Annotated in this window: 45 protein-coding genes and 1 tRNA gene (2 of these 46 cut by a window edge); 16 read left to right on the top strand and 30 right to left on the bottom strand. The window is 57.6% G+C overall.

Features of this window, described 5'->3' with window-relative positions; genetic code table 11:
• Window positions 1-912, bottom strand: the 5' portion of a protein-coding gene (gene ctlX, locus EI290_RS09955; RefSeq protein ID WP_125429235.1) for a citrulline utilization hydrolase CtlX. Its footprint begins 24 nt before the window's first position; the window shows 912 of its 936 coding nt (coding positions 1-912); the start codon lies at window positions 910-912; its stop codon lies beyond the left edge, outside the window.
• A gap of 920 nt (window positions 913-1832) precedes the next feature.
• On the opposite strand from ctlX, the gene EI290_RS09950 reads away from it, so the two are divergent.
• Both EI290_RS09950 and EI290_RS09945 read left to right on the top strand, forming a co-directional pair.
• Window positions 1833-3080: a glycosyltransferase family 4 protein gene (locus tag EI290_RS09950; RefSeq protein WP_125429233.1), complete on the top strand. Its 1248-nt coding sequence runs from the start codon at window positions 1833-1835 to the stop codon at window positions 3078-3080.
• A gap of 170 nt (window positions 3081-3250) precedes the next feature.
• Window positions 3251-4180 (top strand): NmrA family NAD(P)-binding protein, encoded by a 930-nt coding sequence (locus tag EI290_RS09945; RefSeq protein WP_125429231.1) that lies wholly within the window; start codon window positions 3251-3253, stop codon window positions 4178-4180.
• Window positions 4181-4264: 84 nt separating this feature from the next.
• Here EI290_RS09945 and EI290_RS09940 read toward each other — a convergent pair whose 3' ends face one another.
• Window positions 4265-4456: a cold-shock protein gene (locus EI290_RS09940; protein WP_125429229.1), complete on the bottom strand. Its 192-nt coding sequence runs from the start codon at window positions 4454-4456 to the stop codon at window positions 4265-4267.
• Window positions 4457-4759: 303 nt separating this feature from the next.
• Between EI290_RS09940 and EI290_RS09935 the strand changes: the two genes are divergently transcribed.
• Window positions 4760-5776, top strand: a complete 1017-nt coding sequence (locus tag EI290_RS09935; RefSeq protein ID WP_125429227.1) for a glycoside hydrolase family 43 protein — start codon at window positions 4760-4762, stop codon at window positions 5774-5776.
• 88 nt (window positions 5777-5864) lie between these two features.
• Window positions 5865-6614, top strand: a complete 750-nt coding sequence (locus EI290_RS09930; RefSeq protein ID WP_125429225.1) for a ThuA domain-containing protein — start codon at window positions 5865-5867, stop codon at window positions 6612-6614.
• A 291-nt stretch (window positions 6615-6905) separates the two neighbouring features.
• On the opposite strand, the gene EI290_RS09925 is transcribed toward EI290_RS09930, so the two are convergent.
• The 3 genes from EI290_RS09925 to EI290_RS09915 form a co-directional block, all read right to left on the bottom strand.
• Window positions 6906-7256 carry a hypothetical protein gene (locus tag EI290_RS09925; RefSeq protein ID WP_125429223.1) on the bottom strand — a complete coding sequence of 117 codons (351 nt, stop codon included), beginning with the start codon at window positions 7254-7256 and terminating at the stop codon, window positions 6906-6908.
• Between the two features lie 248 nt (window positions 7257-7504).
• A complete protein-coding gene (locus tag EI290_RS09920) occupies window positions 7505-8323 on the bottom strand; it encodes an NADPH-dependent F420 reductase (protein WP_262706452.1) in 819 nt (272 codons plus the stop codon).
• Window positions 8324-8349: 26 nt separating this feature from the next.
• On the bottom strand, window positions 8350-8922 hold the full coding sequence (locus EI290_RS09915; RefSeq protein ID WP_125429219.1) for a hypothetical protein: 573 nt from the start codon (window positions 8920-8922) through the stop codon (window positions 8350-8352).
• Between the two features lie 235 nt (window positions 8923-9157).
• Between EI290_RS09915 and EI290_RS09910 the strand changes: the two genes are divergently transcribed.
• Window positions 9158-9769 (top strand): Crp/Fnr family transcriptional regulator, encoded by a 612-nt coding sequence (locus EI290_RS09910; RefSeq protein WP_125429217.1) that lies wholly within the window; start codon window positions 9158-9160, stop codon window positions 9767-9769.
• Window positions 9770-9868: 99 nt separating this feature from the next.
• Here the strand turns inward: EI290_RS09910 and EI290_RS09905 are convergent, their stop codons facing one another.
• Window positions 9869-10687 (bottom strand): hypothetical protein, encoded by an 819-nt coding sequence (locus tag EI290_RS09905; RefSeq protein WP_125429215.1) that lies wholly within the window; start codon window positions 10685-10687, stop codon window positions 9869-9871.
• Window positions 10688-10961: 274 nt separating this feature from the next.
• Window positions 10962-12725, bottom strand: coding sequence for a urocanate hydratase (gene hutU / locus EI290_RS09900; protein WP_125429213.1), 1764 nt, complete (start codon window positions 12723-12725; stop codon window positions 10962-10964).
• Window positions 12726-12981: 256 nt separating this feature from the next.
• Here hutU and EI290_RS22435 point away from each other — a divergent pair, with 256 nt between their 5' ends.
• Entirely contained in the window at window positions 12982-13128 is a 147-nt protein-coding gene (locus EI290_RS22435; RefSeq protein ID WP_185816933.1) for a hypothetical protein, read from the top strand.
• 648 nt (window positions 13129-13776) lie between these two features.
• Here the strand turns inward: EI290_RS22435 and EI290_RS09895 are convergent.
• The 3 genes from EI290_RS09895 to EI290_RS09885 form a co-directional block, all read right to left on the bottom strand.
• Window positions 13777-13849 (bottom strand) — tRNA-Lys (locus EI290_RS09895).
• 492 nt (window positions 13850-14341) lie between these two features.
• Window positions 14342-16081: a M3 family oligoendopeptidase gene (locus EI290_RS09890; RefSeq protein WP_125429211.1), complete on the bottom strand. Its 1740-nt coding sequence runs from the start codon at window positions 16079-16081 to the stop codon at window positions 14342-14344.
• A gap of 275 nt (window positions 16082-16356) precedes the next feature.
• Window positions 16357-17466 carry a ferredoxin--NADP reductase gene (locus EI290_RS09885; protein ID WP_125429209.1) on the bottom strand — a complete coding sequence of 370 codons (1110 nt, stop codon included), beginning with the start codon at window positions 17464-17466 and terminating at the stop codon, window positions 16357-16359.
• Between the two features lie 180 nt (window positions 17467-17646).
• On the opposite strand from EI290_RS09885, the gene EI290_RS09880 reads away from it, so the two are divergent.
• Window positions 17647-18372 (top strand): peptidoglycan DD-metalloendopeptidase family protein, encoded by a 726-nt coding sequence (locus EI290_RS09880; protein WP_125429207.1) that lies wholly within the window; start codon window positions 17647-17649, stop codon window positions 18370-18372.
• Window positions 18373-18452: 80 nt separating this feature from the next.
• On the opposite strand, the gene EI290_RS09875 is transcribed toward EI290_RS09880, so the two are convergent.
• Window positions 18453-19667: an ABC transporter permease gene (locus EI290_RS09875; RefSeq protein WP_246008909.1), complete on the bottom strand. Its 1215-nt coding sequence runs from the start codon at window positions 19665-19667 to the stop codon at window positions 18453-18455.
• A 51-nt stretch (window positions 19668-19718) separates the two neighbouring features.
• On the opposite strand from EI290_RS09875, the gene EI290_RS09870 reads away from it, so the two are divergent.
• The 3 genes from EI290_RS09870 to EI290_RS09860 all read left to right on the top strand — a co-directional run bounded on the left by EI290_RS09870 (window position 19719) and on the right by EI290_RS09860 (window position 22548).
• Window positions 19719-20987 (top strand): exo-beta-N-acetylmuramidase NamZ family protein, encoded by a 1269-nt coding sequence (locus tag EI290_RS09870; protein ID WP_185816932.1) that lies wholly within the window; start codon window positions 19719-19721, stop codon window positions 20985-20987.
• A 98-nt stretch (window positions 20988-21085) separates the two neighbouring features.
• Window positions 21086-22030, top strand: coding sequence for a methionyl-tRNA formyltransferase (gene fmt, locus EI290_RS09865; protein WP_125429203.1), 945 nt, complete (start codon window positions 21086-21088; stop codon window positions 22028-22030).
• Window positions 22031-22062: 32 nt separating this feature from the next.
• A complete protein-coding gene (locus EI290_RS09860; RefSeq protein ID WP_125429201.1) occupies window positions 22063-22548 on the top strand; it encodes a dihydrofolate reductase in 486 nt (161 codons plus the stop codon).
• 105 nt (window positions 22549-22653) lie between these two features.
• Here the strand turns inward: EI290_RS09860 and porU2 are convergent, their stop codons facing one another.
• Window positions 22654-27222: a putative type IX secretion system sortase PorU2 gene (gene porU2 / locus EI290_RS09855; RefSeq protein ID WP_125429199.1), complete on the bottom strand. Its 4569-nt coding sequence runs from the start codon at window positions 27220-27222 to the stop codon at window positions 22654-22656.
• Window positions 27223-27309: 87 nt separating this feature from the next.
• Window positions 27310-28407 carry a putative type IX sorting system protein PorV2 gene (locus EI290_RS09850; protein WP_125429197.1) on the bottom strand — a complete coding sequence of 366 codons (1098 nt, stop codon included), beginning with the start codon at window positions 28405-28407 and terminating at the stop codon, window positions 27310-27312.
• Window positions 28408-28675: 268 nt separating this feature from the next.
• On the opposite strand from EI290_RS09850, the gene EI290_RS09845 reads away from it, so the two are divergent.
• Window positions 28676-29083 carry a PadR family transcriptional regulator gene (locus EI290_RS09845; protein WP_125429195.1) on the top strand — a complete coding sequence of 136 codons (408 nt, stop codon included), beginning with the start codon at window positions 28676-28678 and terminating at the stop codon, window positions 29081-29083.
• Window positions 29084-29134: 51 nt separating this feature from the next.
• The gene (locus tag EI290_RS09840; protein ID WP_125429193.1) at window positions 29135-31765 is read left to right on the top strand and encodes a PspC domain-containing protein; all 2631 of its coding nucleotides are present in this window, start codon (window positions 29135-29137) and stop codon (window positions 31763-31765) included.
• Window positions 31766-32160: 395 nt separating this feature from the next.
• On the opposite strand, the gene EI290_RS09835 is transcribed toward EI290_RS09840, so the two are convergent.
• From EI290_RS09835 to mce, 4 genes are all read right to left on the bottom strand, one after another.
• A complete protein-coding gene (locus tag EI290_RS09835) occupies window positions 32161-33579 on the bottom strand; it encodes a CCA tRNA nucleotidyltransferase (RefSeq protein ID WP_125429191.1) in 1419 nt (472 codons plus the stop codon).
• Window positions 33580-33700: 121 nt separating this feature from the next.
• Window positions 33701-33982: a hypothetical protein gene (locus EI290_RS09830; protein ID WP_125429189.1), complete on the bottom strand. Its 282-nt coding sequence runs from the start codon at window positions 33980-33982 to the stop codon at window positions 33701-33703.
• Window positions 33983-34075: 93 nt separating this feature from the next.
• The gene (locus EI290_RS09825; protein ID WP_125429187.1) at window positions 34076-34651 is read right to left on the bottom strand and encodes an L-threonylcarbamoyladenylate synthase; all 576 of its coding nucleotides are present in this window, start codon (window positions 34649-34651) and stop codon (window positions 34076-34078) included.
• Window positions 34652-34663: 12 nt separating this feature from the next.
• On the bottom strand, window positions 34664-35068 hold the full coding sequence (mce, locus tag EI290_RS09820) for a methylmalonyl-CoA epimerase (protein WP_125429185.1): 405 nt from the start codon (window positions 35066-35068) through the stop codon (window positions 34664-34666).
• 154 nt (window positions 35069-35222) lie between these two features.
• On the opposite strand from mce, the gene EI290_RS09815 reads away from it, so the two are divergent.
• The 4 genes from EI290_RS09815 (at window position 35223) to EI290_RS09800 (ending at window position 37897) form a co-directional block, all read left to right on the top strand.
• Window positions 35223-36437: an IscS subfamily cysteine desulfurase gene (locus tag EI290_RS09815; RefSeq protein WP_125429183.1), complete on the top strand. Its 1215-nt coding sequence runs from the start codon at window positions 35223-35225 to the stop codon at window positions 36435-36437.
• Between the two features lie 98 nt (window positions 36438-36535).
• Window positions 36536-36952, top strand: a complete 417-nt coding sequence (gene iscU, locus EI290_RS09810; protein ID WP_125429181.1) for a Fe-S cluster assembly scaffold IscU — start codon at window positions 36536-36538, stop codon at window positions 36950-36952.
• Between the two features lie 111 nt (window positions 36953-37063).
• Window positions 37064-37474 carry a hypothetical protein gene (locus EI290_RS09805; RefSeq protein ID WP_125429179.1) on the top strand — a complete coding sequence of 137 codons (411 nt, stop codon included), beginning with the start codon at window positions 37064-37066 and terminating at the stop codon, window positions 37472-37474.
• Window positions 37475-37570: 96 nt separating this feature from the next.
• Window positions 37571-37897: a HesB/IscA family protein gene (locus EI290_RS09800; RefSeq protein WP_125429177.1), complete on the top strand. Its 327-nt coding sequence runs from the start codon at window positions 37571-37573 to the stop codon at window positions 37895-37897.
• Between the two features lie 116 nt (window positions 37898-38013).
• Here the strand turns inward: EI290_RS09800 and EI290_RS09795 are convergent, their stop codons facing one another.
• The 13 genes from EI290_RS09795 to EI290_RS09740 form a co-directional block, all read right to left on the bottom strand.
• A complete protein-coding gene (locus EI290_RS09795; protein WP_185816931.1) occupies window positions 38014-42042 on the bottom strand; it encodes a choice-of-anchor D domain-containing protein in 4029 nt (1342 codons plus the stop codon).
• 672 nt (window positions 42043-42714) lie between these two features.
• Window positions 42715-45984 carry a T9SS type A sorting domain-containing protein gene (locus EI290_RS09790; RefSeq protein WP_185816930.1) on the bottom strand — a complete coding sequence of 1090 codons (3270 nt, stop codon included), beginning with the start codon at window positions 45982-45984 and terminating at the stop codon, window positions 42715-42717.
• Between the two features lie 614 nt (window positions 45985-46598).
• A complete protein-coding gene (locus EI290_RS09785; protein ID WP_125429173.1) occupies window positions 46599-48128 on the bottom strand; it encodes a carboxypeptidase regulatory-like domain-containing protein in 1530 nt (509 codons plus the stop codon).
• Window positions 48129-48160: 32 nt separating this feature from the next.
• Entirely contained in the window at window positions 48161-48556 is a 396-nt protein-coding gene (csgH, locus tag EI290_RS23015) for a curli-like amyloid fiber formation chaperone CsgH (protein ID WP_394343526.1), read from the bottom strand.
• Window positions 48557-48658: 102 nt separating this feature from the next.
• A complete protein-coding gene (locus EI290_RS09780) occupies window positions 48659-49204 on the bottom strand; it encodes a hypothetical protein (RefSeq protein ID WP_125429172.1) in 546 nt (181 codons plus the stop codon).
• A gap of 185 nt (window positions 49205-49389) precedes the next feature.
• Window positions 49390-50361 carry a hypothetical protein gene (locus EI290_RS09775; protein WP_125429170.1) on the bottom strand — a complete coding sequence of 324 codons (972 nt, stop codon included), beginning with the start codon at window positions 50359-50361 and terminating at the stop codon, window positions 49390-49392.
• Window positions 50362-50573: 212 nt separating this feature from the next.
• Window positions 50574-51965, bottom strand: a complete 1392-nt coding sequence (locus tag EI290_RS09770) for a CsgG/HfaB family protein (protein ID WP_125429168.1) — start codon at window positions 51963-51965, stop codon at window positions 50574-50576.
• Window positions 51966-51982: 17 nt separating this feature from the next.
• The gene (locus EI290_RS09765) at window positions 51983-52411 is read right to left on the bottom strand and encodes a curli production assembly/transport component CsgF (RefSeq protein ID WP_125429166.1); all 429 of its coding nucleotides are present in this window, start codon (window positions 52409-52411) and stop codon (window positions 51983-51985) included.
• A gap of 54 nt (window positions 52412-52465) precedes the next feature.
• Entirely contained in the window at window positions 52466-53095 is a 630-nt protein-coding gene (locus tag EI290_RS09760) for a CsgE family curli-type amyloid fiber assembly protein (protein WP_125429164.1), read from the bottom strand.
• 251 nt (window positions 53096-53346) lie between these two features.
• Window positions 53347-54183 (bottom strand): glutamate racemase, encoded by an 837-nt coding sequence (gene murI / locus EI290_RS09755; protein ID WP_125429162.1) that lies wholly within the window; start codon window positions 54181-54183, stop codon window positions 53347-53349.
• Between the two features lie 66 nt (window positions 54184-54249).
• A complete protein-coding gene (locus tag EI290_RS09750; RefSeq protein ID WP_125429160.1) occupies window positions 54250-54870 on the bottom strand; it encodes a DUF4304 domain-containing protein in 621 nt (206 codons plus the stop codon).
• A 29-nt stretch (window positions 54871-54899) separates the two neighbouring features.
• A complete protein-coding gene (locus tag EI290_RS09745; protein ID WP_125429158.1) occupies window positions 54900-56825 on the bottom strand; it encodes a RecQ family ATP-dependent DNA helicase in 1926 nt (641 codons plus the stop codon).
• Between the two features lie 91 nt (window positions 56826-56916).
• Window positions 56917-57671: the 3' portion of a hypothetical protein gene (locus tag EI290_RS09740; protein ID WP_125429156.1), read on the bottom strand. 37 nt of this gene lie beyond the right edge of the window; the window shows 755 of its 792 coding nt (coding positions 38-792); the start codon falls outside the window, past its right edge; its stop codon occupies window positions 56917-56919.

The following is a 57671-nucleotide window of genomic DNA, read 5'->3' as shown; positions in this document are numbered from 1 at the left end:
CGGCAAAAATACCTCGGCCAGCATACAGCGGGCACTACCGCCCCCAATAGTTTCGATGGTGGGAATGGCGCAAGGCAGCAGCTCGGCGTAGAGACTCAGGTGGTGACGTTGGGCCGGCGTAAAGGCATCATAGGCACTCTGCGACAATACCAGCAGCCCGGTGCCCTGTGCCGTGCGCAGCGTGAGCAGATTGCCGGCAAAGCGGCTTACCTGCGCCAGGCTTATGCTGATAATGGTGTGGCCGGTGCTGGTTAGGGAGGCAACCACGGCGGCGCGCTCGGCCTCATTCCGGATGCTTTCCAGACATAGCACTGCAAATTCCGCCCCCACGCACATCATCACATTGGTGTGGTAAATTTCCTGGTTCTGGGCATCGTACGCCCGAAATGCAACCGGCTTATACCCTAGCCGGGCACACACCTGCTCAAACAGCACCTGATTGGTACGAGCCGACAGCCCAGCGTAGGCGATACGGTGGATATGGTCAAAGATAATGCTGCCGGTTCCTTCCAAAAACCGCTCTTCCTGCTCATGAACCGACAAATCTACTACCTCCCGGATACGAAACTGCTGCGCCAGCTGCGCCAGAATGTCGGGCCTACGCTCGGCGCGGCGGTTGGGGGCACACATGGGGTACAACAACACCCTGCCATCAGGGTGAAATGTGCCCCAGTTGTTTGGGAATACCGCATCGGGCGTGTGGGGCTCGGGTGTATCCTCAAACACGAGCACCCGCACCCCCCGCTCCCGCAGGCGGGCCACCATGGCATCAAACTCGGCGAAGGCCCGGGCCTGAATGGTATCATCGTCCAGCCCGGCTATGAATCCCTGAAAGTGGTTGGAATGTGCTGTTTCGGTGTTGAACGTGAACCGGGTAGGCCGTACCAGAAACACGGTGTGGGTGGACTGCATGGGGGCGGGAAAGAGGGGAACTGGTTGATGGCCACAAAGTAATAGTTCCCACAGGCCTTTGCCAAGTCCTCAGCTGCTATTGTTGCGCGGACCTTTGCCCGCCCCTCATCACTTGGACTGCCGGGGGAGCAAGGCTGTTTCTCCAAGCCCCTGCCTTACCGGCCCGGGGAATAGCCCTCGGCCACAAGCTCCCGGATGGAAAGCCCCTGTACGAGCCATCAGCTCAGTAAGGGGGAGAAACGCCTGGGATATGGGTATTTGTACTGGTTCCGTGCGCTTTGCCACTCACCGGCAGAGCTACTACCCGAGAGCCGCTACTTACCCAAACCTGGTAGTCCACTGCCTGTCCCTGTGAAGTTGCTACCAGCCGCGTATTTCCGGCTCACTAAGCAACCGCCCCGGCAACCCCGCGCCTTCTCGCCATCGAATACCTCATAGAAATAATACAAAAAACAACAACTAACCAAAACCCGGATGCTAAAGGTTGGCTGCCTGCCTGAAGTCAACTATAGGCTACCCAGGTTGACGTGTTTTACACGGGGATGCCTATCTTCATCCCGGCAGAGAAGGACAGCTGAACGGTAGTTCAGCGTTTCTGGGCTCCGCTAAAGTGGGCAACGCATCATTGGATGGCCGGATGCAGCGGAGTACGAAAGCAGAGGAATGGTTAGAGCAGTGTGACTGGGAGGACAGAAAGTATGGAAGAAACCGATACCCATCAGCAAACTTCAGCTAGTGACATCACAACCCGGACTGTTATCCGGAGTTGAATCTGCCAGTGCTCAAAACCGAAAAAGTTCTATTGAACAACGGTTTTAGCAGCAGGTGATGCTCATGTGCTACTGCGTATACTCCTGCCCGCTCACCCGGGCTGCCAGCGTGTACGTCATTCATTCTATACACTCGTAACTGCCTGTATAATGACACAGCCACGCCGCCTGCGTATTGCTTTTCTCACCGCTACCGATCCACTGGACCAACGCTCCTGGTCGGGCCTGCACTATAAGCTGGGCCAGACGCTGGAAAAACATGTTGGGGATGTCACCTACCTGGGGCCTGTTTCGCTGCGGTACCTATTTGCCCTCGGCGACCGAATAAACAAAGTAGTAGCCTGGCTAACGGGTGGTAAGCGCTACCACTACAGCATCAGCATCCTGGTGTCGCGCTTATACGGGCTGATATTTGGTGCCAAACTGCAGGGCAAGCACTTCGACCTCTTGTTCGCGCCTGCTGCGTACACCGAGTTTGCCTACCTCTACACCCGTATTCCTATAGTATACTGCGCCGACTCGACGCTCACCCAGCTTATCGATTATTACGAGGGCCTGTCGAACCTGCTGCCTCTATCCAAAAGAGAGTTACGTCACATAGAGCAGCGGGCCATTCGCAAAGCCAGCTTACTGGTGTACTCTTCACAATGGGCTGCTGAATCTGCCCGCCGGGATTTTGGCGCCAAGCGGTGGCAAGTAGTGGTACAGCCGTTCGGTGCTAATTTCGAGCAGCTTCCCAGCCAGGAGCAGGTGTTCTCCCGGCACCAGAAACCAGGCTGCCACTTGTTGTTTGTAGGCGTGGAATGGAACCGCAAAGGGGGCAGAATTGCCGTCGATACCCTGCACGCACTCCGAAAGATGGGCGTGGATGCTCACCTGACTGTCTGCGGCTGCGTTCCTCCCCCCGGAACGGACCAGAGCCACCTGACCGTATTTCCGTTCTTGGATAAAAATATACCGGAGCAGGCCCAGCAACTTGCCCAGCTCTACCTACAGGCCGACTTTTTTCTTTTACCCACCCGCGCTGAGTGTGCTGCCATTGCCTTCTGCGAAGCCAGTGCTTTTGGCCTGCCCTCGTTTACTACCGACACCGGCGGTGTGGGGGAGTTTGTGCTGGAAGGTGTAAATGGCTTCCGCCTGAGCCTGGCGGCAGAGGGCGCTGACTATGCAGCCGCCATTAAGCGGGTGGTCGACGATGCGGCCCTGTATGCGCAGCTACGGCGCACGGCCCGGCAACTGTTCGAGCAACGCCTGAACTGGGATGCCTGGGGCCTGGCTATGAAGCGGGTGCTGACCAGCCGCTTTCTGGCGGCCCCGGCTTCGGCCCGGTTTAAGCGGCTTGTGGCGGCGCGCTTAGCCCGAAAGTATAGCTTCCGTTTGAGCGAGCTGGCTGAGTAAATACAAGAGGCATATCCCTACGCTCCCCTGCCAACCATACCCCGGCAGCCTTGCCGCCAACTGCCTACCCTAACACCTGGCTCCCCCGAAGCGTATACTTGCCCTTTCGGGCCCTGGCCGTGCAATTTATGCGGGGCGGGGCGCGGGCTTGTATTCACTTGTGCCTCGCTATGTCTTCTGAACCGTCTTCCTCAACTTCTTCATCACCTGCACTCATTGTACTAGCCGGGGCCACGGGGGCGCTGGGCCTATTGATTGCGCACCAACTGCGCCGGCGGGGTGCTACCGTGCGGGCACTGGTGCGGCCAGCCTCCATTTCCAACGCCGAAGCTGAATCGTTACGCCTGCAGGGCGTAGAAATCCATGCGGTTGATTTCGGGGACGCTTCCGCTCTTGCTACCGCCTGCACTGGTGCCACCTGCGTGGTTTCGGCGCTGTCGGGGTTGGGACCTACCATTGTGGAAGCTCAAACCCAACTGCTGGAGGCAGCCCTTGCGGCCGGGGTGCCCCGCTTTATCCCATCCGATTTTTCGGCTGACTTTACCCGCCTGCCCGAAGGCTCCAACCGGAATTTCGACCTGCGTCGGGCGTTTCAGCGGCGGCTCGATGCGGCACCCATCAAGGCTACTTCTATTCTCAATGGCATGTTCATGGACCTGCTTACGGGACAGGCCCCACTGGTGCAGCCCGGCATTCACCGCATTGTATACTGGGGCAATGCCGACCAGCCGCTTGATTTTACAACCATGGTTGATACCGCCAGTTTCACGGCGGCCGCGGCGCTGGACGCCAGCACGCCCCGTTACCTGCGCATTGCCGGTCAGGTGGCCAGCATCCGGGAGCTGCGGGCCATTGCTAGCCAGGCCCTGGGCCACGAGTTCCGGCTGCTGCGCGTAGGCAGCCTCCCCTTTCTGGCCACGCTAACCCGCCTGACCCGCGCCCTGCTGCCTGCGCCCGACGACGTGTTTCCGCCCTGGCAGGGGATGCAGTACCTGCACAACATGCTTTCCGGCCAGGCCAAGCTGCCGGAGCCCCTCGATAATGCCCGCTACCCCGACATTCGCTGGACACCAATTCGGGAGGTGCTGGCGGGTAGTTAAGCCCACAGCCCGCTTCATAGGGTAACAACAAAAAGAGCATGCCAGCTGGCATGCTCTTTTTGTTGGCGGGAAAGCGCGGGACAATTAAGCGCGACGCACTTTAACGGCGTTCAGCCCTTTGCGGCCCTGCTCAACCTCGAACTCAACCGTGTCATTGTCACGGATTTCGTCAATGAGGCCGGTTACGTGAACGAATACGTCCTGACCGGTGGTGGAGTCGTTGATGAAACCAAAACCTTTGGTTTCATTGAAAAATTTTACGGTTCCTGTTGCCATGATGCTTTAGGAGATGGATGAAAGAAAAGCAACTGACAACGGAACGCTACGATGATTCTGCAAGCGAATGGATAGTAGGTGACACGAGGCAATTTGCCTTAAACACTGTAAACGTACGCCTTTTATTCTGAACATCTACCCCGAGCAGGCAATACATTCAAAAGCTACGATACGTGGGGAGCTAACCAGCGGCGTCTGTCTTAAGTTCAAAACTGTCTTATTTAAACGAAATATTGCGCTTTTGCAGCTTCTCCGCGGGTAATGCGGTGTGCGTTCCGCCAATTTATCTGTATGTATGCACCCATGAAGAAACTCTTTCTGCTGAGCACTTTAACGGGGCTGCTGCTAATGGTGGTGGTAGCCGATGGCCAGTCCGTAGCTCCTGGGGCAGGTAAGTCCGCGCCGGTAACCCCGCCTGGCTTCTCGGGCAACCCCATTTTTCCGGGCTGGTACGCCGATCCGGAAGCTGTTATTTTCGGGAAGCAGTACTGGGTGTACCCTACGTATTCGGCACCATTTAACGAGCAGGTGTTACTGGACGCTTTTTCCTCGCCCGACCTGGTGCACTGGACCAAGCACGCCCGTATTCTGGATACGGCCAGCGTACACTGGGCCCGGCGTGCCCTGTGGGCCCCGGCCGTGGTGCAGAAAGGCGGCCGCTATTTTCTGTTCTTCGGCGCCAACGACGTGCATAAGGGCGAAATCGGGGGCATAGGTGTGGCCGTAGCTGACCGGCCGCAGGGCCCGTTCCGCGACTATTTGGGTAAGCCGCTCGTTGGCAGCATTCAGAACGGTGCGCAACCCATCGACCAATTTGTATTCCAGGATCAAGACGGGCAGTATTACCTACTGTACGGGGGCTGGTCGCACTGCAACCTGGCCCGCCTCAAGCCCGATTTCACGGGCCTCCTCCCCTTCCCCGATGGCACTCTTTTTAAGGAAATAACCCCGCAGAACTATGTGGAAGGGCCCCTTATGTTTCGTCGTCAGGGGAAATACTACTTCATGTGGAGTGAGGGCGGGTGGGCCGGCCCCGACTACTCGGTGGCCTATGCCGTAGCCGATTCGCCGCTGGGTCCGTGGCGTAGGGTAGGCAAAATTCTGCAGCAGGACCCGGCCGTAGCTACCGGGGCTGGCCACCACTCCATTGTGCAGGTGCCCGGCACCGATACGTGGTACATCGTTTACCACCGTCGCCCGCTTACTGAAACCGACATGAACCACCGCGTCACGTGTATCGATAGGCTATATTTTGACGCCCAGGGCCGAATTCAACCAGTAAAAATCACCACCGGAGGGGTGGCGGCTCACAAGCTCTAGCAGCCGGCCCGGCAGCTGGTCCCACCCCTACACCAGCAGCTAACTTTCTCAGCAGCAACCCGTATCGTGTACATTACCTTCCACTAGGATGAAGATGCGCCGGTTGTCGTTGGTCTGGCTGTTTGCTGCGTATAGCCTGGGGGCCTGCAACCCGCCTGAGGATAGTACGGCCCAGCCGGAACCCGCCGCTGCTTTACTTATTTTCTCCAAAACCAGCGGTTTCCGCCACGAGTCCATTCCGGAGGGCATCCGGGCTATGCAGGCCCTGGGCCAGGAGCACAACTTCCGCGTTGATACCACTACCAACGCCGGACTTTTTACGACAGCTGGGCTACAGCCTTACCAAGCAGTTGTGTTTCTGAGCACCACCCAGGATGTATTGAACGAAGCACAGCAAAGGGCATTTGAGCTGTACATCCGCAGTGGCCGGGGCTTTGTGGGCGTACATGCTGCCACCGATACCGAGTACGGCTGGCCCTGGTATGGGCGTTTGGTGGGGGCATATTTTAACGGGCACCCGGCCATTCAAACGGCCACAATCCAGCTGGTGAACAGCACCCACCCGGCTACTGCAGGGTTGCCGGTCCGCTGGACCCGCACCGACGAATGGTATAACTTCCGGGACCTGAGCCCTAACCTAACCGTGCTGGCCACCCTCGACGAAAGCACGTACTCCGGCGGTACCCATGGCCCCAACCATCCTATTGCCTGGTATCAGGAGTTTGAAGGCGGCCGGGCGTTTTACACGGCCGGCGGGCACACCAGCGAAAGTTTCCGGGAGCCGCTGTTCCGGCAGCATTTGTTGGGTGGAATACGGTATGCTATGGGGCAACAGTAAAGCAGATGGGGCCACTGCCAATGCACGTCGCTCTCAAATAAGAGCTCCTCTTTCACACTATAGCGCCTAACCCGAAACGGCCAGGCATACCCGGCCCGGCTTAAACCATCTCTCAGCGAAAGTAATGGGCGGCTGTAACAGGGAAGTGTGTTGTTGTTACCTGACCAAAGTAAGTGGACCGTCAGCCAGAAGCATCAGAAAGGCCGTCATGCTTGGCAGGGCTTAGCATGACGGCCTTTTCCTTACCTGTGCATACTGCCTCGTCGGCTCCCGGAGGACGAGGCAAGGTAGCTAGCTCTTCTCGGCAGATTTTGCCGCCGTAAGCGCCATTCGCAGCCGTTCACTGCTGAAGGTAAAAGCCACCTTCCCAGAATCGGTGCGGATGTGGGTGGTGTAGGTGGTAGCCCACAGGAACGTTTGCGCCCGCAACTCCCCAAACACCGACCAGGGAATGTAGAGCGGAGGGTGACCCAGGAAAAAGATCTTCCAGGTGCTCAGGTACATGCCCTGGGGCGTAATTCCTACTCGGGCCGCATTGTTGTACTTGGCCACCCCAATGCGCAGGAAGGTCACTGTTTCCTGATTTACGGTAGCAGGCAAGGCTTCCACGGCAAATTGCGCGGCCAGTTGGCTCCAGCCCATCCGGGACACCAGGAAAACCACCAGACACCAAAAAGCCCCGAAAACCGGGAGAAACAATAACGGGAGCCAAGGCACAAGCGGATGCATTTTCCCTTGTACGCTTTCCAGCTGAAGGCAGCCACCTACCCTAGGCGCGGGAAGCCATTGTGCTACATTTCTGGTGTAGCAAGCTGATGCCCGTGAAATTCAGAATTTCGGGGTTCTCAGATTACTGCCCCCTCATTCCCGGGTTTATATACAAATGCTGGTCACTTTAGCTTAATGCCCTGGGCCTCCATGGCCTGCTCCGTGCGGGCGTGGTTGGCCTTGAACTCCTTGTGCTGCTCCTCGGTGCGCTCAGTGCCCAGGCTTTGCAGGTTCTCGCGCAGCTTATCGGCGGGCAGGTCGGCACCGTAGGCGGGCGTGCCCGGCTGCTGCCGCCACGACTGGTGCAAGGTGCCGGCATCCACAGCATCGAAGCCCAGTTCGTCCACCAGCTGCATCACTTTTTGCTTAGCGGCGGCATCATCCGAGGCCACGGGCAGGGAGATGCGGCCGGGCGTGCCAGCAGGCTGGCCCTTCTCCACGATGTGGTGGGCGTAGATGTTGTTGAACACCTTCACCACCGGGCGGCCCAAGTGCTGCTGTACCCACTCGCTCTCGGTGAGGCTGCCGGTTTCCAGCTCCGGAATCTGGCCGTCGCGCAGCATGGGGTAGTAGTTGCTGGTATCGATAATGGGTGTTTCCTTAGGCACACTGGCCAGCAGGTCCTTGGGTAAGTCGGGGATGTTCTTGAGCGGGATGGTTACCACCACGAGGTCGGTGCCGTGCTGGGCAGCTTCCTCGGCCGTCACGGCCTTAGCGCCTGTTTTCTGCTCCACATCTTGGAGGGTTTCGGGCCCTCGGGAGTTGGCAATGTATACCTGGTGGCCGAGGTCCGTCAGCCGCACGGCGAGGGCGCTGCCGATGTGGCCGGCGCCGATGATTCCGATGTTCATAGGATGCGTTGTTTGGTTCGCGCGCCGGTGATGTGCCGGTGCAGGGAGGTAAACAACGGAAGTGGGCGTTTTGCTTTTTTTCGTCGGGATAAGTCACTAAGCCAAACGGCTAGGCTTTACGCGCTGGGTAGTCCGGCTTTGCGCAGGCGCAGGGCCGCCAACAGAAAGTAGAACGCCCCGAATGCGGCGTAGCCAGCCAGGTTGGCCATGCCCATCTTGGGGTCATGGGCCATGACGATGAACGAGACGCCGGCCAGCACCGACTGCCCGCCGCTGAGTATCATCGGCCACTGCCCGCCCAGTTGCCGGCGCCGCCGCAGCCCGAGCAGCAGCTGAATCAGCCCGGTCAGCGCGGCCCACCCACCATACACGATAAGCACGGCCGGCACGCCGCTGCGCAGGGCCAGCCCCACACCCAAGGTAGTGAGGCTGCCCGCAGCAATGTTGACGTACTGCGGCAGCAGCGAACCAGCGCCGCGGTTGGCCCGGATATCCCCGGCGGTAGCCAGCACATCCCAGGCCGGGTAGAGCAAGAGTAAGAAGGTCGTAAGCGCGGGCGAGGACGGGGCCAGCAGCCCTAGCAGGCTGGCCCACACCAGGGAAAAAGCGGCGCGCACGAAGTACAAGGTGCGCAGGGCCTGCGCCGTAGGCACGGGAGCGGAAATGGGGGCAGTGGACGTAACCGACATGGCTATTGGGGGTAATGGATGGATGGAAACAAGCCCCACTAGCTACGGCCAGCATTGACGGTAGCCGGGGCTTGATGACGGGGCAAAAGTGCCGCTGCCCACCGGCCCTATTTTTCACCTAGGTTAAAAAGCGCCAACGCGCCACCTGCACCGGGCCGTTTTGCCGGTTACACCAAGAGCCGCCCTACCCGCCAGAATCAAGTAGCTTCGCCAGTGCCCCCTTCTCCCGTTTCTCATGGTTTCTCCCGATGCTTCCTCCCAGGCCCTGCTCACCCAGCAGCTCCGCGCCTACGCCCACCTCTCCGACGACGACCTGCGCCTGGCCGCGCCCAACTGGACGGCCCGCCGCATTGCCAAAAACGAGTTTTTCAACTACCGCAACGCCGTCTGCCGCTCCGTGGGCTTCATCGTCCGGGGTCTGTTCCGGGTGTACTACGTCGACCCGGCGACGCAGACCGAGCACACCATTGCCTTCGTGCCCGAGGGCGCCTTTATTACCTCGCTCAAAAGCCTGCTCACCCAGGAAGCCTGCCCCTACTACATCGCGGCCCTGGAAGACGCGGAGCTGCTGGTCATCGGTATCGAGCAGCTGCACCGGCTCTACGCCCAGGCCCACGGCTGGGAGCGGTTTGGCCGCCTGCTGGCCGAGCAGTACCTGGTGCTGCAGCAGGCCAAGGGCGAAGGGCTGCTCTTCCAAAGCGCCGAGCAGCGCTACCTGACGCTGCTCGAGCAGTTTCCCGGCATCACGCAGCGGGTGTCACTGGGCCATATTGCGTCGTACCTGGGCATTCAGCAGCCCTCGCTCAGCCGCATCCGGGCGAAGATGGGGAAGCAGGGGGTTGGGTAGGCCGTTAGAACGAGCAACGCCGCCGGAGCGGGGCTCGGGCGGCGCTGGTGGTGTGGTCGAATACAAAGACAGCTATTAGCCATGTATTTACACAAAAAATCACTTTCTCATCTTGTAATCCCACCCTCTATTTATATACCCTTTACTTTCTTTCCGAACAATACTTTTTTCAGCCAGCTCCTTTCCAAATGACAACTCCAACACGTCTCCAACAGTCCGAGTTCTTGCATGATAAACTTCAGCAGCAAAATTATTCAACACCTTATCAGATGTCCATAAAGTCTTACTAAGCGAAATAGCTTTAGAAAGCACTAAAATATCATTCCAAGAGTTTTTAAAATTACTTTTAAAGTTTACTACATTATCCTCAAGCGCTTTATCAAGCAAATCATAAGCAATAATAATGTCTTCATCAACCAACGGCACACATAATAAATCCTGACTCAGGACATAATTATACTTTTTAATTAATTTCTTTTTTTGTTCTTTTGGCAAAAATTTAACCGAAGCAAAATACAATTCTTTGAATTTCTCGCTTACAACACTGGAAATAGAATAATTGTTAAAAATCTTAAAACTCTCAATATCTTCTTTAAAATCAAATATCAAATAATCTGATCTATGTTTATTGAATGCATGGTCTCTTTTTCTAATGAACTCAGCAATACCCGGATCATACTGTTGAATTTTAATATTTGGCACATAATAATTAGCCCCGTGTCGTGAACTAGATTGATTATTCAAAAACTCCAGAGCTACTACAGAGGGAATTACTGCCTTGTATATATCAAACCATTCATATCCTTTTACTTTCTTATAATTATAAGACAAAATATTAGTGTCAATAACTATCGAATTAGCAAACAAGTTTCTACCAAATGAACTCATCTCGGAAAAACCCATAAAATTATCACCCACTCCTTCAAGATTTTAAATGCTTTTCGAACGAATTTATAATTCAAATTATATTTACGCAAGCTTAGCTATTGGAAGCGTGCTGACCGCGAAGCCAAGCGAATTACGGTTCTGGTTCTTGCCTCGTTCTTCGGCTGCAGTTACATACTTCGCGCGGGTGAGCAGCATGCCGTGAGCTAGAGAGGTGACGACACACAGCAGCGAAATATTTCGGGAAAGCAACAGCGGCGACCAACGGAGTACTCCACCAAGCCGCCGCTGCACTGCTTATTGGTGCTTACTCCTGCCCCGGAATCTTCGCCCCACGCTCCTGGGCTACCTGCTGGGCCAGCTCGTAGCCGGCGTCGGCGTGGCGGAAGACGCCCATGCCGGGGTCGGTGGTGAGCACGCGGCGCAGGCGTTCGGCCTTTTCGGGGGTGCCGGTGGCCACGATGACCATGCCGGAGTGCGTGCTGTTGCCGATGCCCACGCCGCCGCCGTTGTGCAGGCTCACCCAGTCGGCGCCGGAGGCCGTGTTGGCCAGGGCGTTGAGCAGGGGCCAGTCGGCTACGGCGTCGGAGCCGTCCTTCATACCCTCGGTTTCGCGGTTGGGCGAGGCCACGGAGCCGCAGTCGAGGTGGTCCCGGCCGATGACGATGGGGGCCGATACTTCACCGCGGGCCACCAGGTCGTTGATGACCAGGCCGAACTTTTCCCGCTCCCCGTAGCCCAGCCAGCACACACGGGCGGGCAGACCGATGAAGGGCACCTTGGCCTGGGCCTTCTCGATCCAGCGGCGCAGCATCTGGTTGTCGGGGAAGGTTTCCAAGAGGGCGCGGTCGATGCGCAGGATGTCCTGCGGGTCGCCGCTGAGGGCCGCCCAGCGGAAGGGGCCTTTGCCCTCGCAGAACAGCGGGCGGATGTAGCCGGGCACGAAGCCGGGGTAGAGGAACTGCCCGTTCTCGTCGCGTACCTTGAGGCCGCCTTTTTCGGCCTGCCCGCGCAGGTTGTTGCCGTAGTCGAGGGCCACGGCCCCGCCGGCCTGCATGTCGATGATGGCCTGGCAATGCTTCACGATGGAGGCCAGGGCCTGGCGCTTAAACTCCTCGGGGTTGTCCTTGCGCAGCGCCAGCACCGCGTCCACGTCGCCCTCGGGGATGTAGTCCATCAGGTCGTGGGCGGAGGTCTGGTCGGTTACCACGTCGGCCTTGAAGCCGCGCTGCAGCAGCTCGGGCAGCACGGTGGCGGCGTTGCCGGTCAGGCCGATGCTCCAGCCTTTGCGCTCCTGTTTGTACCGGGCCATCAGCTCCAGGGCGTGGTCCAGGTCGCGGGCCTGCTCGTCCACGTAGCCTTCGCGCAGCTTCTGCTTCACGCGGGCGTCGATGGGCTCGATGACCAGGCACACGCCGTCGTTCATGCTCACGGCCAGCGGCTGCGCCCCCGACATGCCGCCCAGGCCGGCCGTAACGGTGACGGTGCCGGCCAGCGTGCCGCCGAAGTGCTTGTCGGCCACGGCGGCCAGGGTTTCGTAGGTGCCCTGCAGGATGCCCTGGGTGGCGATGTAAATCCAGGAGCCGGCCGTCATCTGCCCGTACATCATCAGGCCCAGGCGGTCCAGCTCGTCGAAGTACTCCTGGGTGCTCCAGGCGGGCACGATGTTGGAGTTGGCGATGAGCACGCGCGGGGCGTGGGCCCAGGTGCGCAGCACGCCCACGGCCTTACCCGACTGCACCAGCAGGGTTTCGTCGGCTTCCAGCTCCTTCAGGCTCTTGACGATGGTCTGGAACTCCTTCCAGTTGCGGGCCGCGCGGCCGGCGCCACCGTACACAATCAGCTCGTCGTACACCAAGCTCACGGCCGGGTCAAGGTTGTTTTCGAGCATACGCAGGGCCGCTTCGGCTTCCCAGGTTTTGCAGCGCAGCTCGTTGCCGTGCTGAGCCTTCACGGTTTCGGCGGGCTTGTACTCGTAGTACATGGGCCGCTGGGCGTGCTGGCGGGCGTCGGAGGATTTGCTGGTGGCTTCGAGGTTGAGCTCGGGGGTTTCGAGGGCGGAGTGCGACATGGGCGGGGCGGGAGGTAAGTAGGTAGGTTTGGAAGCCGGAAGTTATTGTTTTTTGCCTGGCTATGCAGTTGAAGCAGCCCGGATTGCCTGCCCTCAACTGCCCGCTTTCATCGGCAGAAATCTGGCTTAGCAGGCAAGTAAGCCCGGTTCATCTAATAATAATATAGGGTTGCTATACCAAGTTTTAGTTTTGCCGTATGAGTCGTCAGATCGGGGTAGCCCCCTCCGGCTTTCGACTTTTCGCCTTCTTCAACATATGCAGCGTTTCTCTACTCTTCTCCGCTTCCTGGTTCTCTTTCTGCTTCTGCTGGTAGGCGCAGCCAACCGCCACCAACAAACGCAACTCCAGTTTTCCGATACCGTATCGGCGCTGCTGCAGAGCGTGCCGTTATTCAAGGGCTAGCCGCAGCTGTTTCTTCCCGTTTTCTATCCGACGCAAAGCTCTGCTTTGCGTTTTGCTTTTGCAGCCGCCTCGGCTGCTCCGCACCCGCCGGTCAGAGGCCTGACCAGTACCCGGTTTTAGGCTCGAATGAGGCTTGTTCAACTAGTTGCAGCCGGCCCGACACCCCACTAGTCTTCTGAGCCCGTCCCCGGTTGGCAAAGCACTTGCTTTCCTATTGCTAACGTACTGACCCTGGTTATAACTTGCCTAGCATAAAGGAGTTGCGGCCGATTACTTTATATAGCCCCTGTTCTATTCAGGGTGGCCACCGACGATAAAACAGAATAATGCGGTTTTCATATAGTAGGTTTTATTTGCATATTGCCTTGGCAAATACACCTCCCGTTATGAGTGATATCCTGCAATTTCTGAAAGATGGCCTGCATTGGCTGGGCGACGTACTCCTCGATGGTTTGCTCGCCGACTTTTTTGCCTGGCTCAGCGACTGGCTGACTGCTTAATTCATAGTGGCAGCAGCGGCTACTTTCTGCTCAGTCAGGTCGTCACTGCTGCTACCTTCTGCCTGCTTACAGTGCAGGCAGAAAACGCCCTATCTCATAGGACTGTAAAAGAAAAAGCCCGTTTGCGCTAGGCAAACAGGCTTTAGAGTGATTCCGCTGGGATTCGAACCCAGGACCCATACATTAAAAGTGTATTGCTCTACCAGCTGAGCTACAGAATCATTTCCGTTCCAGTTGCGGGGGTGCTTTCTGGAAGGGAGTGCAAAAGTAGATGTCACTTTCTATATATGCAACCTCAGGCAGATTTTTCTGCCGTTTAACTTCGCTGCTACGCTTCAACTCCCTGACAGACAAGTCAAATATTTTTTTCTTCATTCTTCCTGTAGCGAGTTTGCACACGATGTGCGTGGGGCGTAGAGCCCCTGACACTTCGCGGCATGTAGGCCGCGCCGCTATTCCAGTTGTCATGCAATGAGGGGACGCGAGGTGTCGGAGCTCTACACCGTTCATAAACCGCTCTAGATTTTCACAGGTAGGTACACCATGTTTCTGCTGTAGGATGCAACCAACCGTACGGTTTCCGGATCATCCTCGTGCCAACTGCCCTATTCCTGTGTTTTCAGTTTGTGAAGAGTGCCTATCAGCCGCTATATTCAGCAGCACGGCCGACCAGTAACCTGGTCGGCCGTGCTGTTTACTGCGGAGTTGGCTGCCTAGAGTTTTGCCATTTCCTCCCGCACGAAATCGGCCAGAGTACGCAGGTAGTCAGTGCTGAAATCGAACCGGATGCCGGCGGCGGCATAAATCTCCCCGATAGGCGCCGTGTAGCCCAGAGCCAATGCCTGCTGGTAGCCCTGCAGTGCCGCCTGCGGATTCTGGCGAAAATTGCGCCATACGGCAATGGCTCCTAACTGTGCCATGGCGTATTCGATGTAGTAAAACGGCACTTCGTACAGATGAAGCTGCTTCTGCCAGAGGTAGGGCTTGATGTGCTCCAGGCCCTGCCAGCTCACCGTGCGCTGGTTGAACTCATCGAACAGCTCTACCCAGCGCTGGTGGCGCTGCTGCTCAGTATGGGCTGGATTCTCGTATATCCAGTGCTGAAACTTATCAATGGTGGCCACCCAAGGGAAGGTTTCCAGCACACTTTCCAAATGCGTTTTCTTGGCCCGGCGCAATTCTTCAGGGTTTGTGAAGAATACGTTCCAGTGGTCCATGCTGATGAGTTCCATACTCATGGACGCCAGCTCGGCTACTTCAGATGGCGGGTGCTTGTCGGCACCCAAAGGCAGGCGGCGGGTCAGGAAGCTATGCACCGCGTGGCCTCCCTCGTGTAGCATGGTTACCACGTCGCGCAGGGAACTGGTGGCATTCATGAAAATAAATGGCACTCCGGTTTCGTCCAGGGGGTAGTTATAGCCACCGGGAGCCTTGCCTTTACGGCTTTCCAGGTCGAGGTTGCCCATCTGGCGCATGGTGCGCAGGCACTGGCCCAGGAAGGGGTCGAGGCGGTCGAAAACGGTTACTGTTTTTTCCAGCAGCTCCTCTCCGGTATCGAAAGGCCGCAGGGGCGCTTCACCGGAAGGATCCACATCCAGGTCCCAGGGGCGCAGCTCATTCAATCCCAGGTCCTGACGGCGCTCCAGGTCCAGGTCGTCGATGAGGGGCACCACGGTTTCCCGGATGGCCTGGTGAAAGTGCATGGTATCCTGGGGCGTATAGTCGAAGCGCCCCAGAGCGGCAAACATATAGTCGCGGAAGTTGGCGAAGCCAGCGTTTACCGCTACCTGGTGGCGCAGCCCAATCAGGCTGGTAAACAGCTCATCGAGGGGCTTAGCATCCTGCAGGCGCCGCTCCTGAATGGCGCGCCAGGCCGTTTCACGCACAGTCCGGTCGGGATTTTTCAGCCGGTCGGCGGCGCGGGGCAAGGTCATTTCCTCCCCGTCCAGGGTAACCGTCATGGCCCCGGCAATGGCGGCGTACTGCTGCTGCTGGGTGCTGATTTCAGTTTTGAGCGGAATATTTTCGGCCCGGTAAATGTCCAGGGCCTGCTTCACCGAGCGGATAAATACCCGGTACCGGGCGGGGTCCAGCTCCGGCAGAAACGCCGAGGCCATCATCTTCTCGTTGAGGGCGTGGTCATAAGGTGCCACGTTGGGCTCAATCTCACTCACGAAGTATTGAAACGCTTCGCTACGGCCCTGGTCCTGGGTGTCGCAGGTCATGCGGATATAGCGCCAGGCCAGGTCTTCGCTGAGTACTGCTTCCAGCTCCGAGCGGTTGAGCAGCCACTGCTCCAGCTCAGCCCCGGAATGAATGGCCCGGTCGCGGAGCTCCACGAAATAGGGCTCAATGGTAGCCCAATCGGTTACGGTGAAGGACTCGGGCAAAAAATGCCGCGCCGGCCGCTGGGTATCAGTCGCCAGGTCGGCCGCGGGTGCGGAGTAAGTCATAGGAAAGGGAAAAACAGCAAGAACAACACCTGGTGGCAGGCCCAAGAGCATGATACCCCAAATAAGGGGGGCAGGTTGGCGTAAACGGAAAACTTTCTGCGCAGCAGCCGGCCAGTTAGGGCAGCGGCCGGCCAGAAACCGTGCCAGAGCCCTTACCTGATAAATTGGCAGAAGCTCGACCGGATTACCCTGCAAAAAGCAAAAAGCCGCCGGCAACAAATAGTCCGGCGGCTTTTTTTTATGCAGAATATACGCGGTTGCCAATGCAGCAACGCTTAGTCTACTTCAATTACCACGTCGTTGGTGAGTGGGTGGCCTACGCAAATGAGTACATAACCCTGCTTCATTTCAGAATCGGAGAGGCCTTCCCGCTCATCCAGATGCACTTTGCCGGAAATACACTTGCCCCGGCAGGCCGTACACAGACCGGCCTGGCAGCTGTAGGGCAGGTCAATATCCTGGTTCAGGGCGGCTTCGAGAATGGTCTGGCTGGGCTCTACTACAAACTGGTACTCGGAGCCTTCATACTGCACCGTAACGGTACGGGCCACTACTTTGCCATCATCCTCGGCCGCCGACACGTCGCCGTGGCCGTTGGGCTGGCTGGCCGCTGTTTCTGCCGACTCGGCGGCGGCCACGAAACTCTCGCGGCGGATGCGGCTGGCTGGTACGCCCAACAGCTCCAGGGCCGCCTGGGCCTCTACCATCATACCCTCGGGGCCACACAGGAAATACTCAGCCTGCGGGGCCGGCAACCGGTGGCGCTGCTCCAGAATGCGCAGCAGCGTGGTACGGTTGAGGCGACCGGTATGCTTATGCTCCGCCGAGGGCCGCAGGGGCTGGCTGAAAACGTGCTCCACCTGTAAGCGCCCCGGGTACTGCTGCTCCAGCTGCTGCAGCTGTCGGCCAAAGATGACGGAATCCTCGTTGCGGTTACCGTATACCAGCAGCACCTGGCTTTGGGGCTCTTCGCGCAACGTGGCCTTCAGCATACTCATGAGCGGGGTGATGCCCGAGCCGGCCCCCACCAGCACAACGGAGCGGGCCGAGCCGGGCTGGGGCATGAGCGTGAAGTTGCCCAACGGGGCCATCACCTCCACCTGCTGCCCTACCCGTACGGTATCGAGCAGGTGGTTGCTGACCAAGCCTCCGGGCACGCGCTTCACTGTTACGGCCAGGCGCGGCGCTTCGTGGGGGGTACTGCTGAGCGAGTAGGCCCGGCGCTCCTTCTTACCGCCGGGGCCACAGGGCAGAATCAGGGTCAGGAACTGGCCGGGCTGGCTGGCAATAAGCTGGCGGCTGGGGTGCTCGAAGTGAATGGTGACGGCGTCCGGGGTTTCCTGGGTTAGCTCAACTACGTTCAGCGTCAGGTAAGGGCTACTCATATCGGGGAGATGAAAATCGGGCAAAAGCAAACAGGCCGCAAAAATACAGGATTATGTAGCGCAGGAAGTAGCTTGCCGGTGGTATAGATTTTTGGGATTACGTTGACGAGCAGTAAAACGCTCCGTTGGCCCATCTATTCCGTATGATTCTCTTTTCTTTTTCTGTATTTCTCTTCCTAAATGCCTGCTTCCACTCCCACCCCACCGGCTGCCACCTCATTGGCGGCGCTGCTGGAGCGTCACCAGCACGAGTTCGGCCCGGTGCTACCCGTTGACCTGAATGCCGCCGATGTGGCCCGCCTCGATTTTAGCGCCACCAACCCTGCCCTGCAGCACGCCGATTTGCGCGATACGGCGGCATTCGAAGAACTGGTGAGCCGCCTGCTCGAAGCCCAGGATGCCCGCATCGGCGTGGGCGGCTACCTAGAAAACCGCGTGATTTACCGCCGCAGCCCCGGCCTGTTCGGCGACCCGAGCGTACCGGCCCGGTCCCTGCACCTGGGCGTGGATGTATGGCTACGGGCCGGCACGCCGGTGCTGGCCCCGCTGGCTGCCGTGGTGCATAGCGTGCAGGATAACAACCACTTCGGCGACTATGGGCCCACCGTTATTTTGGAGCACCGCCTCGAAGACACCCCGTTCTACACCCTCTACGGTCACCTCGGCCGCCGCGAAACGCTCCTGCTGCGCCCCGGTATGCGCCTCGACCAGGGCGACACCTTCGCGGAAGTGGGGCCCGCTCCCGAAAACGGCGACTGGCCGCCTCACCTGCATTTTCAGCTCATAGCCGACCTACTAGGTTATTCCGGCGACTTTCCCGGTGTGGGGCTGGTGGCCGAGCGGGAGAAATGGGCGGCGCTGTGCCCTGATCCGAACCTGGTTTTGCAGAGCAGGTGGCTGGAGTAGACTCCCCTGATGCAGTTATATAAAAAGGCCCGCGGTGTGGAACAGCGGGCCTTTTTCGCGGGAAGTTCAAGCCGCTACGCTTAATCAAACTTAATGGCCACCACCGGCTTGATGCGCGAAATCAGGTAGGTCGGAATCAGTACGGCCAGCAACGACGTGAGGAAGGTGGCGGCATTCAGCACCACAATGATGGTAAGGTCCCAGTGAATCGGCACCCGGTCCATGTAGTAATTCTCGGGGTCGAGGGGAATAGGGTGAAAGAAGTACTGGATTGCGCAGAACCCTAACCCAATGATGTTGCCGTAGAGCATGCCGCGCACCGTCAGGCTCAGGCCCCGGAAGAAGAACATGCTCCGGATCTGGTTATCGGTAGCCCCAATGGCCTTGAGCACCCCAATCATGTTGGTGCGCTCCAGAATCATGATAAAAATGGTGGCTACCATGTTAAACGTCGCCACGAAGATGATCAGAATCAGGAAGATGACCACGTTGCGGTTCAGCAGCTGCAGCCAGTCGAAGAGTTGGGCATATTGCTCCGTAATCTTGTCCAGCTTCAGGTCGTAGCGCAGATTCTCGTAGATGTTGTCGGCCACGGGGTCGAGGCGGTTGAAGTCGCGCAGGGTCACTTCCATGCCACCCACCAGCGAGTCGGGCCAGGCATTGAGCTGGCGGATCTGGCCAATGTCGCCGATGACGTAGGCCTCATCAAACTCATCGAGGCCGGTCTGGTAGATGCCGCTGACGGTGAACTGCCGCACCCGGGGCGGGTTTTGAATAAAGTAGAACAACGCTTTGTCGCCGGGCTTGAGGCGCAGCTTATCGGCCACCTTGCGGGACAGCAGGATGTCGTTGCTGGCCGCCGTATCCGTGAAGCTGATGAATTTACCAGCCACCAGGTTCTGGCGCATCGGCGACTTGCTGGCCTTCTCGTCAATGCCCTTCAGCACCACGCCCAATACTTCATCCTTGGTTTTGATGATGGCCGTTTTGCGGGCAAAGGGCTGCATGGATACAACCTGGGAGTTGCCGCGCAGTTCCTGCACCAGCCGGGGGCCGGCAATGGGCTCTACTTCCAGCGAATTGTTGGTATCGTACTTGCTGATTTGCAAGTGGGAGCCAAACGAGAAAATCTTGTTCTGAATTTCGTTGCGAAATCCCTCCAGAATAGCAAACGACACCACCATCACCGCCAAACCCATGGCAATGCTGATGATGGCTATCTTTGTCACCGACGAGGTAAACGAACCTGCATCGGCCCCGTCAATCTTGTTAGATATGTACTGCGAGACGTTCACTGGCGTAAAGCTAGATGAATCCCGGTAGTTTCCCATCCTTCCCGCCCGCCTATGTACTCCTTCCTGCCCACAGGCTTGCTCAGCCTGTCCCTGCTCTTTACCGATTGTACCCGTCCGCCCCAGGCAGCCCCGTCGGCCTCAGCGCCTGCGCCCCGCCCGGAGGCTCCGCTGCAGCAAACTGTAGCTTCGCCGCCCCAGGTACTGCTGCCGGCAGCAGCCAGCAGCCTGAAAATGGGGGCTGAGCAGTTTGACAAATATTTGCCGCTGCTGAAGGGCAAGCGGGTGGCGGTGGTAGTAAACCAGACGGCCCGGGTAGGCAAGGCTTTCCTGGTGGATACGCTGCTGGCCAAAGGCGTGGGAGTACAGGTCATTTTTGGGCCGGAACACGGATTTCGGGGCGAAGCGGCCGACGGGGCTACCATCAAGGATGGCAAAGATGCCCGCAGCGGCCTGCCCGCGCTGAGCTTATACGGCGCCACCAAAAAACCGACGCCCGAAATGCTCAAGGATATTGACGTGCTGGTGTTCGACATCCAGGACGTGGGCGCGCGCTTCTATACCTTTATCAGCACCATGCATTATGTAATGGAGGCCGCCGCTGAACAGAACAAGCAGGTCATCATCCTGGACCGGCCCAACCCCAATGGCTGGTACGTGGACGGACCGGTACTGGAGCCAGCGTTTAAAACCTTCGTGGGTATGCACCCCATTCCGGTGGTACACGGCCTCACGGTAGGCGAGCTGGCCCGCATGATCAACGGCGAAAAGTGGCTGGCCGGGGGCAGGCAGTGCCAGCTAACGGTTATTCCGGTGGCCGGCTACACCCACAGCACCCGCTACGATTTGCCGGAGCGCCCCTCCCCCAACCTGCCCACTCCGCACTCGGTAGCGCTATATCCCAGTCTGTGTTTATTTGAAGGCACCGATGTGAGCGTGGGCCGGGGTACGGCCATGCCATTCGAGGTGATTGGCGCGCCCACTCAGCCCAGCACCCGCCCTTTCAGCTTCACGCCCACCCCCAACTCCGGCTCTACCTCCCCACCCCAGAACGGTAAGCGCTGCTATGGCCAGGATTTGCGCCAGGTGGGGGATGTTGGCTTTACCCTGAAATACCTGCTCGATTATTACCAGCAAAGCACCAACAAGGAGAAATTCTTCCTCTCCGACCGGGGCTTTGACCGGCTGATAGGCAATGCCACCGTGCGTCAGCAAATCATGGCCGGCAAGTCGGAAGCGGAAATCCGCCAGGGCTGGGAGCCGGGGCTAACGGCATACAAGACCATGCGCAAGAAGTACCTGCTGTACCCAGACTTTAAGTAATGCCTAACGACTGTAGCCTGCAGAGGACGCAGAACTGTTCCGGAACGACCCTGCGCTAAATACTGCGCCCTCTGCGGGCTATACAACACCAGAACGATATGCTGAATATCATTTTCATGGGTACCCCCGAGTTTGCGGTGCCGACGCTGGAAGCGTTGCTGGGCTGGAATGGGTGCCGGGTGGTGGCCGTACTTACGGCCCCCGACAAGCCCGCGGGCCGGGGCCGGCAACTACAAGGCTCAGCCGTGAAGCAGGCTGCCGAAGCACACGGCTTACCGGTGCTGCAACCCACCAACCTGAAAGACCCCGCTTTCCAGGCCGAGCTGAAAGGCTATGCTGCCGATTTGCAGGTGGTGGTAGCCTTCCGGATGCTGCCTGAAGCGGTGTGGAGTATGCCACGGCTGGGCTCCATCAACATTCATGCTTCGTTGCTGCCGCAGTACCGGGGCGCGGCGCCCATTAACTGGGCCCTTATCCACGGCGACACCCAAACGGGCGTGACCAGCTTCTTTCTGCGGCACGAAATTGATACCGGCAACCTCATCTACCAGGATACTGTGGACATTGCTCCGGAGGATGATTTTGGCTCATTGTACGAAAAGCTGAAGGTGGCTGGCGCGGCGCTGGCGCTACGCTCGGTACAGGCCATTGCGGCCGGTGAGGCACCCAGCATTCCGCAACAGAACCTGCCGGAGCTGCGGCCCGCCCCCAAGCTATCCAAAGAAACGGGCCGCCTCGATTTCAGCCACTCAGCGCCGGCGCTGGCGAACTTGGTACGGGGCCTCTCTCCCATTCCCACAGCCTTTACCCAGCTGCCCGACGGCCGTACGCTCAAATTATTTAAGGCTCAACCTCTTGACGATGAAGAGGCCAGCGGCCCCGACCGGGGCGGTATCGGGCGCTGGCACACCGATGGCCGAACCTACCTGCGCGTACAAACTGCCAATGGGTTACTGGATGTGCTGGATGTGCAGCTGGAAGGGAAGAAGCGGATGCCCATCCGGGATTTTTTACGGGGCTTCGATGTAAAGCTGCTAGCCTAACTCACTTCCTCACCATCTCACCCTCTTGCCGCATGACCGCACTTGTAGTAGCTGTAGCTGATAACGGCGTTATTGGGGGCGAAAACCGCCTGCTCTGGCACTTACCGCTGGACCTGAAGCACTTTAAGCAGCTCACCCAGGGCCACCCGATTATCATGGGGCGCAGGACGTACGAGAGTATCGGCCGGCCCTTACCCAACCGCCGCAACATTGTGGTAACCCGGCAAGCTGGTTGGCAGGCCGAAGGGTGCGAAACGGCAGCCTCCGTACCCCAGGCCCTGGAAATGGCCCACACCTCCGACGAGCAAATTTTTGTGATTGGAGGCGGAGAAATCTACCGCCAGGCGCTGCCTGCCGCCGATGTGGTATACCTCACCGAAGTACATCATGCCTTTGAAGGCGACGTGACCTTTCCTGACCTCACGGCCAGTGAGTGGCGCGAGGAAACCCGCCAACGCCACGAGCCGGATGAAAAGCACGCCTACCCTTTCAGCTTCGTAACGCTCCGGCGGCGCTGACAGTAACCTGGTGAAATAGAGAGCGGGGGAGTTTGATGTTCAATCTGGGCCGGCCATGCCGTCAGAACATCAAACTCCCCCGCTCTCTATTTCATTAACTCACCGCTACCGAAGCAGCACCAGCTTGCCCCAGTCCTTCTTGAAAGCCCGGTCCCCGCTGGTGGCCCGCTGCTTGAACTGGTTGTCGGGGTCGTCGAGCACCACACGGTAGAGGTAGGTGCCGTTGGCCAGCCGGTCGCCGTAGTCGTCGGTGCCATCCCAGGCATACTCCGTGATGTTGTTGCCGATGCGGAGCGGGCCCAGGTCAGCCATCATGATTTCCTTCACAACCCGTCCCGTGAGGCTCACAATCTGAATTTTCATGTTGCGCGGCAGCGTAGCGCCAGTGAGCGTAAACACGAATTTCGTTTTGCTGGTAACTGGGTTGGGGTATGGGAACACATTGGTAATGGTTGATTCGGAAATCACCTCAAAGGTGATGCGGTACGGCTCGGTTCCAGCCAGATTACCCGAGCCATCTTTACCCTGCACCTCCAGCGTGTATACGCCCGGCGCGAGCGGGGCCGTGTTGCCGGGCCGGTAGGTAAGCACGGCCGTACCCTTGGCCGAGTCGGCCACAAACTCAATACCAGCCGCGTTCAGGTCTACGGTGGTAGCGGAGCTGCTACCCGGCCGGGTCAGCGACAGAATAAAGTTGGACCGGTTGCGGATGGGTTGCAGGCGGTCAATATCCCGCAGCTGCACGCTAATTATGGGCTGCGGCGACACAATTTCGCCATTAAGCAGATGGCGTCCATCAAACGCCACATCCAGCACCGGAGGCGTATCGTTGTTGGCTACCTCGAAGGGCGGCAGCGTCAGCTCGTTGTTAAAGTAGTATTGCTCGGGCTGGCGACGGGGGTTGAGCACCACCTGCCCCGAGAGGGTGCCGTACAGGCCGCGTACATCCAGGGTTACTGCGTAGTTTTTCTGGGTATGCGCCGTGAGGGCCGTGCCGGCCAGCTGGTAATATCGCTCCCGCGGAGCCCCGGAGCCGCTGGTACGCACCACAATGTAGCCTACCAGCGGAGCCGTGAAATCGAAATCGGCTACGTTCTGGAAGGTCACCGGAATGGTGAGAGTACCCGTTTGCTGGGCCTGCTGCGTAAGGCTGGCAGCAGTAAGCGGCGTAGCTGAGGGCCGCACCACGCCTTCCGGGATGCCCTGGTAAGTGATGAGCCACTGCTCCAGTTGGGGCGTCTGTCCCGCAGTGGTTTCCCGCAGCACTGCCTGCAGCTGCAGATACGGGTACTGCCTGGCCGAAACATTGCGGAGCGCCAGCGCCCGGTTGGTTACGTTGCTATTGAGCACAGTGGTTGCCCCCAGCGTGTCGATACCCAGCAGCCGAAGCGTGTACTGGCCCGTGGGGCTGGTCCGGATGGTATGATACAGCGTTTCCCACTGCCGGGCCGGACCAATACGGGTAGAGGTAATGGTGGCTTCCTGCGTGCTGCCACTATAGCTCCACTGCCCCCCCGGCACGGCCACCTCAATACCGCTCCGCTCGTTGCGGCGGAACTGGCCGGGGTGGCTCTGCGACCAGCCGCCCTGCGTGCGACCATTGAGGATGCGGAAGGAGCTGGTAGCCCAGTCGGCGCTTTCGTCGCCCTGCGGAACCGTGAGGCGCACCCGCCAATACCACACCACCGAGTCGCGGTTGGCCAGGGCAGGGAGCGTAGGCTGCCACTCGGGCACCATTACGGCGTTGATTTTGATGCGCTGCACCAGCGGGCTGTTAAACGTCTGCACCGTATCGGCCTCCAGGTCGAAGTCGCGGGCCGTTAGGGTGGGAACGTTGCTCTGGGCCACCAGCCGCACAGCCCGGGAGCCCATAATGGCAAACTCCGGCGGACTGAGCGTAGTAACGCCCCCGGTCAGGAAAGTGTAGTTCAGCGTGGCCCGGTTGTTCGTCTCGTCCGATTCGGCAATGAGATTATCGGAGTCAAGATCCACTTGGAAAATGTTGGCCCCAGCTACACTGCCGGCGGCCGGGTTGGTCAGGCTTAGGGTGTAGGTGGTGTCCTGCCGGGCTTGAGGCACCGTGAAGTTACTGACCAGCGTAGTGCTGCCAAAGGTGCGCGTCACCCGAATTCGGAGTGGGCCCGTAGTTATCCGGCCGGGGTTACTTACGCCCAGCTTCAGGCTGAAAGATGCCCCGGCCGTAGCCGGTACCACCCCGGGCGAAACCTGCAGGCGAGCATCTGCCGTCTGAAAGTCCGGCAGTAGCGGCGAGAACAGCTTCAGCGCCGGGTCGCCCTGCCAGATAGTGTTCATCAGCATGGCTTTTTTTGACTCCGATGGCCCTCCTATCTGTAACCGCCGGATGACTTCCTGCTGGACTTCAGCTACTGGTTTTCCATACCACGAATTATCCGCAAACAGCAGCTTCACCATTTCGGTGTGCATCTCGTGCAGCTCATTATCAAAGCTCAAATCCGAATCGGATAAAAAGCCTATTATCCCTTTGTCTTCAGCCAACAGGTAGTCTTCGCCGCCGAATGAGCCATACCCAGTAAAGGCATTACCAGCGGAACAACCACTTATGTACCAGACAGGGTATTTTCCTTTGTTCAAAAACCCATTTGTTGCATCATTTATCTTGGCAACATTCCACGCCAGATACAGCGGGTGCCCGTGACCGAAGTAGGAAATAAAGCCAACCCCGGCATTAAAATCAGGCGCCAGATTCAGGGGTGGCGTATCACCAGGAACAGTACCAGGATAGGTAGCCCTACGGTAGAGCTTTACTACCTGTCCAGCAAAAGGCGGCTTTTGCACATAGGTAGCATACTGATTGACGAAGCCGGTAAACAGTTGGTCCTCCGTCGGGTTTTTGCTACCTACCATATGCAGAACGTTTTTCCGCCAAGACGCAAAGCCCAGGGCTTCGTGCTCCTTTAGTTTGTTCAAGTAATACAAGACCTGCTGCGGCTGGCGGGCGGATATGCGCCCAGTAATCATGCGAGGTCTGTAGTCACCGCTTTGCCAGTCGGCTGTAAAAAAGATATCTGACGCCCCGCGGGTACTGGTTGGAACCAAGTCCCGTACCACAGCCGTGTCGGGAGTTGCTTGGCCACCAACGCATTCATTGCGGAAGCGAGTTGGCTCCTGACGAAAATACCGGCCGCAGAACTCCCCCGTATTTAAGCCTTTCCCCAGCAGCAGCAAGGACTGTGGGCGGTTGCTACCGGCCAGCATCCATTGGGCAAACTGCCGAACGCCCAACGCTGACTTTTCGCCGTAGTGGAACTGGTCGTAGAGCTGCTCGGAGGTTACCACCAATGTATCCCAACTACCTCCTGGAGCCGAAGCCCGGTACGCAGCATAGGCCCGCACGGCATTGGGCACGGTTACTGTGCCGCTCGTTGCAGGTTTCATCAGTACCCGGCTGGTTACGATGATAAAGTTGTGCGCCGCGGGCGAAATGTTGCGGAAGAAAACCCGCTTGGGAGCCCCTGGTACCAGAGCCCGGTCGGCATCGGCCAGTAACAGGTTGCGGGTGCGGCCGTTGGCGCTGCTAAATACAAAGTTGCGCTGGGTGGCCGTAGCTCCGGCCTGTCCCTCTACTCGTAGTGTATTATAGGGGTCGGTTACATCGTAGCCACGTACAGTAGCCGGAATGGAATCCAGCTGATAATAAGCCGGACCGGCCAGCGTAGAGTCGTTGGAAAAGAACAACTGGGTCTGCCGCTGCGGCCACCGGCTGTTTTCGGCGTAAGTAATGCGCACATACGCTACCCGTGCCCGGTCGCCCTTCAGTTGGTTGGAAGTAATGCCCAGCAACTGCTTTACTACGAGAGTGACCCGGCCATTTGCTCCTCTATCGGATGGCAATAAGGCATAGGAGCCACGAGCATAGTCGAAGTTGGAATACGAGAGCGTGCCTAACACACGGGAACCTCCGCCGGGCAGGGCAACGCTTATTTGGGAGCTGTGCTGGGCAGTCGTTTGCCCTACCACCTGAATATCAGCCCGCATACCCTGCGCGCTGGTAGTTACCCTCCAAATGGAATCAACCGGGAACTGGGTTTCGTTAGCACCAAAATCAGTGCTAAAAAAGCCCTCCCCGCGCTCCGCCCAGGGTTGGTAAGTGTTAGCTTCGTCGTTGATGACGTTGTAGCGAAACGACTGCACCCGTAACGCTTTCCGAATGCGGCTGGCGTGGGGCGTGCCAGTGGCAGCCGGGTTGCTTTGCCCCATGCGCTTGCCGGCCAGGGTGTTTGACCACGTCAGAAAGTATGAGGCTGTATCAGTGAATAGGCTGTAATATGGCTGGGCCTGATCGGCGGGCGTCAGGAACATGCCTTTATCTAACGCCCCGTCGTTGCGCTGTCCGAAAAACTCGATAAAGGTGCTGTTGTCCAGCGCCGTGGTGTTGCCGCCCACGTGAATGGCTACCTCCTTGCCCCGCCGCCAGAGCTGGAGGCGCTGCGGGTTCACGCCGCTGATACCGGCCCGCTGCAGGTATTGATAATCGAGGCGGTAAAGCCCGTCGCGGGCCACTTTAATTTTGTAGTACTGCTGCCCCGGCACAATCCACTCGTTGCCATAGGGGCCCGACTGAGCCCGCGCGGCGGCGGAACTCAGCAGGGTAAGCAGCACCAGTAACCATAGTTTCTGGTAAGTCTGTTTCATATGCTATATACAGTTGACAATTACTGGTTACTGGTTGTCAGGCAGTAGTTGCTGGCAGCTGATAACTGACAACCAGCAACTACTACCCTATTTGATGCCGTAGCCCAACGATACGATGATGGAGGTGGGCTGGCTGCGTTGACCCAGTTTTTCCACGGCCAGGCGCGTGAGAGCCATATCGAGGCGCAGGCCGCTCAGGGCCAGGCCTACGCCCAGGCTGGGCTGCACCTTCCACTCCTCCTTGCCCGTGAACGACTGCACCTGCTGCAGGTTGCCCACGCCCCCGCGCAGATATACCAGTTGCTTGTAGCCCAGTTCCAGGCCAGCGCGTGGATCTACGCTCACGGCGCTGCTCGACACCAGCGTGTTGCGCTGCCCATCGGTGCTGATTTCCACATCGAAGGCGGGCAGGGCCGTGAATTCGCCGGGCAGCTTGAACAGGCGGCTGGCCCCCAGCACAAACAGCGGCAGGGTAATTTCGGTGCTGCTCTTGGGCAGCTCATCCAGGGCGTTGGCTGAGCCTTTGAACTCTTCCGGATGAATGGTCCAGGCGTTGTAGGTGGTGGTAATGTCGCGGGCCATCAGGGCCAGGCGCCAGTCGTTGCGGCGGTACTGCACGCCCGCATCCACCCCAAAGCCAATGGCGTTGGCGAAGGAGCCGATGTTGCGGTAAATCAGCTTGGCATTGGCCCCCACCTGCAGGCCTTCCACGTTGCCAATCTGGCGGGCATAAGACAAAAGCAGGGCATAATCGGCCACCGAGAAGTAGCGGATGTTGTTGTAGTCGATGTAGCCGTACTCGTTTACCAGGTTGCGGGTATCGGCAATATCATCCACGCCCAGCCGGATCAGGCTCACGCCCAGGGCGCTCTTGTCGTCGAGCTTCATGCCGAAGCCGGCGTAATCGTTTTTCACGATGCCCGAAAACAGCTCGGAGTGCATCAGCACGCCGTCATACTTGGTTTTCTGATTTACTAGCCCAGCGGGGTTCCAGTAGCCGGCCGTAGCATCGTCGGCCAGACTTACCTGCACTTTGCCCATGCCGAGGGCCCGGCCCCCTACCCCGATATTGAGGAATTCGTTGCTGTACTTGGGCGTCTTGTCCTGGGCCAGCGCGGGTGCGGCGGCCAGCACGCTCAGGCCAACGCCCACGAGCAGGGCGGCACTACGGGAGATGTGGAGCATAAAGGATGTAATCAGATAGAAAGCCGGAAAAGTTGCGGGAACGAGCCTGAAACGCAAGATACTCATTAATAGTGCGAGCCGACGCCAGCTTCTCGGCGAAATGCCCTTCACGCCTTCTTGAGCACGTTTTTGTTCGCCCGGTTAGCAGCAAAGCCTTCCTGGTGCCAGTGCAAAACCGTCCCGCAAAAAAAATTTTATCAGGTACCTTGTGTTACATAGTACCTTCTATTATATTTGTCTCATTCTTCACCGATATCTGCCTCAGCCCATGAAAGTCGAGAACACCCAAGTGCAGATGCGGAAGGGCATCCTGGAGTTCTGCATTCTGGAAATCATTGCCCGCGGCGAGGTGTATGCGTCCGATATGCTCGAAGAGTTGACTTCTGCCCGCATGATTGTGGTGGAAGGCACGCTCTACCCGCTGCTAACCCGCCTCAAAAACGCGGGCCTGCTGGACTACACCTGGAAGGAGTCCACCTCCGGCCCGCCCCGCAAGTACTACACCCTCACCGCCGACGGCCAGGAGTTTCTGCATCAGCTGCGCCTGACCTGGGAGGAAGTCCAGGATTCCATCCGCATCATCCGCCAGAAGCCGCGCAATCCGGATGCGGTTTCGCCCGCTGGCCTCGAGGTGGCTCCTCCGGATGCCCCCTCCGCCCCGGACCCGCTGCTGTAGCCCCGCGCAGCCGCCCCCTACCAGTTATTCTTGACTAGTTGCAGCACTGAGATGAAAAAGAACATCAGCATCAACCTTCAGGGCATGATCTTCCACATTGAGGAAGACGGCTACGAAGTGCTTAGCCGCTACCTGGCGGAAGTGAAAGCCCACTTCAGTGGCTACCGCGGCCACGAGGAAATTGTGGCCGACATTGAGAGCCGCATTGCCGAGCTCTTCGCCGCCCGCCTCTCCAGCCTCAAGCAGGTGATTACCCTGGAGGACGTGGAGGCCATGACCGCCAAAATGGGCCGCGTGAGCGACTTCCAGTCGGCTGATGAGGCCGAGGACGAGGAAGAGCTGCTGGCCGAGGCCGTGGCCAACGGTTCGGCCCAGGGCACTTACACCGGCTCGGGCCGCAGCAGCGCCGGCCACAGCGGCAGCAGCAGCCGCACCCAGGCCGGACCGGAGGCCGCTGCCCCCGATGAAGCGCCCAAGCAGATGTACCGTGACATGGCCAACCGCAAGGTAGCTGGGGTAGCAGCGGGCCTGGCGCATTATTTCAACACCAATGCGCTCTGGATTCGACTGGGTCTGCTGGTGCTGGTGCTGGCCGTACCCGCCGTGTTCGATAACAGTGGCCTTGACAACTTCGGCGAGCGGGTAGCAGGCTTTACCATTCTGTCCTATGTTATTCTGTGGGCGGTACTGCCCAAGCGCTACGATGCCATTGACCCCGACACCGACCCAGCCTTCAAAAAGCTGTACCGGGACACCGACAACGGTAAGGTGGGGGGCGTATCGGCGGGGCTGGCGGCCTACCTGCGGGTAGATGTGGTGGTAGTGCGTATTGCCTTTCTGCTGCTGCTGTTTGCCGGTAGCCTGGGGTTCTGGCTCTACGTGATTCTGTGGATTCTCTTGCCGGAGGCGAAAACCGCCTCCGACAAGCTCCGTATGCGCGGCGACGCCGTTACGCTCTCGGCCCTGGACGAGAATCTGCGCAATAACCCCTATGCCGCCGGCTCGGAGGCCGACCGGGTGAACAACCGCCCCGTGGGTACCTTTCTGGAAGATTCTTTCAGCAACGTGCGGCCCATCGTCAACTCCATTGGCTCCCTCATCCGGGTGGTAGCCGGGGGCATTCTTACCCTCACCGGGTTCGGTATTCTGCTCACGGTGGTCATTGCGCTGGGAGTAGGCCTGGGGCTCATTTCTTCCTCCGACGACCTGGATTTTGGCCCTCTGCAGCCCTTCCTGATTTTCAATGATATTTCGGTGTGGGCTGTGCTATCCTTCTTCCTGCTCACGGCTATTCCGGCCCTGGCACTGCTACTGACGGGCGTGGGCCTGCTGCTGCGCCGTACCGTGCTGAGCCGTACTGCCTCCCTCACCCTGCTGGGCTTATGGCTGCTGGGTATCGTGGGTAGCTCGGTGGCCGCCATCCGGGTGGGCCGCGAGTTTCAGCGCGAGGAGGAAATTACCCAAACCACTGCCCTGGGTGGCCTGAGCAACGCCCGCCTCGTGCTGGAGCGCCGGCAGCTGAACAGCGGCAAGTGGGTGGACCTCGACATCGTGGGTATCGACAGTGCCCAGGCCCCGCGCCTGGAGCGGATTATTGCGGCCAAAGGCTCCTCCGACTCTATTGCCCGCCGCAATGCCGCCACCTCTACGCTGCACACGCTGCGCATCCTCAACGACTCTACCCTGAGCGTGGATGACCACTTTACCTACCAGCCCAGCGCCCGTTTCCGCGACCAGGAAATGCGCCTGCGCCTGCTCATGCCCCGGGGCCGGACCTTCCGCATGACAGAAACCTTTGCCGACTGGCTGAATGAGGAGGATTATATGAATGGCCAGGCTCCCTTCCACCCCGAAAACTTTGTGTACCGCATGAACGGCAACAAAGTGGAGTGCGTGAACTGCAAAGAGTCCGACCTGCGCAGCCGCAGTGAGGACGCCCAGGATGAGGACCGGGAGGACTATGAAGAAGGCCGCTCCGATTCCAACGTGAACCTGGACTTTGAGCGCATCGAGCCCATTAATACCGATGAGGATTCCTATGGCTCCGAGCGTCAGACTTTCAGTGAGTCCAATTTCGACCATATCACGATTGTGGGCGGCTACCGGGCCCTGATCCGCCAGGGCAGCAGCTACAGCGTCCGGGCAGCCGGCAGCGGCCGGGCCCTGCGCGACATTAAAGTGGAGCGCGACGGCAACGAGCTGACCATTGCTCCCCGTAACCGGGACCTGTTCGACTCCCGCCGGGGCGACGATGACGATGTGCTGCTCATTATTGAAACGCCCGAGCTGAATAACCTGGAGCTGGTGGGCGGCACCCGCGCCGACGTAAGCGGCTTCAACTCCAGCGACCTGAGCGTGGAGCAGACTGGCGGTAGCCAGCTTCGCTTCCACGGCGAGCTAAACGAGCTGAGCCTGACCCTGACCGGGGGCTGCCAGGCAGCCCTGCAGGGTAGCGCCGGGCGCCTGAAAGTGCAAAGCACTGCCGGCTGTGATGTGGCCGCCGCTGACTTCACGGCCCGCCGCGCCGACGTGGACGCCATTGGAGCCAGCAAAGTGCGCCTGCACGTAACTGAGGAACTGAAAGCCGATGCCGTGGGGGCCAGCGTAATTGAGTACAGCGGCCGCCCCAGCCAGGTACGCCGTGAGGCAGTAGGCGCTGCTTCCATCCGGACTATCGATTAGGTGTTTTTTCCCGTTGCCGGCTTAGCGGCAACGGGAAAATCAGTGGTGCTTGTGCAGGCTGATACTCGGGCACTTACCTTGCTGCCCAGCTGTAACCCTGCTGCTTTTCATCCGTTCAACATGTCGGCAACCGAATATTGCTGGAACAGTTCTTGATCAGGCAACTATTATCCGGTTTCTGGTATCTACTTCCCTGAGTCAGCACAACCGCAGTACTGGGTCCATTTGTGAGTGAAAAGGTGAGACCCGAAGGCAGCCCCGGCCTACCCTCCTGCTGCAACAGGACGGCCGGAGCTGCCTTCAATGCGTTTATAAAAGGTCCACATAAAACGTCACTCCGAGCCGCGCGGGAAATCCCGCGGGGCTCGGAGTGACGTTCCTCTTTAATCTCAAGATTATCCTTTCACCACAGCCAGCCCTTTGCCTTGGCCCAACTCCAGCAGCAGCGGGAAGGCCTCCTCGTACTCGTTGCGGATTTTACCCTCCAAGATGGCTTCGAGTAAGGCTTCCTTCAGCTCGCCTACCTCCCGGCTGGGCTTGAGTCCGAAGGTTTCCATGATGATTTCGCCGGTTATGACGGGCTTAAAGTTGCGCAGGTGGTCTTTTTCCTCCACTTCCTTCAGCTTCTGCTCTACCACATCGAAGTTGCGCAGGTAGCGGGCCACGCGCTGGTGGTCCTTGCTGGTAATATCGGCCCGGCAGAGCAGCATCAGGCGGTCCACGTCGTCGCCGGCCTCAAACAGCAGGCGGCGCACGGCCGAGTCCGTCACAATTTCCTTTACCAAGGCAATGGGCCGCAGGTGCAGGCGCACCAGCTTTTGTACCTGGCGCATTTCCTCGCCCAGCGGCAGCTTGAAGTCGGTGAAAATGCCGGGCACCCAGCGCGCGCCTTTGTCCTCGTGCCCGTGAAAGGTCCAGCCCACGCGCTTGTCGTAGCGTTTGGTGGCCGGTTTGGCAATGTCGTGCAGGATGGCCGCCCAGCGCAGCCACAGGTCGCCGCCGGCGGCCGCCACGTTATCCAGCACCTGCAGCGTGTGGTAGAAGTTGTCTTTGTGCGCGTGCTGACCCACTTTTTCCACTCCCTGCAATTGGGCCATCTTCGGGAAGATGAGCGGCAGCAGCCCGCAGCTGAACAGCAGCTTGAAGCCGTAGCTGGGCTTCGGAGCCATAATAATCTTGTTCAGCTCGGTGGTAATGCGCTCCTGCGAGATGATGCGGATACGCTCCTTGTTGCGGCCCAGCGCATCAAAGGTGTCGGGGTCGATGTCGAAATCCAGCTGGGTGGCAAACCGGATGGCGCGCAACATGCGCAGGGGGTCATCGGAGAAGGTAACATCCGGGTCCAGCGGCGTCCGGATGATTTTGCGCTGCAGGTCGCCCATACCGTCGTAGCGGTCCACTAGCTGCCCGTACGTGTCGGGGTTGAGGCTCAGGCCTAACGCATTGATGGTGAAGTCGCGGCGGGCCAGGTCCTCTTCCAGGGTACCGGCTTCCACTTCGGGCTTGCGGCTTTCGGCCCGGTAGCTTTCCTTGCGGGCCCCCACAAACTCTACCTCAATTTCAGGCGTGGGCAGCATGGCTGTCCCGAAGTTCCGAAATACCGTCACGCGGGGCCGGCCGGGCAGCTTGCGACCCACGGCCTGCGCCAGCGCAATTCCGTCGCCCACGCATACCACATCCACATCCTTACTTTCCCGCCCCAGGGTCAGGTCCCGCACGTAGCCTCCAATCACGTAGGCTGGAAACCCCAGCTCACCGGCGGCATCGGCAATGGTGCGAAATAAGGGTAAAGCGGGCAGTTGGGGCTGTTTCATGGGGCAAAGGTAGCAGGAGCCACGCTACTGCGCAGGGTAGGCCGCCGGGTATAAGCAGCAAAAAAGCTCCTCCGGCACCAGGCCGAAGGAGCTGTAACAGTACTGCCGGAGTGGGCAGAACCTACTTTTTCACGGGAGTTTCCTCCACGGCACCAGCGGCGGGCTGGTCACGAACCACGGCGGTGTCGCCGGCGGTAGGAGCAGTTTCGGCCTTTACTTCAGCAGCAGCGTTGTCGGTAGCGTTTTCAACGGCGTCGCCGGCAGCCTCGGTGTTGGCAGCAGCATCGTTAGCTGCGCTTTCGGCAGTAGCCTCAGCATTTTCCTGCGTTTTCTCCGAGCACGAAGCCAGGGCGAAAGGAGCAAATGCGGCCAGAACGAGCAGGGATTTGAAAGAGAATTTCATGGCAAAAAGTCGAATGGGTTGGAGTTGAATTCAGCACTTCATACTCTCCCGGCACAAAAGGTAACCCGGCTACGCTTGCCTTTTTCCTTCGCATCAGCCGCGCAACACTTCCAGCCCCCCATCGGCCAGTACCCGCACAACCCGGGAGGGCGCCGAGCGGGTTTCATCATCCTGCCGCCAGTTCACCACGTAATCGGCCTTGCGCACCAGCACCGGGTTAATTTCGCTGAACACAGCCGGGGTAGGCTCCCCGCTCAGGTTGGCAGAAGTGGATACCAGCCCGTGACCCAGCCGACGGATTACCAGCCGGCAAAACTCATCCTGCTGCACCACGCGCAAACCAATGCTGCCGTCGGGGGCCAGCAGGTTGGGGGCCAGCTGCCGGCTGCCGGGCACCACGTACGTGGTAGGCCGCTCCTGCGTGGCCAGCAGCTCCGTCAGGTTGGGGGGCACCACGGTGGCGTAGCGGGCAAACATTTGCTCATCGGCAACCAGTACAATGCAGGCTTTTTCGGCGGGCCGGTTTTTTAGCTTGTACACCTGGTCCACGGCGCGCGTCACCTCGGCGTCGCAGCCCAGCCCCCACACGGTATCGGTGGGATACAGTATCACCTGCTGCATCAGCAGGGCATCCACGGCATTGTCTACTTCCTGACGAAAAAACTTCATGCGTACTCCTGTTTAGTTGATGCTCTGACACAGCTCCACCAGTACCCCACCCGCCGACTTGGGATGCACGAAGCACACCAGCTTGTTATCGGCTCCGCGCTTGGGCTCTTCGTTGAGCAGCTGAAAGCCCGCGGCCCGCAGCCGCCCCATTTCCGCCCGGATATCGTCTACCTCAAAGGCCACATGATGAATGCCTTCGGGCTTTTTTTCCAGGTAGCGGGTAATGGCGCTGTCGGGTGAGGTACCGGCCAACAGCTCAATTTTGGAGCCGCCTACCCGAAAAAACACAGTATCCACGGCCTCAGAGGCCACATGCTCCCGCTTGTAAGGCTCCTGGCCCAGTAGCGTAGTATATAAAGTAGTAGCCGCTTCCAGGTCTTTAACGGCGAGGCCCAAATGTTCGAGGTTGGTGAGCATAGATTAGTTGAAAAGGACGAAACCGCCATAGCGCGGCTTCTTTGGTTTTGTTCTACTTTTGCAGCTACAAATGTGGGAAGAAAGGAAAACCTGTTTACAAGTTTTTGTGTTCTACCTGCGAATGATTCTCCGCTGAAACCAGATACCCCGAGCCATGCTCAAGCTACCTATTTACCTCGACAACAACGCCACCACGCCCCTCGACCCGCGTGTTCTGGAGGCCATGATGCCGTACCTGACGGAGGTATTCGGCAACGCTGCTTCGCGTAACCACCCTTTTGGCTGGGCTGCTGAAGAAGCCGTGGACTACGCCCGCGAGCAGATTGCCGGCCTGATCAACTGTGACCCCAAGGAAATCATTTTCACCTCGGGGGCTACCGAATCGGACAACCTGGGCATTAAAGGCGTATTTGAGATGTATGCCCAGAAGGGTAACCACATCATCACTGCCACCACCGAGCACAAAGCTGTGCTGGATACCTGCAAGCACATTGAGAAGCTGGGAGGCCGCGTTACTTACTTGCCCGTAAACGCCGAGGGCCTCATCAGCCTGGAAGAGCTGGAAGCTGCCATGACGCCGGAAACCATTCTGGTGACCATTATGTACGGCAACAACGAAACCGGCACTATTCAGCCCATCCGCGAAATTGCCGCCATTGCCCATAAGCACGGGGCCCTGTTCATGACGGACGGCACCCAGGCCGTAGGTAAGATTCCGGTGGACGTGCTGGCCGATGGCATTGACCTGATGGCCTTTACGGCCCACAAAATGTACGGCCCCAAAGGCGTAGGTGCTTTGTACGTGCGCCGCAAGAACCCCCGCGTGAAAGTAACCGCCCAGATGGATGGGGGCGGCCACGAGCGGGGTATGCGCTCCGGTACCCTCAACGTGCCCGGTATTGTGGGCCTGGGTAAAGCCTGCGAACTGGCCAAACAGGAAATGGCCGCCGATACGGCCCGCCTTAGCGCCATGCGCGACCGGCTGGAGCGGGAGCTGCTGACACTGGAGGAAAGCTACGTGAATGGCTCGGTAGAACACCGTTTGCCGCACGTAGCCAACATCAGCTTCAAATACGTGGAAGGTGAGGGTTTGATGATGGGCGTGAAAGATCTGGCCGTATCCTCCGGCTCGGCTTGCACCTCTGCTTCTTTGGAGCCATCTTACGTACTCAAAGCCCTGGGTCTCAGCGACGACCTCGCCCACAGCTCCCTTCGCTTCGGCCTTTCGCGCTTCACCACCGACGAGCAAATCGATTACGCCATCAACCACGTAAAGGAAGCCGTAACGAAGCTCCGTGAGATGTCGCCGCTCTGGGAGATGTTCAAAGAAGGCATTGACCTCAACTCCATTGAGTGGGCTGAGCATTAATATTTAGCTGTCAGCTGATAGTTGCTCGTTGCTAGCAAAGCACCCGGCACTATTACCTGATAACTAACAACCACCAACTGACAACTAATAAAAAAGCCATGGCTTACTCCGATAAGGTAATCGACCATTACAGCAACCCCCGCAACGTGGGCACGCTGGACAAGAGCAAAAAGAACGTAGGTACTGGTTTGGTAGGCGCGCCTGAATGCGGCGACGTAATGCGTCTGCAGATTGAGGTAGATGAAGCCACCAACACCATCACCGACGCTAAATTCAAAACCTTTGGCTGCGGTTCGGCCATTGCCTCCTCGTCTTTGGCGACGGAGTGGCTGAAGGGTAAGACGGTAGATGAGGCCCTGGCCATCGACAACATGGAAATTGTGGAGGAGCTGGCGTTGCCGCCCGTAAAAATTCACTGCTCGGTACTAGCCGAGGACGCCATTAAGTCGGCCATCAACGACTACCGGGTAAAAAACGGCCTTCCCGAGCTGGAAATGGCCAAATCACACCACTAGTCCGGTAGCGAAGCAGTAAGGAGCTAGAGGATAAAATGTACCTGCCTGCATGGTTGGTCGTTTTATCCTCTAGCTCCTTTTTTTACCTCCTGATTTCTAGCTCCTGTAAGCATGGACTTCTCCCCTACCGATATCCACGTAGAAAGTGCCCGTATCCAGCGCCAGATTGAAGAATATCTGGGACTGGGGCCGGGCAATTTGCTGTTCGAGTTCCGGCAGCTGGACGGCCAGACGCGGCTGGACCTGATTACGGTAAATCCGCGGCACCAACAGAGTTTCCTGTTCCGGTATGAAACCGGCTACGACAAGCTGGATGCCCTGCGCAAGATGCTAACCTATGTGCAGCGGTTCCGCGACGAAGAAAGCTCCTATACTATTCAGTGGCGCACCCGCGGCGACAAAGAGCTGCAGACTTCTTACTTCCGGGCGCACAATGTGTATGAAGCACTGGATAAACTGTATTACGGCCGCGACCTGACGACTATTACCGTGTTTAGCGTGGTGCTTAACCCAAGTTCTTAGAATGTTTCTGAACAAGCACCGTATCTTTGCTGTTCTACTACCGACATTCCCTTTTCGGGTGACACAAGCAGACGCCTGAACTAGCCATTTTGCCCCATGATTACCGTTTCTGATAAAGCTAAGGAGAAAGTTGAAAAGCTCATGCAGGATGCAGAGCTGGATGCTACCTACCGTTTGCGGGCCTCGGTGGCCGGCGGCGGCTGTTCCGGTCTGAGCTACAAGCTCGACTTCGACAATGAAGTAAAGCCCATGGACCAGGAGTTTGAGGACAAAGGCGTGAAGGTGGTGGTAGATATGAAAAGCTTCCTTTACCTGGCTGGTACTCAGCTGGATTTCTCGGATGGATTGAACGGCAAGGGCTTTTACTTCGACAACCCCAACGCCTCCCGCACCTGCGGCTGCGGGGAAAGCTTTTCGGTGTAACCGACCTTCGCTTCATACAAACGCCCCTGCCCGATATGGACAGAGGCGTTTGTTTTTTTGTGCAAGCCCAGCAGGCAGCTACCTGATATCAGGTAGCTGCCTTTTTTGCTGTCGTGTTACTCTTTCACGAATTTTTGGACAGAGCGTCCGGCAGCAGTAATAACGTGTACCTGGTATACGCCTGCGGGCAGTGCGGCTACTGGCAACTGCGTAGTGCCGTGCGTTACACCCTGCAGTACCACGCTTCCCAGCCCATTTAGTATTTGGTATGATGCCTGCTGAGCCAGCGGTAATTGCAGGGTAACAGTAGTACGCGCCGGGTTCGGGAACAGGCTCACGACCTGTTGCTGGCTCAGCACGCGCACACTGGAGTATGAGTATTTGCCGTTGCTATCCAACTGGCGGAGGCGGTAGTACAGAGTACCACCAGGGACGGAAGTATCCAGAAAGGTGTATTGCCGGCCCTGACTGGTAGTGCCATGCCCCTGCACCCGGCCAATAGTCTGGAAGTCAATGCCATTGCTGGAGCGTTGTACCTCAAAGCCCAGGTTATTCTGCTCGGAGGCTGTAGCCCAGGCTAGGCGTACGGCCGGGTAGGCAGCTACGGCCTCAAACGACACCAACGTAACCGGCAATGGATTCACCGCATACTCTGCAGCGGTGCTGGCCAGGGCAAAGTCGCTAAAAGTGGTGAAGACGTCTGAAGTAAGGGTTCCGGCGGTGGGGCTGCCCGAGCTGGCCGTGCGTCCGATACTTTCCCAGGGCCCGCTTCCACTGCTGCGTTTGGCTACTACAAAAGTGGCAGCCGCAGGGTCAGTTACCTGGTCGTCGGTTTCGAAGCTGAGCGTGACTGTACCACTGAAGCCTGCCGGCTGCGCATCGGGCGTGATGGTGGTGTACCGGAACGCCGAAACGCGGGTGAGCGGGGCCATCAGTGCGGAAGTGCGGGCCGACTGATTAAGTAGCTCGGCCGTGTAAGAAGTTGTACCCGTCTGCGTGGTAATGGTGAGCGTGGAGGGGCGGTATTTCCCATCTTTTCCAATTGGAAACAGGAAGGAAGTAGCCGTTGTAACTGTGCCTATCTGCCGCACCAGCGGCCCACGAATATAGCTGCTGCTGCTCCCGCCCGTGAGCGTGGCACCGCTTAGCAGGGTTAAGCCAGCGGCGCTGCTCGTGGTTACCAGTCCATTACTCAACTGCAGGCGTTGCACAGCCAGTGGGCGGGCCAGGGCAATGCCCGCGGCATTGTTGACCCGCAGGGTTGAGGTTGGACCGAATGTAAGCGTCCCGCTACCACTGATAGTTTGCTGGGCCGTTCCGTTCAGCGTAACCGTTTCTATTCCGCCTTCCTCAGGAATGAAGGTTACGGTAGCGCCGCTCTCAACGGTAATATTGCCGCCGATGGTAATATCGGCGTCCAGATTCAGTCCCACCGTTCCGCTGGTCACCGTCAGGTTACCCAGTATGATCAGGCTGCTGTTGGCACCGGAGGTAGTTGTAACCCCGCTGCCAACGTTGAACTCCAGGTGGCCGAAAGTTCTGCCGGCCAGCGGGGGCACATTGTTCGACGCGGCCGGGTTGCTGTACACATACGTACTTCCGGCTTCAAGACTAATGACGGAGCTGGGGGCGCTGGTACCAAAAGGCTGGAGGCCACCGGCCTGCTCCAGGCGGGAGCCGCTCCGGAAAATGACTGTGCCAGCATACGTTGACGTAGCGCCAAAGGCGTTTCCGCTAAAAGTGGCCGTTTGCAGAAATGAGCTTCCGCTTACGAACTGCAGGCTACCTACTCCAGAACCCAGCACGCGGTGAGCACCATTTTCCAGAATTACACTCCCCCCAATGGCTCCCGTAGCGCCAGAACCAAGCTGTAGGGTCAGGCCCGTGCTGTTTGGGCTGGTGACCGTAAGGGCGGAGCCAGCTTCCACTACTAGGTCGGCACCGGTAGTATTGCCGTTGCTGATGGTCAGGGTGCGGGCACCAGTGTTGGTAAGCGTAACGTTGGCATTATTACGAATAAGGAGTTGGGCAATGCTTTGTCCGGAAGCAAAATCGGTGGTGATGGTGGCGGTACTGCCATCAATCACCAGTACGTCCTGGGCAGTTGGAGTCGTACGGCTCGGGGTCCAGCTGGCGGCGGCATCCCAGCTGCTTCCCGTACCGTTCCAAGTATACGCCGTTGGTACCGTACCGGTCAGGGTAAGCTGGTAAGGGTTTTCGTCCAGGTCATTGCTGGCAATAGTCAGCGTGGCCGTCCGGGTTCCTCCACCGGAGGGCGTAAAGGAAACAGTCACCGACACCGAGCCATTGGCGGCTACGGTGCTGGCTGATGGCTGAGTAACCGTAAAGTCGGCTGCATGTGTACCCGTAATGCTCACGACGGGTGTACCCGTCAGATTCAGCACCGCATTTCCCTTGTTCTGAATATCTACGGTCAGGCTGACAGTTGTGGCCTGAGCCGTGCTACCGAAAGCCAGGGTACTACCCACCGGTAGATTAGTGCCAGCCTGGGCCAGGTTAATCTCGGGCTGGGGGGTGCAAATATTCGCCGGCGAAGCGGAGTTGCGCGGAGCTGGAGCAGTAACGGAAAAATCGGTGGAGTTATCCTGTGTATCCAGGCAGCCACTATTCTGCCGCAGGGCGGCCGTCGTATTGCTCAAATCGGAAGTAGGCTGCCCCTCGGCGCAGGTGGCAGCAGCTCCATAGCCGACCAGGTCCAGCACATTGGCGCTGGGGCAGCTGCCGTTAAGCGGAGTAGCATTACCAACCAGCGCAATCTTTGCCGCCGTACTGCTCATCGAAAAGTTTGTCGTCAGGTCGGGAGTAGGCAAACTGGCCCCGTTGCTCCCGGTGTTGCTGGCCCGAATCAGATAATACCCTCCCGCGGCTATAGTCGTGTTGGCCGGAATAGTCAGAGAAACCCAGCTGCTGCCACTGGCACTGGCATACTGCACCGAATAGCCACCCACCACCAGATCGGAACTGGTAGTGTTGTGCAGCTCAATAAAATCGGCATTGTAGGGAGCCTGGCTGTTGCCGCCCCCGCCATATACCTGACTGATGAGCACCTGCCCGGCGGTTGGGGGCAGACTGACGAGGCCGTTCACTGCTACATTCTGGCTCACACTACCTGAGACGTTGGTAATATTTCCCGCAAATGAGCCCGTAGTAGCCCCCGTAAGCCGTACGTAAATGGTAGTAGCGCCCGTGGCGGGAGCTTGCACGCTGCTGGCAAATCCAGTTCCTGAAGTCAACGACACTTCGTAGCCGGCCGGAGCCGTAACTGTAACCGGTGCCGACAGGGCCGTGGGCGTGAGGCTATACGTTTGCTCTGCTGAAGGTGTACCTGCCTGGGTTCCGAAACCGGTGAGGCTGCTGGGAGTGGCGGTAATGGCAGGGGTTGGTTGTGCCACCGTACCATACACGGCCACATTTTGGGTAACAGCTCCACTGGCAGCATTACTCACCGTGAGAGGAGCGGCCGAGGTGCCATACGTACCGGCAGCAGTAGCCGCCGCCAACCGAACATATAGAGTGCGGCCGGTGGCGGCATTCGTCTGGCTTACAGTAAGTGAGCCGGTGAAGCTGCCGGGTGTGGTAGTGGATGTAGCACTCTGTGCCACCTCGTAGCCGCTGGGGGCCGTTACGGTTACACCACTGGTCAGATCGGTGCCGGTTAGCGTGTAAGTCTGCGCCGCGGAAGCAGTGCCTTGCGGTGTGGTAAACTCGTTCAAACTTCCCGGCGCAACTATTAGGGCGGGGGCAGCTGTAACGGTACCGCTCACTGTCACGGTGGCTGCCGTGGCAGTACCTCCCCCACTAATCGTTATGGTTTGGCCATTGTAGTTACCCACTGCCAGCCCGAGTTTTAGCCGCACGTAGATGGTGGTTGAAGCCAGAGTTCCTCCGGCCGTATTAGCCAGGGTTGCCGTATTCCCAAACGTGCTGTTATCCGTCGATACCTCATAATCAGCGGGGGCTGTAACAACAATAGCCGAGCCTGCCGTGAGGTTGCTACCCGTAAGGGCAAAGTTTTTGGAAGCGGAAGTAGTGCTGCCTACTACATAGGTAAACCCCGTCAGAGTAGTCGGGTTCGGCGTCAGGGTGGGGTTGGGAGAGGCAGCAACAAGTTTGAAGTTTCGCATCCTCACCCCCCTGCCGGTTGTTCCATTATTAGTGAAACGTAGCACTACCTTATCACTAACGGATGAAAGGGATATGCTAGTAGTCGTCACATATGTGGAGGAGGTGGGAGTGGCGGTAGTAGCAGTTTGCGTGTACGAACTGCCGCCATTATAGGAAACCTCAACTTTGGCCGGATTATTCCCCCCGCTACCATAGGTGGCTACATCTACCGTAAAGGTAGCCGACGTATAGGCCGTAAGGTCATAGCTGGCGGTTGTGATTACATCAGTCGGGTTTGTCTCAATCAGCCAATAGCTTGTTTGATCTATTGGCTGGGTTACGTTATTGTTTTGCAGTGTCCAGCCAGTTGGCGCAGCCCCGCCTCCTGCTACATTGAAAATGGTACTTTGCCCCCACCCTGCCAAGGGGCAAAGCAGGAGTATAAATAAAAGCCGCCCTAACAGTTTGGGGCGGCCAGAGAGAAAGGAGAAGTAGGGTTGTGGCATGTACCTAGGAGCAAAGGGTGTGGCAGGAAGCTGAACAGTTACGCTATGTAAGGTACAAAATTGCCACTAAGCGGGCTCTCAAGCAGTTGTCCAATATTACCGAATGGTTATGCTTTGCGCCATAACAAAAAAAGCGCCTCCCGTTGGTACGGGAGGCGCTTTTTCTAGCTAATGAGTGCGGCTTGCTTATTTCTTCACAACCCGGCGAGTAACCTTAGAGGCACCCTCACCTACTGTTACCAAGTAAGTACCAGTCTGCAGCGAGGTCATGTTCAACTTGCTGTCGGCACCGAGCTTTTGAGTGTTGATGACACGGCCCGTCATATCGGTAATAACTACCGTCATACCTTCAGCAGAACCACCCAGGTCAATCGTCAGTAGGTCTTCTACTGGGTTGGGGTACATCGTTACCTCACCCGAGTTGAGGAAGCTGATGGCCACCGGCGAGCTGAAGCTGCTGCTACCGTCTGTATCTACCTGCTTGAGGCGATAGTACGACAGCCCATTGAGCGGCTTCTTATCTACCTCGTTGTAGGTAGAAGTAGTGCTGGTAGTGCCTTTGCCTTCGCGGGTCAGGATGGTTTCAAACGAGCGACCATCACGGCTACGCTGCACGTCAAAATGCTTGTTATTCAGTTCCGAAGCGGTAACCCAGTTCAAAGCCACCTGGTTGCCTTTCACCTTAGCGGAGAAAGATACCAGCGTAACAGGCAGCGGCGAGGGAGCAATGATACCAGGAATGGTATTCGGCACCGGCGGCGACAGGTAGTTTTCTGCCCCGATTACGCTTACATTGAAGTTATTGTCAATGTTATTGTACTCGAAGGTGTAGAAGTAGTAAGTAGTAGCCAGATCCAAGCCATCCACCACTACCGTCTGGTTAGAGCCGGAGTACACCGCGTAGTAGCCGGGGGCAATCTGTGGGCCTTGACCGTAGGTCTGGTTACCCGTCTGGTAAGAGTTGCCATCCAGGGGCTGGTTGGCAGCTGGCAGCTGTGAGTTAGTGCTAGCCACAATCAGGCGGCCTTCACCGTAGCCAAGCTGCGCGTAGTTACCGGGCAGGTTAAACGTAACCGTAGCGGTAGTATTGTTCCGAACTACCGTAGCGGTGCTGCGCTGCGTGGGCTCAGTATCAATGGAGCGAGCCGACAGCAGATCATTTGCACCGAAAGCCTGCACCGACTTATTGGAGAAGTCATTGCTCTGGAATTGCAGAGTGGACTGTGCCGAGCCCAGGTAGGTGGGCTTGTAACGTACGTATAGAGGCTGGTTAATGCTATAGGTAGATGAGTTGGGCGTGAGCACCACCGAGTTACTAAAGGTCACATTGTCCAACGACAGCTCAAACTGAGGAGTGTTGCCAGGGTTAAGCGGATTGCTCGACAGGTTCATGGAAATGGTCACCGGCTGCAATACACGCTGCGCATTGATCGTCATGGCCTGAGAAGCCGAAGTAGTATTGATTACTACGTTCCGTACCTCCTGGAAAGCATTGGCAATCTGGATGGTTGGCTCACTGGTGCCAGCTACCGGAATACCTTGCGATACAGCCGGGCTGCTGGAGTTCAGAATCAGGGACGATGAGCTCAGCGCCGAAGGAGGCAGGAACCGAACATAGACAGTCGTAGCAGTTACATCGGATCCGGAGTTGCGGGCCACAATGATGGTGTTGCCAGTGGTAGTAACCCCAGTGAAGTTGGCATCCAGCGAAACTTGGAAGTACTGTGGAGCGCTGACCGTAATATCCTGGAGCAGGTTAGAGCCCGACAGCGTGTACGACTGCACTGCCGATGCCACCCCAGGTACCGTAGAGAACTGGTTCAGGTTACCCGAAGCGTTGATTACGGAGTTGTTACCTGTGCTATTCGCCGTGATATTTACTACAACGCTGCTAGCACCCGTGCTCGAGGCAGTAATGTTGCCGCTGAATGGACCTGAAGCAATTGGACCAGTCAGCTGCACTTCGATGTTACGCAGGGAAACTGAGCCATCAGCAGCAGGCGTAATGGTAATAGGACCATTCACAAAGCTACCACCGGCCGAAGCATCCCGGAACACGATGTTGTTGTTCGAACCCGTCAGGACCAAAGGAGCCGTCAGGTTGCCGGCGTTGATGGAGAAAGTCAGCGTTTGTGCGGAGCCACTGGCCGAAACCGTTCCGAAATCAATAGCCGTTGGGTTAGCCACAATGTATGGGCCAGTTGGCGCCGGCGTAGCCGTACCACTAACACTTACCCCCGCATCGGAAGCACCCGTCGAGGTAACCGTTACCTGTGCGCTGTAATTGCCCGCAGTAGTTGGCTGGAAGCGAACCTCAATGGCCTGATTAACCGACCCCGAAGAAGGAGTCAGGGTAATAGCAGCGGTGCTGAAGGTACCATTTGGCAGACGAATCTGGAAGCCAGCGGGAGGCGTAACCACCACGTTGTTGGTCAGGTTCGAGCCTTGTACTGTAAACGTCTGGGGGGCGGAAGCCTGCCCAACCTGCACGGAACCAAAATCGGGCAGAGCCGCGGGAGTAACGGTTACCGAAGGAGCCGGTGCCGTAGCGTTACCGGCTACGTTGGTAGCAACCGTCGTTGCACCCGAACTGGCTGCACTGATCTGGGAGAAATACGAGCCCGTAACAGTTGGCACAAATACTACGTCAACCGATTGGCTAACCCCACCGTTTGCGTCAGGCGTAAGCGTTACCGTAGAGGCGTAAGGGTTAGAGCCCACCCGAACCTGAAAACCACTTGGGGCAGTTACCGTAACCGGGCCGTTCAAGTCGGTACCCGTTACCGTTACCTGCTGGGGAGCCGACTGCGTACCAACCGTAGTATTCGGGAAAATCAGGCTGGCCGGTGAAATGAAGAGCGCCGGAGATAAGGCCCGCAGTGTGAAATCGTCGAGGCGGTACTGGCGCGTACTGGCATTACCCACCCGGGTAAAGCGGATACGCACGTTGGTTGCAGCCGGAATAGTCGTGTTTACAGCCACAAATTCCCAACTGCCCCCATTTACAGGGCGCGTAAACCCAATGTTGGTGTAGCTGGTGCCACCATCCAGGCTATACTCGGCAATGAACTCGTTGGTAGCAGCCGTTTGCGAGCCAGCACTACGAAACAAGCCAAACTCCAGGCGAGGGTTAGGACCGGTACCAGCAGTGGTAGTGTTCAGGCCATCAATGATTAAGGTGTAGCTGGTGCCAGCTACTACCTGTACACCCGCAGTAGAGGGGTTAGGCTCCGCGAATACCACACTACGGCCTCCACTGGCACCAGTATAGTTGCTGGGGTTGTTGTTGTTGGGATTGGTTCCCGGCGAGGCAATTGCAGTACCGCTGTACACCAACTGATCCTCATCAAATTCACCTGCTGCTTGGGCAGATGGCATCGATTCACGGGCCTGCAGCCCGTTAAACGACTCCTGGTAGCTCAGCGTCTGGGCCTGCGTAACCAAAGGGGTCAGCAAGCTCAACAGAAGTACAACCCATAGCCAAGGTCGGCGGCCGAGTAGTACAGCACTCAAGTAAGTTTTTTTCATAATTATGTGAGAAGGAAAAGTTTCTGAAGCTGAATGTGAGACAGAAAGGAACAACACGTCATGCGTTACCAATCTGCCGGAGTTTACGGATTAGTTTGGAAAAGGATGAGGATTTTTTCAAGACAGGACCATATTATTTAAATAATCAATTGATGGTGGATGTCGAAGGGGCGCGTACTCATATTCCATGCCAAAGCAAACGGGCATCCGGCTATACTATTTTATATGAATACGTATATTCTATATATAGTCAAATTACTGTGAGCAGTATCCCCTTCGGAGCTGTCGTGATACATTCATGTACAAAGGTACTTAGCACGCACGACAGTACAATGATATTCAGGTTCCCGTCCTCATCTTAGCTGTCAAAACCATCATAAAACTACTATCAGACCTTACTTATTTACTATTTGCAGCGAAGTACTTTATTCTGAATCCGTGGTAGATAAGAGCTATTGTGATGACCAACACAGCCCAAATAAAAAGCCTCCTTTAGCAGGAGGCTTAAGGAGGCTTTTTAACACATATAACAAAACCTATATCTACTTCCAGTCAGGGAGCATGGCATTCTGAAATAAGCGTACCCGGTTACGGCCATCCAAATCGACTGTATACACGTCCGGTACAGATTGAGCTACGTTGTTGACCTGCATGAAAATAATCTTGGATCCATCGGGGGCATAACGTGGAACCACATCATTAAACCCTAGAGGCTTACCCGCCAAAGTAGACCCACCTGGTCCGGCGGATACATCTACCACGCCGGTTCCGTCCAGGTTTTGAGTGACGATGTGTGCGTTGAGTTGCCGTCCGGTACCATCATTAAATCCATCCAGGTCACGGGTGTACATCAGCCGGCGGCCGTCCACGCTGAAAGAAGGCGAATCCAGGCGGCCCGGCAGATTGCCAACAGCTTGCGAAAAGCCGGAGCCATCGGCATTTAAGAGGTAGATTTCTGAGTCATACACACTCACGCCGACTGTCTGCACTACGATTTTATTCCCAATGGCTGTCCAGTCGCACTCCCGGAAATGCCGGTCAGCGGGAGCCGTTGCCAGCAAGGCCAGCCCCGTTCCGTCCCGGTTGATGCGGTATAGCTTGTTGTAGCTGCTGTAAATCAGCTGTGAGCCATCAGGCGACCACCGGTACCCGATGCCCATATTAAAATATCCATCCACCGGTAACAGGGTTACCTGGCGGCTATCCGAACCGTCACGGTTCATGGTATATATCTGGAACTGGCCGGTTGCATTGGAGGTATAGGCCACCCGGTCACGGTTGGGGCTTAGCTGGGGCGCGGTTTCCAGGAAAGGCGAAGTTGTCAGCCGCAGCAAGTTGGCCCCCGTTTCATCAGAAGAGAAAATATCGGTATTCCCATTTGTTGTGCGGGCAAACAGGTACCGGTTATCGGGCTGAGCCTTGGTGCGGAAGCTCCAGACGTCCCCCCTCACCGTTTCTCCGCTCTTGTCACGCACTGTTACCTGCCAGAAATAGGTGGTGTTGTACCGCAGCCCAGATACAGCAGCGGCCGTGTCTTTGGCGTTGCTGGCCACCTGCAAGCGGTTGGCCGAATTGCTTTCATACAGGACCACATCACTGCGCAAAGAATCACTTTTGCCGTCCGGATCCGTTACCCGCCAGCGTAGCGTCAGTGCCGTCGGCTGCTCAAGGGCCTGGTCGCCAGGAACAGGGCTGGAAGGCGGGTTAGGGCGGCGGTTGGTTCCGGAAGCCTTTTCCAGCACCACCTTTACCTCTGGGTTAGCCCCCAGATTCACCTGCACATTCACTGTTTCTGTCTTATAGTCAGTTTTTTTGATGCTGAGCGCATACTTGCCAACCACCAACTCTGGTAACGTAAACTTGCCCTGCGCATCGGTTGTGAAGGAAGATGTAGCCGGGGTGGTTGTAATAACGGCATTGGCTATCGGCTTACTATCCCGACTATCAAGCACCGTACCCAGTAGTTGCCCATACTGGTTAGGCTCGACAGTAGTATCCTCGCAGGACCACATACTCACACACAGCACACCGCACACTACCGCGCCAATTGCATTGCGCAACAGAGAAAGCATAAGAAAAGAATGTTAGGAGAATAAGCAGGTGATTAGCGGCGTCCTTGGGGCTGATGGATTACCGAGTCCTCCGCCAGTAGCAGCCCGTGCTGGTTAAATAGGCGCAAATGAATACTACAGGCATCATCCGGTTGGAAGCTGATGGAAGTCTGGGATAGGGCCTGCTCCTGAGCAGGAGCGATGGTATAGGTTCCGCTTTGCATATTGCGCGTACTGCCGGCCTGGCCGCTTCTGCTGGTAAGCAATTCGTACCGAACAGGAAGTGGCTGCGGTGTTTTGTTGCGGCAGAATCCTGTAATAAGCAACATACCGTTAGTGGGTTGAGCCACCAGCCGGGCCTGGCAGCCGGTATCCTCAGCTAGGCTGAAGGCCGTTGTGAGCAATCCGGCGCAGGCAGCTAGCCAAGAAGACACTGTAAAAGAGAGCATAGCCGTAGTGAGTTACTGGGGGAATTTGGAGACAAATAGTGCGAAATAGGCCGGATGGTTACTCCTGTTTCAAAGAAGCATACCATCCGGCCCGGGCATCACTCAGGGCTGGAAGGTCTTTACTCCCTGGTCAATGGTCAGTCGGATTCCATTGCCCTGCATTTTCACGTCGTAGCCGGGCGGAGCGGCCACCCCCGACTCCCGTTGCGTCAGCTGGTTGTTGGCCCCCTGCTGCTGCACCGTGTAGCGTCGGTTATCAACCTGCAACTCCTGGGTAACTGTGTTGTAGCTGCCGGCTTGCTGGATGCTGGAGGTTGTGCCGTTGCCTTCAATGGTGGATACCACGGTGTTGCCGGTTCCACGCTGCGTAACGGACTGCGCGTTGCGCGTGCCCATCTGCTCCGCGAGGATAACATTGCCGGTGCCAACCTGCTGCAGCGTAGCCTGGTTCGCACTGCCCACCTGTACTAGAATGGCCTTGTTAGCAACCGGCAGCACTGCGGCAGCGGCAGCGTTCAGATCTGCGCCCGATTTTTTAAGCAGCTCCAGGCCAGGAACCTGTTCCTCAGAATCTTCCGTCTGAGCTACTGCCTTATTAACGCAACAAAACAGGCTAAGCAGAGAGAAGATCAAACGTATTTTTTTCATGATGAAAGAACACAAGATGAGATGGAACATTGGTTAAATATACGCATTATTTCAATAGTAAAATACAAATTTTTATATTTTAAATATAAAAACCAATAGCATCTCGTAGTTCCGGAGAGTACCACGAGATGCTATCAGAAAATGAGGGCAGATAGGGGAAGTACTGCCCGTAGCATATTAGTTACTTAGCGGTTCTGCGACACGTTGCTGACGTTGCCATTACCGGTCTGCGTAACGTAGCTCTGGTTGCCAACAGCACCCTGCAGGGTAGTGGCCTGGTTACCCGAGCCCAGCTGAGTTTGCGAAGCAATATGGCTGCCTCCACCGTTCTGGCTGATGTAAGCCGAGTTACCGGGCGAAATGTAGGTGCCGTAGGCATCCTGATCCTGGTAGGCTTTGTTGTTGCCCCCACCCGACTGTTCAATTACCGCGTTGTGGTTGTCGAGGCGCTGAGTTTGCACAGCGGTGTTCAGGTTGCCGCTCTGCGTGATAGAAGCTTTGGAGCGGTAGCTGCCAGCGGAGTTAGCACCCTGGTCCTGAGTAGCCGTGTTGTCGTTGCCGGAGGTCTGGCTGATGGTGGCCTCGTTTTCGATACCACGCTGCATTTGTGAACCGGTGTTACGAGCACCCAATTGCAGAATGTTTGCCTTGTTTTTGTCGGGGCTGCCGGGGAAGCCGGGGGCGGCTACCTGCGTCTGGTAGGCCTTGTTGCCTTCACTGGCACTCTGGAAAACAGTGGCTTCGTTGCGGGTACCGTTCTGGGTCTGAACCGACAGGTTAGAACCGCTGAGCTGCGTGGCAGTAGCCTTGTTGTTGCTACCTACCTGCGTCTGGTAGGCTTTGTTGTATCCATCCAGGGGAATATTGTCGCCTTGTTTTACCGAGGCTTCGTTGCTGCTTCCGGTCTGAGTCTGCCAGGCCTGCTGGTAGGTGTCGCGCTGGTCGGAGGTGGCTTTGTTGCTGGTACCCGACTGCGTCTGCGTCAGGGAGTTGTACCCATCGCGCTGTGTGCTGCTGGCCTGGTTGAGGGCCCCCGTCTGGGTTACGGTCAGCTGATGCATGGTGCCCGTCTGCGTAGCGTTTTGCACGTTGCTGCCTTGAGCAAAAGCTCCACCAGCTACCAGTAGAGATGCAACGAGGAAAGATAACTTTTTCATGGAATGGGGGAAATAGGTTAGAGAAGGAAAGTGGTTTGGGGAAGTAAAATGCTGTTCCCTCCGGAGGAACAGTACAAATGTATGTTAGAAAAAGTAAATTGCAAGTCCTTATTAAAAAAATAATTAAAATTTTTATTTGCTTAGTTATATAAGCACAACAATAGGATTTAAGCCTGCTGATCAGGGGGTTAGCAACCAGACTTTGGCTATGCCTAGCGGGTGGATGAGCGGGGGCGGCTGCCCAGGTAGAAGGTGGCCCCCAGGCGTACCGTCCAGAAGTAGTCATTATACTTCCCGAGTGCCACATTATCGAGGCCATCGGAAAAGTAGTAGCGGGCATCAGTACCCAGATGCAGCCCCAACCTATCGGTAACCAATAGCTCCCCTCCTATTCCGCCTGCCACGTGGGGCAACAGAGCACTACCGTTACCCCGGGGATTCTGGGCTGTGGCCCCTCCACCCGCCCATACGTAGGGCGTAAACCGGTCGCGGGGAAAAATGCGGTAGTATACTCCCAGCTCGGCATAGTTATACGACTGCTTGAAATAGTCACCGGCCCCCAGTTCAAAATAGCCCAGGTGAAATGCCGTACTAAAGCCGGATTCCGGATTGCGCCGGTAGCGCAGGGCCAGCTCGGCGCTGCCCCGTACCTGGGGGTGCTTCAGGTCGCCCACGTAGCGGGTAGTGGCCCCACTCAGGCCCACCCCCAGTTGGGCGCGCCGGTCGCGCTGCGTGCGGCCAAGCACATCAATATCCTGGTTTTCCGTTTTTTCCCGGAAGTACGCGCTGATAGCCGGGCCGTTTTCGTCGGCCGGGTTGCGCGGGGTCCAGAGCTTTTCCCGGATGCCTTCGTACACCATGGCCTGCACCGATTTTTCAATGGCCTCTTTCACCGCCATTTCGGTGGGCTCATTGTAGGTGAAACCAGTTTCGGTTTCGAGCAGCCGCTTGAAATTAACAAACCGAAACAGGCTGGCATCTACCTGCTGCGACAGGATGGTTTTGGAGGTGTACACCGTTTTCAGAATTTCGCCGGTGCTGGTACTAATGGCCCGCAGGTACACCGTAACCCGGTCCTGCCGGTACTGGCCCGAAGCTCCGGCCCCAAAATACCGGAGGCCGGCCCCACCCGTGACCACGTTGGCATCGTAGGAAATGATACCGCCTTCCAGAATAACGCCGGCAAACAGCAGGGAGGGTAGCATCGGCTCCTTGCGCCCGGTAAGCTCCTGGTACTCAGCCCGGCTGGAACGGATGATTTTCCGCTCGTTCAGCAAATTACCCAGGTTCTCGCGCTCAATGGGATTAAACCACTTCGACTCTTCCAGGGCCCGAAGCAAAATACTGGTACCACCCTGAGTTACGGCCGTGGAAAAACTCGACCCCGCCTGCGTGGGTTTGTACTGCCCCGTCTGGTCCCGAAACTTATACACGGCTACTACAATCCGGTCGGCCGGGGGAGCCGGCAGCTGCAGTAAATCGGTATTGGCCCGGGCCTCGGCCCCCAGGCGGGCCCGCTCCGTGGTGAACGGCTGATGGAAATAGGGCGCACAGCCCCCCGCTGCCAGCAGCAACAGCCAGCAATAGTGTAGTAGAATGCGCATACTGGTAGAGGCTGAGGCTAGAGGGCCGGAACGGTGATAGTCGTTTGATTACCGGTGTTGGAATCGGTAATCTGGATGCTGAACCCGCCGCCGTTGGGCGTCACAGAAATCTGATAGCTCCCCACCGTGTAGTTTCCCTCCTGCAGGCCCTGCGTGCCGACGCCCAACTTGTTGCCCACCAGCTTCTGGGCCAGCTGACTCAGAATCTGCTGGTTCAGGTTCTGCTCAAATTGCTTGAGCGGGTCAAGTTGAAACGATGATTGCGCCGGGGTAGCGGCTGGGTCCTCGATAGTATTTTGGGCCTGGGCCGCACTCAACAGCCAGGAGTAATTGAAGGTATTGCCTCCCCCAAAGGCCGGATTTTTGGGCTCGTACACAAAATCCTGCGCGCACACGGCCGATACGCGCAGCAACAGGGCGCAGGCCAGTAGAAATAGTTGTTTCATAATGGGTGGGGAGAAAGGGAAGAGTAAAACGGCCGGGAAGCAAGCGGATGAGGCTTAGTATTGGTCGATGGCCACGCGGCCACCTTTCTCTAGCTGCTGACTGAGGCTTTGCTGCTGCACCATGTAATCCTGCACGTAAGCAATGGCCTCGGCTACTGCGTCCTGAATCAGGTCGTAGTTGGGCTGCAAGGGAAATTCCAGCAGGTCGTCGTCGTTTACCCGCACCGTGAGCAGGGTGCTGTTGGCCCGGGCTGGTTTTTCGCCGATGGTGATGGTGTACTCCTGGATGCCGGTAGGAGCTTCCCACTGGCTATAGAACAAATCGTAAAAGTCCCGCCCGGGCTTGGTAATCGACTGATCTACCACTAGGCCGCTGATTTCCAGGCCCGCTGCAACTTTGCGGCGGGCCGACTGCAGGGAATCGACCCGGAACAGCAGGCGCAGATTTTCTTCCAGCTTGCGGCTGGATTCGGCCCCGGCATTGGCTTCCTTAGCCGGAGCCTGCGCCGCTGATTTTTTGGGAGCATCGGCCCGAACCGGACGGTTGCGCTCGGCCTGGGCCCGCGCAGCATGCGTAGCTAGCAGCAGGAGGAGCATACTGCTAAGGCCCCACACCCATGGTCGCCACCATAGCACTGGCAGGTGAGAGTTGCTGGTGGTAGTGGGTTTTCGCGACTTAGACATAAGGCAATAAGAAGCTGGCCCACCCTAAAAGGCAGGAAGTAAAAGCAATGCAAAACAGAAGAATAGAACTGCTTACAGAATTGGCAAACAGTTTAACGGCATAAATGTAAATATTTAGAAAAATAATACAAGTGTATACGCATTTATTTTTTGCATCTATTTTATTACAATCTGCATTATATCAATACAAATTCAGAGTTATATACCTACTCAACTCTCTACTAATGTGCTGATTAACTTCTAAGCACTGCCTACTCCCACAGCGGATAATGCTCCAGATGAACCTCGTGCCCGAAGAAGATGCGGGTACTTTCCTCGAAGGAGCGGGTGAAATCGGACACGTAGAAATGGTGACGGGGCGGGGTGGCAGCGGGCCGGGCTGCCAGCTCCTGACTTTCTAGGTACCGGCGTACATGTTCGGCTACGATGTCTGAGGCATCCAGTACTTCGGTGCAGCCTTGATAATACGCCGCAATCTGGTGCTTGATGAGTGGATAATGCGTGCAGGCCAATACCAATGCTTCTATATCAGCCAGTACAGGGTTAGAGAGGTAGGTTTCAATAACATTATCGGCAATGGTATTATCAAAGAAACCTTCCTCAATCATGGGAGCCAGCAGCGGCGTGGCCAAGCTGCGTAGCTCTACTCCAGCATCCAGATCATCTATTTTCTTGCGGTAAACGTTGCTGTTTACGGTTTGCTTCGTCCCGATGAGGCCTACCGTACGACCCGCGTACTGCTGCCCCACATGCGCCACAATGGGGTCGATAACATTGAGTACCCGGGCTTTGGAGCCCACGTATTCGCGCACTAGCTCATAAGCCGCCGCCGAGGCCGAGTTGCAGGCAATAAGAATAACCTTGCACTGCTGCTTGAGCAGCAAGTCGCAGATTTTGACGCTATAGGCCTGGATGGCGGCCGTACTTTTGTCGCCGTAGGGCAGGTGGGCCGTGTCGCCGAAGTACACCAGCCGCTCGTGGGGTAGCACTTTGTGTACGGCCCGTGCTACCGTGAGGCCACCAATGCCACTGTCGAAAACACCAATAGGACGGGTAGTCAGGTCGGGGGAAGAGGAGGTAGTAGCCATTGCGGCCCGAAGGTAACCAGTGTACGGTTGGGTGTGCATGGTTTATAACAATCCACAGCCACGCCATTATACTTTCTGAAATTCACCCGACAGCAATTCAGTTTTCAGTCTCAGTAGATTATCCTTTCTATAACGGTAAATCGTGGCTTCAAGCTCTTCCTCGAGCCAGTGTAAAGCGGCCGCACGATACCCGCAAGCATACGCTCCCCTTATTCCATTTTCGTCATTAGGCCACCTTTCTCGCAACAGGCGCTGCACTATATCGTCCGCACTCCCTATCTCCCGCAGATAGGGCACTACAAAACGCACTACATCCTGATGTACATGCTCTTCTACAGATGCAACAGGCGTAAGGTCCGTTAGCTCGTACCATGAAACCGGACTGCCCATCAAATTCCCTACTCTCTTCCGTACCAGACAATCCGGCTCCAGAAATTTAGGTCCTGATGTGCGGCCCCAATTGTTTGCCCGCTCAGCTTCCAAAAGGTACAGCCCGACATTCAGCGTGAACGATATGGTATTTCGGTCGTTGTATGCGCTTCTTTGAACATTGACAATCCTTCCCCAGCCAGCAGCATCGTAGTACCGAAAGTTGCTACCATTTCTTTGATGGCCTAATCCTTTAATTTCCGGCCATATAACTTCTGACACTAGCGCTCCGAAGCGTAACTGTGTAGGTGATTTCATCACGCAAATCAAAAGAATCAGAGTACAATTCAGGATATCACCAGCCGCCCATCCGCCGCGTAGCGCAGCTTCCCCAGCTCCACCAGCTCCCGCAGCAGCCCGATAATGGTGGCGGCCTGACCGGGGGCAAACTGGGCCAGCACTTCGCGGGGTGTTTGCGGGGTGGCTTGCACCAGTTGCAGCAGCTGTTCCCGCAGCTCCGCGGAAGGCGCGGCTTCCTGTTGAGCTTTCTTCCGGGCCAGGCATACGTCGCAGACCCCGCAAATGGGTGCATCCAGCTCTCCGAAGTACTCCAGCAGCAGCTGCTGGCGGCAGCGCCCCCCGGCGGCGTACCGAATAACTGCTTCGGTTTTGTGCAGGGCCTGGTCGCGCTGCTGCGTGAGGCGTTTCTGGTCCAGCGGGAGCTGGGCGGCGTCGTAGCGGGGCGTAGTAAACAGGGCCTGCGGCGACTCGTGCCGGGGCTGGTACTGGATGATGCCCGAGCGGTGCAGAAACACCAGCATCCGGCGCAGCTCCACCGCGCTCAGGCGCAGGTGCTGAGCCAGGCTATTCTCCGAAATCCGCTGAAACCCGGCAAACAGCTCGCCCCCGTGGAAGCGCAGCAGACTTTTGATGAGCTTGTCGTGCTGGGCGTTGGCCACCTGGAAGCGGTACAGGTCGGTGTGGTCGATGGGAATATGCACCCGGGCCGGATTGTTCACCGCCTCATTCAGCTGCACAAAGCCCTCCCGCTCCAGCATCCGGAGGCTGTTGTGGGCATCCAGGGCCCGGATGCGGTAGGTTTCGGCAAACTGCTGAATATCGAAGTCGAAGGCTACCAGCTCCCCACCTCCAACGGCCGTGCGCGAAAAGTTGGCCAGCGCCTGGTACACCCGGCGCACCGTATCGAGGGGCGGGAAGCTGAGTTGGGTGCGGCGGCGCAACTCATCGGCATCGTTGGGCCCCTGCAGCACCACGGCAAAAGCGTATTTCTCGTCGCGCCCGGCCCGGCCGGCCTCCTGGTAGTAGGCCTCCAGGTTATCGGGGGCGTCGAGGTGCACCACCAGCCGCACGTCGGGCTTGTCGATGCCCATACCGAAGGCGTTGGTGGCCACGATGCACCGGGTGCGGTTCTGCATCCAGTCCTGCTGCACGCGGCTGCGCTGCTCGGTGGGCAGGCCGGCGTGGTAGGCGGCGGCGGCCAGGCCCTGCTGCTGCAAAAAAGCCGCCGTGTCCTCGGTTTGGCGGCGGGTGCGGGCGTACACGATGCTGGTTTTATCCTTACCTACCCCGCGCACCACTTCCTGCAGGCGTTTAAGCTTATCCTCGGTGCTCAGCACGGAGTACGAGAGGTTGGGCCGGGCAAAGCTCTGCTGAAACACCCGGTGCGTAGGCCCGAACTGCAGCTTCTCCACAATATCCAGCCGCACCTGCTCGGTGGCGGTGGCCGTGAGGGCAATGCAGGGTACGCCCGGCAGCAGCTCCCGCAATTCCTTAATCCGGAGGTAAGGCGGCCGGAAGTCGTAGCCCCACTGCGAGAGACAGTGCGCTTCGTCCACGGCCAGCAGGCTCACCTTCATTTTCCCCACCCGGGCCCGGAACATGTCCGTCAGCAGCCGCTCGGGGCTCACGTACAGAAACTTCACCGGCCCGTACACGCAGTTGTCCAGGGTCTGGTCGATTTCCTGGTGGCTCATGCCGGCGTACACGGCCTCGGCCTTGATGCCGCGCTTGCGCAGGTTTTCCACCTGGTCCTTCATCAAGGCAATCAGCGGCGACACGACCAGGCACAGCCCCGGCCGGGCCAGGGCTGGCACCTGAAAGCAGATGCTTTTGCCGCCCCCGGTGGGCAGCAAAGCCAGCGTATCCTGCCCGGCCAGTACCGCCCGGATAATATCCTCCTGCAGGGGCCGGAACTGCGTGTGCCCCCAGGTATGGCGCAGTATGTGCAGAATATCGTCGGTGGCGGCCAGCATATACCCAAAGGTACGGCGCAACCCGGCTCCGAAGCACAAAAAAGCCCGCTGCCAAGTGGCAGCGGGCTTTTGCTATATAGAGTAAGGGCAATTAGGCAGCGGCAGCCTGACCGTTTTCCCGGTCGTCGATGGCCTTTTTAAGCTTGGCAATGGCCTGCGCGGCGCGCTCCTCATCCAGGCGGTTAATGTTGAGCAGCATCTTGGTCTTCTCGGGGCGCGTGATGAGCGGATGGTTCAGCAGCCGGATGATTTCCTCCTTCTGCGAAGCCGAAGCGTAGGCCGGGGCCTCGGCGGCCGGCTCAGCGGCTACGGCTTTCATGGGTGCGGGCGCCTCGGCGGCTACTGCGGCCGGAGCTGCCGGCACGGCGGCCATAGCGGGCTGCTGCGCGGCCGGGGTGTTGCCGCCATACTCCATTTCCTCAGCCGGGGTGGGCTCGTAGCCGGCGGCGCGGATAATCCAGGCCAGAATGTTGCGGTAAGCTTTGCCAATGGCCCGGGTCTGGGCCATGCTCATAATAGCAAACTCCTGGTAGAACTTCTTACCCTGCTCCTTATTGGAGCAGATGGCGAAGCCCGCGCCCACCGTATGGCCGCTGCGCATGTCGAACAGCGTCACCTTGGCCTGGTACTTGATTTCCTGCTCGGTCGAGACGTTGATAACGTGGTCCACAATGGGCACGATGCCCAAGCGGGAGCCAGCGTACTGCCAGCCTTCCACGTTGACAAACTCTTTGCCCTGCACCGTAGTGCTGAGCTTATTGTCCTTAATGAATTTGGCAAGGTCCGTCGCCAGGTGCAGCGTTTCATCGGAGCGTGAAATGTCATAGCTCTCGATTTTGGTTTTAC

Origin of the sequence: Hymenobacter metallilatus, from assembly GCF_003944705.1 — a bacterium.
Taxonomy (GTDB): Bacteria; Bacteroidota; Bacteroidia; order Cytophagales; family Hymenobacteraceae; genus Hymenobacter; species Hymenobacter metallilatus.
This window is presented reverse-complemented; position numbering and strand designations above follow the sequence as displayed.

Coding starts and splice junctions, on each gene's coding strand:
- csgH (WP_394343526.1), bottom strand. CDS start 48,556: ATGCTCTCTTTTACAGTGTCTTCTTGGCTAGCTGCCTGCGCCGGATTG.
- EI290_RS09945 (WP_125429231.1), top strand. CDS start 3,251: ATGTCTTCTGAACCGTCTTCCTCAACTTCTTCATCACCTGCACTCATT.
- EI290_RS22435 (WP_185816933.1), top strand. CDS start 12,982: ATGCAGCGTTTCTCTACTCTTCTCCGCTTCCTGGTTCTCTTTCTGCTT.
- EI290_RS09915 (WP_125429219.1), bottom strand. CDS start 8,922: ATGTCGGTTACGTCCACTGCCCCCATTTCCGCTCCCGTGCCTACGGCG.
- EI290_RS09870 (WP_185816932.1), top strand. CDS start 19,719: ATGTACTCCTTCCTGCCCACAGGCTTGCTCAGCCTGTCCCTGCTCTTT.
- iscU (WP_125429181.1), top strand. CDS start 36,536: ATGGCTTACTCCGATAAGGTAATCGACCATTACAGCAACCCCCGCAAC.
- EI290_RS09835 (WP_125429191.1), bottom strand. CDS start 33,579: ATGAAACAGCCCCAACTGCCCGCTTTACCCTTATTTCGCACCATTGCC.
- EI290_RS09785 (WP_125429173.1), bottom strand. CDS start 48,128: ATGCTTTCTCTGTTGCGCAATGCAATTGGCGCGGTAGTGTGCGGTGTG.
- EI290_RS09890 (WP_125429211.1), bottom strand. CDS start 16,081: ATGACTTACTCCGCACCCGCGGCCGACCTGGCGACTGATACCCAGCGG.
- hutU (WP_125429213.1), bottom strand. CDS start 12,725: ATGTCGCACTCCGCCCTCGAAACCCCCGAGCTCAACCTCGAAGCCACC.
- EI290_RS09775 (WP_125429170.1), bottom strand. CDS start 50,361: ATGAAAAAGTTATCTTTCCTCGTTGCATCTCTACTGGTAGCTGGTGGA.
- EI290_RS09745 (WP_125429158.1), bottom strand. CDS start 56,825: ATGCTGGCCGCCACCGACGATATTCTGCACATACTGCGCCATACCTGG.
- EI290_RS09815 (WP_125429183.1), top strand. CDS start 35,223: ATGCTCAAGCTACCTATTTACCTCGACAACAACGCCACCACGCCCCTC.
- EI290_RS09850 (WP_125429197.1), bottom strand. CDS start 28,407: ATGCTCCACATCTCCCGTAGTGCCGCCCTGCTCGTGGGCGTTGGCCTG.
- EI290_RS09935 (WP_125429227.1), top strand. CDS start 4,760: ATGAAGAAACTCTTTCTGCTGAGCACTTTAACGGGGCTGCTGCTAATG.
- EI290_RS09880 (WP_125429207.1), top strand. CDS start 17,647: ATGCCTGCTTCCACTCCCACCCCACCGGCTGCCACCTCATTGGCGGCG.
- EI290_RS09845 (WP_125429195.1), top strand. CDS start 28,676: ATGAAAGTCGAGAACACCCAAGTGCAGATGCGGAAGGGCATCCTGGAG.
- EI290_RS09760 (WP_125429164.1), bottom strand. CDS start 53,095: ATGTCTAAGTCGCGAAAACCCACTACCACCAGCAACTCTCACCTGCCA.
- EI290_RS09950 (WP_125429233.1), top strand. CDS start 1,833: ATGACACAGCCACGCCGCCTGCGTATTGCTTTTCTCACCGCTACCGAT.
- porU2 (WP_125429199.1), bottom strand. CDS start 27,222: ATGAAACAGACTTACCAGAAACTATGGTTACTGGTGCTGCTTACCCTG.
- EI290_RS09860 (WP_125429201.1), top strand. CDS start 22,063: ATGACCGCACTTGTAGTAGCTGTAGCTGATAACGGCGTTATTGGGGGC.
- EI290_RS09800 (WP_125429177.1), top strand. CDS start 37,571: ATGATTACCGTTTCTGATAAAGCTAAGGAGAAAGTTGAAAAGCTCATG.
- EI290_RS09770 (WP_125429168.1), bottom strand. CDS start 51,965: ATGCGCATTCTACTACACTATTGCTGGCTGTTGCTGCTGGCAGCGGGG.
- fmt (WP_125429203.1), top strand. CDS start 21,086: ATGCTGAATATCATTTTCATGGGTACCCCCGAGTTTGCGGTGCCGACG.
- mce (WP_125429185.1), bottom strand. CDS start 35,068: ATGCTCACCAACCTCGAACATTTGGGCCTCGCCGTTAAAGACCTGGAA.
- EI290_RS09925 (WP_125429223.1), bottom strand. CDS start 7,256: ATGGGCTGGAGCCAACTGGCCGCGCAATTTGCCGTGGAAGCCTTGCCT.
- EI290_RS09805 (WP_125429179.1), top strand. CDS start 37,064: ATGGACTTCTCCCCTACCGATATCCACGTAGAAAGTGCCCGTATCCAG.
- EI290_RS09780 (WP_125429172.1), bottom strand. CDS start 49,204: ATGAAAAAAATACGTTTGATCTTCTCTCTGCTTAGCCTGTTTTGTTGC.
- EI290_RS09825 (WP_125429187.1), bottom strand. CDS start 34,651: ATGAAGTTTTTTCGTCAGGAAGTAGACAATGCCGTGGATGCCCTGCTG.
- EI290_RS09940 (WP_125429229.1), bottom strand. CDS start 4,456: ATGGCAACAGGAACCGTAAAATTTTTCAATGAAACCAAAGGTTTTGGT.
- EI290_RS09930 (WP_125429225.1), top strand. CDS start 5,865: ATGAAGATGCGCCGGTTGTCGTTGGTCTGGCTGTTTGCTGCGTATAGC.
- EI290_RS09765 (WP_125429166.1), bottom strand. CDS start 52,411: ATGAAACAACTATTTCTACTGGCCTGCGCCCTGTTGCTGCGCGTATCG.
- EI290_RS09840 (WP_125429193.1), top strand. CDS start 29,135: ATGAAAAAGAACATCAGCATCAACCTTCAGGGCATGATCTTCCACATT.
- EI290_RS09910 (WP_125429217.1), top strand. CDS start 9,158: ATGGTTTCTCCCGATGCTTCCTCCCAGGCCCTGCTCACCCAGCAGCTC.
- EI290_RS09795 (WP_185816931.1), bottom strand. CDS start 42,042: ATGCGAAACTTCAAACTTGTTGCTGCCTCTCCCAACCCCACCCTGACG.
- EI290_RS09885 (WP_125429209.1), bottom strand. CDS start 17,466: ATGAGTAGCCCTTACCTGACGCTGAACGTAGTTGAGCTAACCCAGGAA.
- murI (WP_125429162.1), bottom strand. CDS start 54,183: ATGGCTACTACCTCCTCTTCCCCCGACCTGACTACCCGTCCTATTGGT.
- EI290_RS09830 (WP_125429189.1), bottom strand. CDS start 33,982: ATGAAATTCTCTTTCAAATCCCTGCTCGTTCTGGCCGCATTTGCTCCT.
- EI290_RS09750 (WP_125429160.1), bottom strand. CDS start 54,870: ATGAAATCACCTACACAGTTACGCTTCGGAGCGCTAGTGTCAGAAGTT.